Genomic DNA, 54,887 nt, shown 5'->3' with positions numbered 1-54,887 from the left:
GTCATGGCCGCCGCCTGCCAGACCCGCGGCATCGCCCCCCGGATCATGGCGACCGCCGGGCTGTTTCGCGTACCGGTGTTCGGCGCCGCCATGCGCCACGCCGGGCACATCCGGGTCGACCGGGGCACCAGCGCCGTCCACCGAGCCCTCGACGATGCCGCCGTCGCCGTCGCCCAGGGGTCGGTGATTCTCATCTACCCCGAGGGACGCATCGGCCTGGACCCCGGCATGTGGCCCGAACGCGGCAAGACCGGCGCCGCCCGACTCGCTCTGGCCTGCGGCGCTCCGGTCATCCCGATCGCCCAGTGGGGCTCCCACGAGGTGCTGCCCTACGAGGCGCCCCGCGGAATGCTGCGCGGCATCGCCCGCTCGCTGTGGCGCCGCCCGGTGATCCGGGTGCACTTCGGCGCTCCCGTCGACCTGGGTGAGACGGCCGCCGACAACCCCGGCGTCGCCCGCCGGGCCACCGACCGGATCATCGACGCGCTCACCGACACCCTCGCCCCGCTGCGCCCCGACGAACCCGACCTGCCCCGGCACGTCGACCCCGGCCGCCCGATCGACCTCAGCCGGGCGCACCGCCGCCACTCACGCTGAGGCCGGCACCGCGATCGATCCGCGGCGTTCTCCCCCACGGCCGCCGGGAGGTACGTCACGCGGTCGGGGGAACCCTGGCGTTCCCGGTCCGTCGATGATCGAGAAATGATCGTCCGTACGGGCTCACCAGCGAGATCCAACGTTGCGTTCAGGGGGTCTGTAGTCGCTGCGTGATGAACAGGGCGGCGCGGTCCAGGGCCTGGTCGGCTTCGTCGAGCTGGCCGATGAAGGACTGGAAGACGTGCGGAACGCCGGCGGTGATGTCGAGGATGACGTCAACCTCGGCGTCGCGGGCGCGTTTCGCCAGCCGGACCGAGTCGTCGAGCAGCAGTTCGTTCGTGCCGACCTGCAGCAGGATCGGCGGGAACCCGGTCAGGTCGGCGAGCACGGCGGGCGCGGTGAGCTCCTGGTTCGGGTCCTGGCCTCCGAGGTAGAACTCCGCGGTGTGGGCCATGCCCTGCCGGGTGAAGAACGGGTCGATGCCCTCCTTGGTGTCCATCGACTCGCCCGTGCGGGTGTGGTCCAGGCCGGGCGAGAACGCGACCAGCGCGCCCGGCAGCGGCAGCCCGGCGTTTCGGGCGGCGAGGGTGGTGGTCACCGTGAGGCCGCCACCGGCGGAATCGCCCGCGAACGCGATGGACTCGGCAGCGACGCCGCTGTCGAGCAGGGACCGATACGCCGCGAGGCAGTCCTCGATTGCGGCCGGAAACGGGTTCTCCGGGGCCAGCCGGTAGTCGAGGGAGAAGGCCCGCACCCCGGTCCGCGTGACCAGACTCGCGGTCAGACCCATCGCGGTCTGCGGGGATCCGAGCGCGAACGAGCCGCCGTGGAAGTACAGGATCGTGCCCGGGCGAGTCTCGCCCTCCGGTTCGACCAGCACCGCCGGACGGCCGCCCAGGGTCAGTTCCGAGGTCCGCACGGGAGGGACCGGGAACCGCGCCATGAGCGCGGTGAAGTTCTGCCGCATCGTCTCGACCGGCTCCGGCGCGAAGTCCTTGGGCCCGCCACCCAGCATGGCGCCGATTGCCGCGCGCTGTTCCCTGCTCATATCCGATGCCTCCCACAGACGATAAAGTAGATGCCGTGGAAGCTAATATACCTGCCGCGGCATCTTTTTCCGGTGCCGGGTCCGTCACACTCGCCCAGGTCTTCAGTGACCTGGTCCGCTGTGAGACGCGGCTCTACAACGCCTTGAACGAGACGTTGCGTCGGACGCACGGCATCGTGGCTTCGCAGTTCGAGTTTCTGATCTACCTCCGTGACCATCCTGGTTCGCGGGTCGCCGACCTCGCCGAGTTTTTCGCGATCGGGGTCGGGGCGACCAGCAAGGGCGTGGGCCGGCTTGAGGCCCGGTCCTGGGTTCGGCGGGTACCGAATCCCGCCGACGGCCGGTCCCTGCTCCTGGAGTTGACTCCGCAGGGCGCGGAACTCGTCGAGGACGCCGAAGGCACCTTCCAGGAACACCTGGCCACGCTCATCGGCCGGTCGATCGCCCCGGCCCAGATCGCGGAACTCGGCCAAACGCTGGCACGGCTGCGCGCCACCCTGGAACACGGCGGTGTCGGCACGCCGATCGGCTGAAGACCACGACTGCGACTGGCGCGCTGCACCGCCGACAGGTCCGCGCGAGAGGGCGACAGACGCCGGCCGGCCATCCGCAGGCCACCAACCGAGGGCATACTGCGTCGCGTGTTGACCCGATTCGGCTACCTCGACGCGCCCGCGCCGCTGGCGTTCGCCCACCGCGGCGGCGCCGCCGAGGGCGACGAGAACACCACCGAGGCGTTCGCCCGCGCCGTCGGGCTCGGCTACCGGTACGTGGAGACCGACGTGCACGCCACCGCGGACGGCGTGGCGGTGATCTTCCACGACCCGACGTTGCGCCGGGTCACCGGCGAGGCGGGGCGGATCGCCGACCTGAGCTGGGCCGACCTCGCTTCGGTACGCGTCGGCGGCGCTGCCGTCGTACCCCGGCTCGACGAGGTTTTGGGGGCGTGGCCGCAGGTCCGCTTCAACATCGACGTGAAGGCCGACGGCGGCGTCGAGCCGACGGTCGCGACCGTGACCCGGGCCGGCGCCGCCGACCGGGTGCTGCTGGCGTCGTTCAGCGACGCCCGCCTGACCCGGATGCGGGCGCTCACCGGAGGGCGGATCGCGACCAGTCTCGGCATGCGCGGGGTCGCCCGGCTGCGGCTCGCCTCCCTGCACGGGCGGCCGCTGCGGCTGCCCCCGTCGGTGGTCGCCGCGCAGGTCCCGCCGCACTACGGGCGGGTGCCGGTGGTGGACCGCCGGTTCCTCGACTACTGCCACCGGCTCGGTCTGCAGGTGCACGTCTGGACGATCGACGAACCCGCCCAGATGCACGACTTACTGGATCGTGGTGTGGATGGCATCATGACCGATCACGTCGGCGTGCTGCGCGACGTCTACCGCAGCCGCGGCCACTGGGCCGCCTGACCATCCAAGGACCCCCGATGGCCGAGACCGTGACCCCCACGGTGGACGACACCCCGCCTCCGGCGAGCACCCGCCGCGAGCGCAGGGGGTGGTACATCTACGACTGGGCCAACTCCGCGTTCCAGACCACCGTGATCACCGTGTTTCTCGGCCCGTTCCTGACCACCGTCGCCGAGCTGGCCGCCGGCTGCGAACTGGGCGCGGACACCTGCGACGGCTTCGTGTACCCGCTGGGCATCAAGGTCGCCGCCGGCTCCTACTACCCGTACCTGATCTCACTGTCGGTGTTCCTCACCGTGTTCGTACTGCCGGTGATCGGGGCGATCGCCGACCGGTCCGCGCACAAGAAGCGCCTGCTCGGCGGGGCGGCGTTCACCGGCGCCGGCGCGACCATCGCGATGGCCTTCGTCACCGGCGACCGCTACCTGCTCGGCGGGGCGCTGTTCCTGGTCGCCAACATCTCCTTCGGCGCGGCGGTCGTGGTCTACCACTCGTTCCTGCCGCAGCTCGGCGGCCCCGACGAACGCGACGGCATCTCCAGCCGCGGCTGGGCGATCGGCTACCTCGGCGGCGGTCTGCTGCTGGCGCTCAACCTCGTCGCGATCACCCTGCTCGACGAGAAGGACAACCCGCAACGCACCCTGGACCTGGCCCGCTGGTCGATCGTGTCCGCTGGGGTGTGGTGGGCGGTGTTCACGCTGGTGCCGCTGCGCTGGATGCGCGAGCACCCCAGCGCGGCAGCCCTGGCCGGTGGCGGCGGCAACGTGGTCACCGACGGGTTCCGGCAGCTCGGGCGGACCATGCGGGAGATCAAGGCGTACCCGCTGACGTTGTTCTTCCTGCTCGCCTTCCTCGTCTACAACGACGGCATCCAGACCGTCATCACCCTGGCCAGCCAGTACGGCACCGAGGAGCTGCGCCTGGAGCAGGGCACCCTGATCGTGACGATCCTGCTGGTGCAGTTCCTCGCCTTCGGCGGCGCGCTGAGCCTCGGCGCGCTGGCCAAGCGCATCGGCGCCTGGAAGACCGTGCTGCTCAGCCTGGTGCTCTGGACCGGTGTGATCATCGCCGCGTTCCGGCTGCCCGCCGAGGCGCCGGTGCCGTTCATGGTCCTCGGCGCGGCCATCGGCCTGGTCCTCGGCGGCAGCCAGGCGTTGAGCCGCTCACTGTTCAGCCAGCTCATCCCGGCCGGCAAGGAGGGCGAGTACTACGGCTTCTACGAGATCAGCGACAAGGGCACCAGCTGGCTCGGCCCGCTCGCCTTCGGCCTGGTGTTCCAACTCACCTCCTCCTACCGGGTGGGCCTGGTCTCACTCCTGATCTTCTTCGTGGTCGGGTTCGCGCTCCTCGCCGCCGTGCCGATCCGCCGTGCCATCGTCGCCGCCGGCAACACACCACCCCGGGTGCTCTGAGCACGCATCCCGCACCCGACAGATCAGGGCCGGTCGATCGGCTAGGCTGCCCGACCGTGACTGACGACGCCGCCACCGCCCCGACCTGCCTGGCCCACCCGTTCCCCGGCCAGCCGCACGCGCCGGCCGGGTGCGCGGCTGCGCGTGGGCTCGACGGGCGTCCAGTGCACGCCGCGGCGTTGAAGTTCTTCTGGGGGCCGATGGACTGCGGCAAGTCGACGATGGCGCTGCAGATGAACTACAACCACGCTCGGCAGGGCCGTCGTGGGCTGGTCACCACCCGCATCGACCGATCGCTGGGCCCGCAGGTCACCACCCGTATCGGCCTGGCCCATGAGGCCATCGAGGTCACCGACGACCTGGACCTGCGGGCCCTGGTCCGCGGCCGGTGGGCCGACGGGGTACGCGTCGACTACCTGATCTGCGACGAGGCGTGCTTCTACACCGTCGAGCACGTCGAGCAGATGGCTGAGCTGGTCGACAGCTACGACGTCGACGTGTTCGCGTTCGGCCTGGCCACCGACTTCCGGTCCCAACTGTTCCCCGCCGCGCAGCGCCTGTTCGAGTTGGCCGACGAGGTGGCCCGCATTCAGGTCGAGGTCCTCTGCTGGTGCGGCCGGGAAGGGCTGCTCAACGCCCGAGTCGTCGACGGGCGGGTCGTCCGCGAGGGCGCACAGGTCGTCATCGGCGACACCGTGGACACCGCCGAGGTGCGCTACCAGGTGCTCTGCCGCCGGCACTACCGCAGCGGCGACCTCGGCCCCCGCGACTGAGCTGCTCGTACCCGCAACCGGTCGGTCACGATCACGGCGACAGTCACCGCCAACGCCGACGTGGCGCCTGATCGGGGTGACGCTGGGCAGCCTGTGGTTGTCGGCGGCGATCCCGCAGGCGTTCAGCCGGGCTGGTCTGCTCTTCGCGGTGATCTATGTGAGCGTGCAGGTGGGGTGCACCATCTTCGGGTTGTGGGCGGGTCGGTTGCACACCCTCGCGCGGTCGCAGCAACCAGGGTCGCACCGGGGCGGTGGCCGGCGGCTCAGAAGGGATCACCGCACACCCGCCAGTCCCCGCCCTCGCGGACCACTGGCAGGCGGCGTTCCTCGGTGAGCCCACCGTCGCGGGTCACCTTCACGGTCACCGTGCCCTGTGGCCGCCCACTGCGGGTCGCCACCGACACGTCGGTGATCTCGTAGTCGGTGACCATCGGCGGCGTACGCACCCAACTGGTGAAACCGATCGCGCTCCAGCGGCTGCGCGCGTCCGCGCAGAGCCGGTCGTACGCGCCGTCGCTGTCGCCGAGGGCCACCTCACTGAGGAACCCGTCGGCGGTCTCCCGGATCGGGCCGGCGGCCTGACGGACGGTCTGCAGGTTCCAGGCGGCCAGCCCGGCTACCCCGACGCAGCACAGCGCCACGCCGAACCCGGCGAAGGCCAACCCGGTGCGCATCGGGCGGTGACGCCGGGCCGGTCGGCTCCACGGCTGGCCGGCACCCACGACTACCGACCGTAGAGAACACAATCGCACCAAAGGGCGACAAGCCGGAAATCAGCCGCGGGACTGCCCTGTTCGCGGCGGCCACGGATCGTCTACCGTCGGCGCACACCCCCGAGCAGTGCCAGGAGTCGATCGATGAGCCGCTTCGTGCAGCCGGTACCACTCCCCGTCGACCCGTACGCCGGTGATGCCCTCCTGCGGTCCTGGCTGGAGCGTCACCTGGGCCCGAGCGGGCACGCCGCCGCGAAGGGCCGCCTCGCCGACCTGGCCGCCGACGTCAGCGGGCCGCTGCGCGCGGCGCACGCCGACGCGGAGGCGCACCCGCCGACACTCGTCCGCTACGACCCGTGGGGTGCCCGGATCGACCGGGTCGACACCTCCGCCGGCTGGCACACGCAACGCGCCGCCGCCGCCCGCCACGCCGTGGTCGCGCTGCCCTACCTGGCGGACGCACGCGGCACCTGGGGTGCCGCCGCGCGGGTCGTCCAGCACGCCCTGCTGCACCTGTACGGGCCGGAGTCGGCGACCTTCTCCTGCCCGGTGGCGATGGCCGACGGGGCTGCGGCGCTGCTCAGCACACCCGACGTGGACGCCGGGATCCGCGACGCGTGGCTGCCCCGGCTGATCTCCACGGATCCGGCCACGGCGATCACCAGCGGGCAGTGGATGACCGAGTCGCAGGGCGGCTCCGACCTCGGCCGTTCGCGCACGATCGGTCGACCCGCAGCGGACGGTTCGTGGCGGCTGACCGGGGAAAAGTGGTTCTGTTCCGCCGCCGACTCGGCGATGGCGGTGGCGCTGGCCCGACCGGAGGGCGCCGGGCGCGGCAGCCGGGTGCTCGCACCGTTTCTGGTTCCCCGGTACGCGGTCGACTCACCGTTGACCGACGGGGTGGCGCCGGGCGCACCCGCACCGGGCGTCACCGTGCACCGCCTGAAGGACAAGCTCGGCACCCGGGCGCTACCCACCGCCGAGATCGGTCTGCACGACGCCTACGCCGTGCCGTTGGGCGACCCGACGGTGCCCGGCCTGGTCCGGGCGATGACCCTGGTCGTGGTGACCCGGGTGCACAACGCGGCGGCGGCGGCCGGCGGGATGCGACGTGGTCTCGACTACGCCCGGGCGTACGCCGACGTGCGGCACGTCGCCGGCGGGCCGCTGGCCTCCTCGCCGCTGCACCGGGCCACCCTGGGCACCCTCGCGGTCGACGCGGCGGGCGCGTTCGCACTGGCGGGGCACGCGTTCGCGCTGCTGGGAAGGGTCGAGGTTGGTGCCGACCCGGTGGCCGCGGCGGAGTTGCGCATCGTGGCGCCGCTGGCGAAGCTGGCCACCGGACGGCTCGCCGTCAGCTCCGCCAGCGAGTACGTGGAGAGCTTCGGCGGGGCCGGTTACGTGGAGGACACCGGCGTTCCCCGGCTGCTGCGCGACGCGCAGGTGCTGCCGATCTGGGAGGGCACCACCAACGTGCTGGCCCTGGACGTGCTGCGCGCGTTGACCCGGGAGGACGCCGGCACTCCGGTGCTGGGCCGGCTCGCCGCCGCCGTCGACCTGGCCCGACCCCTGTCGCCGGTGTTGGCCGACACCCTGGCCGCCGCCGCCGCGCAGTTGGGCGACACCGTCGCCTCGGTGACCGCCGACCCGGGCGCCGCGGTGGTGCAAGCCGGTGCCCGTGGCCTGGCGCTGCGCCTGGCGTACGCGCTGACCACCGCGCTGCTCGTCGAACACGCCGCATGGGGGGACGAGCAGGCGGAACTGGTGGCCCGGCTGTGGGCGCGGCGCTGGCTGCGGCACGAGGAGATCGCCGAGGACGCCCACCACCACCTGGAACTGCTCTGCTGACCGGCCGACGCGAGCGCAGGCACCCATGTCGGTGCTGATCGAACTGGGCGACGACCGGGGCGCGCCCCGGGACGACGACAGGCCACCGCGGCAGGCATCCCGTGGCCGGCGGGTGGCGCTGCTGCTGGTGGTGTGCGCCCTGCTCGGCGGGGCCGCCGGGCCCGGTTACCTGACGCCTGAGCTCGGGCCGACGGCTCCCGCCGGGGCGACCGTGCTCGGCGCGGGGCCGCTGCTGCTGGTCGTCGACCCCGGCCCGAACCCGCCGACGCTGAGTGCCTACGACGCGGCCGCGCCACATCGCCCGGCGCGGTGGCGGGTCGCGGTGTCGCCCGCCTCCGGGTGGTCCGCCGAAACCGTCGGTGACCTGCTGCTGGTCGTCGAACGCGACCAGGTCCGCGGGACGAGGGTGACCACCGCCCGGTCGATCCGCACCGGCCAGGCGGTCTGGCGACGACCCGAGCGGGTGTACGCGGCCGGCGACGCGGCGGTCGCGGTGAGCGAGGTGCGCAGTGCCTCCGAGCCGGGTCGCCGGGTCGAGGGCAGCGTGCACGGGGTCGATCCGACCACCGGCCTCAATCGTTGGTCGGTGCCGGTGCCCTCCACGGCGGTGCTGCGGGTGCTGCCCGACATGCCGGGGCGGTTGCTGCTGGTGCAGGACGACGGGCTGGCCCGGCTGCTCGACACCCGCGACGGCACCGACCGCGGGCGGGGGTGGCTTCCGCCGGCCGACTACGGCCCGGACAACCCCCAGGTCGTTGGCGCGCACCTGGTGCTGCGGCACCCGAACGGCAGCGGCGGGGCGGCGCTGACCGGTTACGACCTGCCCGGCCTGTCGCCGCGCTGGCAGATGCCGATCGAGCCGGGCGAGCTGACGCTGCGGCCCTGCCAGGGTCTGATCTGCGGGCAGGACCAGCAGGGCCGTTGGGCCATCGACGCGGGCACCGGCGCGCGGCGTTGGACGTGGCCGGCCGGGGCGCACTGGGACGCCGTCGCGGGCGCTCGGGTCGCCAGCGAGTCGATGGTGCTGCTGGGCATGGCGTCGGACGGCCGGCGCGTCCTGGTCGCGACGGTGGGCCCGGACGGCCACCGGGTGATCGCGGTGCTCCCGGCCGGCCTGACCAGCTGCCGGCGGGTCGACACCCGGCTCATCTGCCGCGACGGCACCCGCGTGACGCTCTGGCCACTCGACGCCCCCTGACGGCGCTCAGCGTAGCGGGCCCCGGGCGACGGCGGCGCGCATCGTCTCCGGGTCGTCGACCGGGACGAACTCCAGCCACCAGGTTGCGCCGGCCGCCGCGAGCTCATCGAGGTACGCCCGTTCGGCGCGTTCGTCGGATCGGCGCCGCCGACCACCGATCGCCACGTCGAACGGTTGACCGTCGGCGCGGGTGGGTGGCAGGGCGCTCACCAACTCGTGGACCTCGTCGGGGGTGAAGTCGGACCACCCGTCGGTGTCGGTGAGCTTGTAGGGCACGATGCCGTCGGCGCGGGCCGCACGACGGCGCACCGCTCCGGCCTGGGTGCTGCCGCCAACCCAGACCGGCACTCGGGGCGACTGCACGGGCGCAGGTCGCAACGCCACCCCGTCGGCGCGGTAGTGGGTGCCCTGGTGGCTGACCCGCTCGCCGCTGAGCAGCCCGGTCAGCAGGTCGAGCCCTTCGTCGAGCATCGCGGCGCGCACGGACACGTCGGTCTGCTCGCCGAACGCGGCCATCCCCCGGTCAGCGGGGTCGCCGACACCGACCGCCACGGTGGCGCGGCCCGCGCTGAGGTGGTCGAGGGTGAGGACCTCCCGCGCCAGCTTCGCCGGGCGGCGCCGGGGCAGCGCGGTGACCGTGGTGCCCAACCGCACCCGGTCGGTGCGACCCGCGATCGCGGCGAGCACCAGCCAGGGGTCGTAGGTGAACGGGTCGTCGCCGGAGTAGTGGACCAGGTAATCCTCCAGGAACACGCCGTCCCATCCGGCGCGCTCGGCGAGCTCACCCAGCTCGACCAGGGTGGACACTGTGACGGCGGCACCGCCGCAGGAGATCTCCAGACCGTGTCTCATCCGTCGACCGTACGAGCGAGGTACGACGTACGGCCGCAGCGAGTGTCGTGGGACCGATCCTGTCGGACGGCCGCGACATACTGCCGACGTGACAGTTTCTGCTGACCTCGCAATGGTCAACCTCGACAGTTCCGACCCCGCCGGCCACGCCGCGTTCTACCACGAGGCGCTCGGCTGGGAGATCACCCACAGCCAGGCCGAGTACGCGATGATCAGCTCCGGTGGCGTCTCCATCGGCTTCGGCTTGGTCGAGGGCTACCAGCCGCCGTCCTGGCCGGACCCGACCGGCGCCAAGCGCTACCACCTGGATCTCTACGTCGACGACCTCGCGGCGGCGGAGAAGAAGCTCGTCGCGGCGGGCGCGTCCAAGCCGGAGTTCCAGCCCGGCGGCGAGGGGTGGGTGGTGCTCCTCGACCCGATCGGGCAGCCGTTCTGCATCTGCCCCCGCCCGCAGAGCTGAGACAGCTCGGCGCAACGACAGAAGGAGTCAGCATGGCCGTCACTCTCGTCAACCCGGATGGGTTGCCGAAGCCGGACGTCTACCGTCAGTTGTCGATCGCCACCGGGTCCAGGCTGGTGTTCCTCGCTGGTCAGGTGGCCCGCGACGCCGAAGGGCGCAAAGTCGGTGAGGGAGACTTCGCCGCCCAGGTCGAGCAGTGCTATCTCAACGTTGGCACCGCCCTGACCGAGATCGGCGGGTCCTTCGACGACGTGGCGAAGCTGACCATCTACGTCGTCGACTGGTCTGCCGACAAGATGCCCCTGTTGGGCGAAGGCGTGGCTCGGGCGGCCGAGAAGCTGGGAGTTGACCCGGTCAAGCCCATCACGCTGCTGGGTGTCAGTGCTCTCGGCGAGTCTGATCTCCTCGTCGAGGTCGAAGCCACCGCGGTTCTCGACTAACCAGCGGACGCTCGGCGGCGGGCCCACGTAGAGCGCGTCGCGCTCAGCGGCGGGCCCACGTCGAGCGGATCAGCCGCGGCGGCGGGACCGGGCCGCCCACACCACGTACGCCGGGTCGCGGTCGAGGTTGTGCCGGTCCCTGTCGTAACGGCGGGTGGTGCGTGGGTCGGCGTGGCCCATCGCGTCCTGCACGTCCTCCAGCGGCACGCCCTCGGAACGGGCGGTGGTGGCGAAGGCGTGCCGCAGCGAGTGCGGCGACAGCTTCGCCCAGGCCGGGATGCCGGCCGCGCGGGCAAGCCGACGGACCATCCGGAACACCGAGTGCCGGTCCAGTCGGGCGCCGCTGGCGGTGACCAGCAGCGGCCCGGTCAGCTGCGGCACCGGCACGCCGGTGGCGGCGGCCCGCTGGGCCAGGTAGGCGTCGACGGCGTAGCCGGTGCCGGGGGTCAGGGCGCGGCGGCGCTGCTTGCCGCCCTTGCCGATGAAGCGCACGCTGCGGTGCCCGCGTTCGGTGCCGAGGTCGGTCAGGTCCAGGGAGATGAGCTCCCCGACCCGTAGGCCCAGGTCGGCCAGGAGCGCGATCGCGGCCCGATTGCGCACGGCGGTCGCGCCGGTGTCCGCGTCGGCGGCGGCGAGTAGGGCGTCCACCTCCTCGGGGGTGAGCCCGACGGTGGCGGAGTGGTCCCGGTCGACGCGGGGTCGGTCCGCGCCGGAGACCGGGTTGGCCGGCACCCCGCCGAGTTTGACGAGGAAGTCGTACCAGCTGGACAGCGCGGAGAGCCGACGTGCCACGGTCGCCGGGGTCAGCGGGCGGCCGCTGCGGGCACCGATTGTCGACTCCAGCGCGCGGGCGTACTCGTTGACGTGCAGGAACGTGGCCCGCAGCGGATCCAGGTCGCGGCCGGCGCACCAGCGCAGCCAGCCGGTGACATCACGCCGGTACGCGTCGCGGGTGTGCTCGGACAACCGCCTGTTGCGCAGCCACGCCTCGGTGACCTCGACCGGCCCGCTCGGCAGCGCGGGCGGCGCGGTCGGGCGGGCCAGTACCGGAGCGTCGGAGATCACCATGTGAAAAAGGCTCTCAGCCTCGGGTGGGATCAGCGCGTAGGCGCGCCGGATCCCACCCGTCTCCGTGTCGATCAGGCGATCGTGGTCAGGCGTTGATTTGCCGACGGCCGTCGCCGTTGGCCGTGATGGTCACCCGGCGGGGCTTGGCACGCTCGGCGACGGGGATGCGCAACGTCAGCACCCCGTGCTCGTAGCCCGCCTCCAGCTTGTCGGTGTCCAGTGTGTCGCCCAGGAACAGCCGCCGGGTGAAGGTGCCCATCGGGCGTTCGGCGGCCACCAGCTCGACGCCGTCGCCGACGGGCCGGCGACGCTCGGCGCGGACGGTGAGCACGTTGCGCTCGACGGTGCAGTCGATGCTGTCCGGGTCGACGCCGGGCAGGTCGAACGCCGCGTAGAAGTGGTCGCCGTCGCGGTACGCGTCCAGGTGCATCGTCGCGGGACGGGCTGTCGTACCGAAGAACTGCTCGGTGAGCCGGTCGATCTCGCGGAACGGGTCGGTACGCATCAACATGGTCATGCCTCCTCGGTTCTCCTGGCCGAAGGTGATGGGTTGAGCCTGGGCGGCTCAACTTCCTCTACTTATTTAGCGCGTCCGTCGGCTGGCGTCAACCGCTTCTCGAACCAGTGCTCGGCGTAGGGGCCCCGCGAGTACGCCGGGATCTCCCGGTAGCCGTGCCGCGCGTACAGGGCGCGGGCCTCGACCAGGTCGTTGCGGGTGTCGAGGCGGATCCGGTCCGCCCCGGCCGCCCGGGCTTGTTCCTCAATGGCGGCCAGTAGCGCGGTGCCCCCACCGGCACCACGATGAGCGGGGCGGACGAACACCCGGGTCAGCTCGGCCCAGCCTGGCTGCCAGCGCAGCCCGGCGCAGCCGGCCAGGTCAGCGCCGTGGTGGGCGAGCAGCAGCAGCCCGCTCGGGTCGATCAGGTCGTTGCTGGGCAGCTCGGCCAGCGCCTCGTCGACCTCGCCGGGCAGGGCCGGGCGGCGGTGGTAGCGAACCACCATCTCGGTCATGTACTCACGCAGCAGTTGCACCGCGTCGGGGTGGTCGGGCCGAACGTTGCTGGTCGACCAGGTTGGTCGGACGGTGGTGGTCACCTGTTGATCATCACCGCCCGGTCAACGGCTTTATCCATTCGGTCAGCGGCGACGGGCCGGCAGCAGGGCGATCAGCATGACCGCCACGGCCACGTGCGTCGCGCCGAGGGCCAGCTTGGCGCCGCCGGTGGCCTCGGTGCCGATCAGCGGGGCGAAGGACAGCAACGTCACCAGGACGGCCAGCGATATCCAGACAGGACGGGCGAACCGCTTGGCGAACCGCTCCAGCAGGGCCAACGCCGCCCAGCCGAGCAGGGTGGCGCCCAGCGCGACCGTGACGATCGCGCCGGCCCCGATGACCCTGGCGGGCTGACCCGGGTTCTCGACGGTGTAGTCGACTCCGGCCAGCGCGCCGATCGCCCAGATGGCCAGGCAGGCCACGACGGCGGCGGCGACGCCGAGGGCGCGGCGGCGCAGCAATGGGGTAGTGGGGGTCGCAACGGCGGTAGCGCTCATGACGGCTCCTCGTTCAGGGGAAACGAACGAGGACGACCGTAGCAGATAGTCTTGTTCGGAACTATCTCAATCGGGATCAGCAGCCGGATCGATTGCCAGGCGCGTACGGGGAGGTGTTGGCCAACGGGCCGCTCAACAGCGCCAGGAGGGCACGCAGGAACGCCTCCCGGTCCTGCTCAGGCAGGGTCGCGAGGAGGTCGTCCTGGATGCGCCGGACCACCTGCTGCGCCCGCGAGAGGACCTGCTCCCCCGCCGGGGTCACCGCGACCATCCGGGCCCGCCGATCCGTCGGTACGGGGCGACGCTCGGCCAGCCCGGCCCGCTCCAACTGGTCGAGCGTGACGACCATCGTGGTCTTGTCCACGCCGCATCGCTCACCGATCTCCCGCTGGGTCAGATCGCCGGCGCGGGCCTGGGCAAGCACATAGTGCGCCCGCGGTGAAATGCCCAGCTCGGCCAGCCCTGCGGCGTGCTCGGTCTGCAACGCGTGACTCGCCCAGGAGAGCAGGAACAACAGGTCCGGTGGGCCGTCGGCGGGCGTGCAGGAGGTCATGCGCCGAGGCTAGCAAGATGCTCCGCGACCAGACGATTGGCGCAGCGGACGATCAGGGCCGCTGGTAGATGCCGTGCTCGCGGGTGAGCAACTGCTCGTCGATCAGGTACCGGCGCAGCGTGGCATGGTCCGACCCGCCCGCGGCGCACCACGGCTTGAGGGCGTCGTCGACGGCTCGTTCCGGATAGCGCGTTCCCGGTTCGAACGACCGCTCCGCGATGTGCGCGAGCAGCAGCCGCCGCCGGCTCCGCTGGGCCGGCAGGCCGACCAGGACGCCGGCGCGCAGGAAGGTCCGCAGTACCGGGTCGGCGGCCGGCTCGGCGTCGTCGGCCGGGCGGCTGTCGCGGGCGGCCGACCGGAGCGACGCCTCGTCGGCCGCGAGCGCGCCGTCCACGCCGGTGACGAGGCCCGCGTCGGTGAGCCGGCGGACCCCGGTGAGCACCACCCGCGCCGGCAGGCCGGTCCGTTCGGCGACGTCCGCCGTGCTGGGCGCACCCAGCACGATCGCCGCGAAGATCCGTCGCCGTCCGTCGTCGGCCAGGGCCCCGGCCAGCGCATGCGCAGTCACGCCGGTCACCCTTCCATCATCGGTACGCGGGCCGCCACACGATTTTGGCCCGCTCAGTCGGCTTCCGGTGCGTCTTCCGGCTGCTCGGCGACGAGCAGCACCCGACGCAGCAGGTCGGACAGGTGTCGCCGCTCGGTCGGGGTGAGCGCGCCGAGCAGCCGGTGCTCCTCCGCGCCCTGGATTTCCATCGCCCCGTGCCAGGCGGCCTGACCCGCGTCGGTCAGCTCGACGTCCACCCGGCGACGGTCGACTGTCGACGGAATCCGACGCACGAAGCCTCGCCGCAGCAGGGCGTCCACGCGCGCCGTGATCGAGGCGGGGGCCATCGCGAGATCCGCGGCGAGGTCCGAGGGGGCCGCCCGTCCGCGGCGGCCGGCCAGGGCGTGCAGGGTGTCGTACTCGTGGGCTGGCAGGTCGAGATCGACCAGGACCCGTTCCTTGACCGCCCGCAGGTGCCGGGTCAGTTTGATCATCCTGGTCACCGCGCCCTCGACGTCCGGGTCGAGAGCGGGCACCACGGGCAGCCAGCGCTCGATGTGCCGGTCGACGGCGTCCGGAGTGGCGGTCATGGCCCCAGCTTACGTCAGCGCCGAAATATTCGTTGCCGAAAGATTCGGCGTCGAAGTATGTTGCGGGGTATGCCTCACCCCCTGCGCGCCCGCTCCTTCCGGCTGCTGTTCCTGGGCCGTACCGTCTCCGCTCTCGGCGACGCGGTGGTGCCCGCCGCGCTGGCCCTGGCCGTGCTGCGGGCCACCGGCTCCACCGGCGCGCTGGCCGTCGTCCTCGCCGCGGCGATGGTCCCCCGGTTGCTGCTGCTGCCACTCGGTGGTGTCGTCGCCGACCGGTTCGACGCCCGGCGGGTCGCCCTGCTGGCCGACCTGGTCCGCTGCGCGACCCAACTCGCGGTCGGCCTGCAGTTGCTCGGCGACGACCCGTCACTGACCACTGTCGTCGTGGCGTCCGCGCTCGGTGGCACCGCGTCGGCATTCGCCATGCCGACCGCGTCCCCGCTGGTCGCCGGCACCGTCGAACCGGCCGGCCGGCAGCGGGCCAACGCCCTGATGGGGATCACCGCCAACACCAGCCGGCTCGCCGGCCCGGCGCTGGCCGGCGCGCTGATCTGGGCCGCCGGGCCCGGCTGGGCATTCATCCTCGACAGCGCGTCGTTCGCGCTCAGCGCCACCCTGCTCGCGCTGGTACGCGTCCGCCACGTGCCGGTGCCCCGCCGTTCCGTCCTCGCCGACCTACGGCACGGGTTCGGCGAGGTCCGCGCCCGCGACTGGTTCTGGACCAGCCTGCTCGGGCACGGCGTGTGGAACGGCGCCGCCGCCGTACTGATGACCCTCGGGCCGGCCATCGCCATCGAAAACCTCGGCGGCGAGACGACCTGGGTGCTGTTGTTGCAGGCCGGCGCGATCGGCATGCTCACCGGTTCGCTGCTGGCCGGGCGGGTCCGGCTACACCGGCCGGTGCTGCTGGCCAACCTCGGGCTGGCCAGCTACGCCGCGCCGCTGGTCCTACTCGCCGTCGCCGCGCCCGCCCCAGCGGTGATCGCCGCGTACGCCGTGGCGCTGACCGCCCTCGGCTACCTCAACCCGGTCTGGGAGACCGTCGTGCAGCAGCACTTCCCGCCGGAGGTTCTGGCCCGCGTCACCTCCTACGACTGGCTGGTGTCGCTGGCCGCTATGCCGTTGGGGTACGCCCTGGCACCGCTGGCCGCCGACGCGTTCGGCGCGCCCGTGCCGCTGGCAATCGCCGGCCTACTGGTCCTCGCCTCCTGCGCGGGCACCGCGCTCGTTCCCGGCGTACGCCGACTCACCTGGCCTGCGGCCCCGCAACCGCAACCGGCCGATCCCGTCGCCGTCCGCTGATCCTCACGCGGACGCCGGTGGTGCAGGCCTCCACCGGTGTCCGGTGGGACCTGACGAAGGTCAGGGGTGGTGCCTGTCGTTCGGGTCCTGCGTGGGGGATCCCGGGCTTCCTAGCCTGGCGGGCGTCAACCTCGGCGTGCTCGGCGCCCGCACCGTCGCCCTGCTACGGCTGCGCCGGTCGACCGGCACGACCCCGACGCCCGAGGCGTCAGCCCAGCTCGTCGCCGGATAGCTGCCTGGTCCAGGCGAAAGGCTCCCGGCGCCGGCCGGGGGCCTTTCGCCGACGGGCGAGCACTCACGGGATCCACTCCGGTCCGCCGACATGGCGGTATCCGCGACGAGGAAAAGCGCAATGTCGGCGACCTGGAGTGGATCATGCCCGCGCACGGGTTGCTACTGGCCGATTGCCAAGCCGACCACCTACAAGTGCCTTCGGCGGCGCGGCTGGACCATCCCGGCGCGCGATGTCGGCGATGCTCTGGGCATGGAGTACGTGTCCAGAGTGCCACGACCGCCGCTGGACGGGCTGATCGACGACCTCTACTACCTGGAGGGTGCGCCGCCGTACGCCCGGCTGACGCTGCCGGCAAGTCCGGCGGCGTTGCTCATCGTCAACCTCGGGGCGCCGTTCCGCATCCGCGCCTGCACCGACATCGAGACGGTCGAGTACGCCGACGGCTGCGTAATCACCACGTCCACCCGCGCGTTGGAGTTCGGCTACCCACCCCGGACCTGGTCCGTCGGCGTGCATTTCAAGCCGTGGGGGCTGGCACCGTTCCTGCCGATGCCCGCGGCCGAGCTGTGTGACCGGCCGGTCACGGTGGAGCAGGTGTGGGGCCGGCCCGCCATCGCCGAGCTGCGAGACCGGCTGGCCACGGCGGACGGACCGCACGAGATGCTGACGCTGCTCGAGGAGGAGCTGAGGCGACGGCTGGGCGAACCCGCCGGCCTGGGGCTGGTCCGCCATACGAGCAGCATCATCGCTGCGACCAGCGGGGCGGTGGCTATCGACGACCTGAGGGTTTCCGCCGGTGTCAGCAGCACTCATCTGGCACAGCGGTTCAAAGAGCTCATCGGTGTCACGCCGAAGCGGCTGGCCCGCTCCTACCGCTTCGTCGCCACCGTGTTCGCGATCAACCCCGCCGAACCGATCGACTGGGCCGACCTCGCCGGTGGCGCAGGCTACTTCGACCAGGCCCATTTCGGCCACGAGTTCCGGGCGTTCACCGGGCTCACGCCGACCCGGTACGTCGAGGACCGGCGGCGGTTCCTGCGCGAACATCCCGGCCACGCGCTGGACAGTTGGCCGCTGCCGGCCGATTGATTTCTTACAAGAGCGACAGCTCACCAGACGCTAATTTGGGGGCACCCGAAGCAGAGGAGAGCCCCGTGGGCAAGGTGGTCATGTACAGCTCGGTGTCGGTGGACGGCTTCATCGCCGACGAGAACGACCAGCCCGGACCTCTGTTCGACTGGTTGTCCAGCGGGGACGTCCCTCTGGACGACAGCGGAGTGCTCAAGGTGTCGCAGACGTCCTACGACTACACCCGGCCGTACTGGGACCAGATCGGGGTGACAGTCGCCGGCCGCCACGTCTTCGACCTGACCGACGGCTGGGACGGGAAACCGCCGGGCGGAATCGACCACGTGGTCGTCGTGACGCACCGGCCGGCGCCCGAGGGCTGGGACCCCGAGGCGCCGTTTCACTTCGTCGACGGCGTCGAGGCAGCCGTGGCCAGGGCGCAGGAGCTTGCGGGTGACCGCATGGTCGAGGTCGCCGCCGGCGAGGTCGGTGGCCAGGTGCTTGCCGCGGGCCTGGTCGAGGAGGTGCGTATGGACGTCGTACCGGTGGTGTTCGGGTCCGGCAAGCGCTACTTCGGGTCGGTCGACGCGCAGCACCTGTTGGAGGATCCTGACGTGGTGATCCAGGGCAACCGGGTGCTTCACCTGCGCTATCGGGTGTGCCGCTGACGTCCGTCGTACCTTTGGGCCGACCCCAGGAACCCTCAACTGTGAACCGGTAAACCTCGCGAGCCGATGTGGTGTCTTACTGGGTGACGAGGCCGGGAGGGCAGATGAGGGATTCGCGTGGGGCGGAGTTCGATGACTTCGTTCGCACACGGTCGGTGGCGCTGTTGCGGGTCGCCTTTCTGCTGACCGGTGACCGGCACGCTGCGGAGGACCTGCTTCAGGAAGTGCTGGAGCAGGTGTACGTGCGATGGCGTCGGGTGCAGACCAGCCCGGAGGCGTACGCGCGACGGGCGCTGGTCAACCGCTCGATCAACCGGTGGCGTTGGCGTGCCCGACGTCCGGAACAGGCGCTCGGGGACCACGACGGGGTCGCCCGGGACCACGCCGACACCGTGGCGGTCCGCGAGCTGGTCGTCGGGGCGCTGCGGGCGTTGCCGGCCCGGCAACGGGCCACTGTCGTGCTCCGTTACCTGGAAGACCTGCCAGTCGCCGACGTTGCGGCGGCGATGGGCTGCTCCGAGGGTGCGGTGAAAAGTCACGCGTCGCGCGGGTTGGCGCGGCTGCGAGAGTCGCTGGCCGAATCGAGCCTCGTCACGCCCACGACCGAAACCGGGAGTACGCGATGACCATGAACGACAGTGACGTGCGCGGCATCCTGCATCGCGCGACGGATGACCTGGTCAGTCCGCCGGGCCTGCTCGGCGAGGTGCGCCGGGGTGGTCGGCGCCGGGTGGTGCGCCGGCGGGCCGTGTTGGCGGCGGTCTGCGCGGCCGTGGTGGCCGTGCCGGTGGCTGGCGGACTTCAACTGGTAGGCGACGCGGGAGGGGCACCTGCCGCTGCCCCGCTGCTCGACGAGCCCACCCGAGGTGATCTGGCCACCGATGACGGGTACCTGCGGCAGGTCCGCGCGGCGTGGCAGCGCCAAACGAAGCAGGTCGGGGATCTGCCGCGCGGCGAACCGCACGTCGTGTGGGCAGGAGTTACGCCTGCTGGCCCTGCCGCCTACGTCGCCCAACGCACCGCGCACGGCACAACTGTCGGATTCGTCGAACCCACCGCCGACGGGCCGCACGTCGGCACCCGGACGCAGGTCACCGATGTCCGGACAGACGGCTTCGAGCAGGCGGCACTGCTGGGATCGCAGCGCGACGTGCTGCTGGTGCTCGACTTCGGGCGGCCGGTGGAGTTCTCCGCGGAACTGCGGTACGAGCCCGATGGCACAGTCGAACGGACCTTCACACCGGTGGTGTTCCGAGACGGTGCGGCGGTGTTGTCGGTGCCGCCACAGCGTACGAAGCTCACCGTCGCGCTCTCCGGGACTCCAGTCGGCCGGGAGAACATGATCCACATCGACAGCACGAGCCTGATCCTCTTTCCGGACGGCAAAGACCGGCCGGCGCCACCGCTTGTCCGCCACACGTTGCCCGGCGCGGAGCAGGTGTGGAGCACCGACCCGGCCGCGCAGAACTTCAGCGCGCCAGCCGAAGCCCTCGCCGGGTACGTCGATCCCGTCGGAGTGCACACCCACAACGGTTCTCCCCGTCTGTCGGTCTACGGGGCAACCCCCGACGGCCGGCGGCTCCTCGTGGAAACCATCCAGTACGACGACGATCCTTCCCGCGTCATCGCGCTGCTCGCCCGCAAGTACTTCCCCTTCGAGGCGGTGGGCAGCACGACCGCGGACTGGACGGCACCCCTACCGGTGCGGCTACGACTGCCCGACAACCAGGGCATTCTCGTCGCCGCCGAGGGGTCGGCGCTGAGTTACCGAGTCGGCGAAGGGCAATGGCAAGACGCCGGCCGCAACGCAGCCCTCCTGCCCGCGACCGCCACCGACGTACGCGTCACCGACGCCAACGGCACCACCACCAGCGTCCCGGCCGCTCCCTGACTGAGTCCCGTCGACCGGAACGCCTGCCGGCTCACCTAGACGATTAAGTCCTAACCCTGGCCCGGACTGTGAGCGCAGCCGGCAGCCGGCGGTGACCGTCGGTCACCTCCGTCAGGGCGGATGCGGTAGTGAGCGGTATACCTCAGAGTCATATTCATACCTCTGAGGTATACCGCTCAACAGCACATCGACATGGCAGGCAGCCAAAGCGGACGGCGAGCGTCCTTCGCTGCGCCCGCAGCCCGTCTTGAGTTAGGACCGTCTTACTCGTCTAGGGGGTGTGTGCCACGGAGCCCGTCGCCAGCCGTGCGTGCAGGTGCATGTCGTGCCAGCCGTCGGCGTGGCGAACCGACTCACGGAGCACACCCTCCACGGTGAAGCCGGCCCGGGTGGCCACTCGGCACGACGCCGCGTTCGCGGTCGAGTGCTCCAGGGCCAGCCGGTGCAGACCGGCCCGCGTGAAGCTCCACCGGGTCACTGCCCCCAGCGCGTCGGTGGCGATCCCCCGACCGCGCGCGGCGGGCACCAGCCAGTACGACACCTGCGCCGACGCCTCGGTCAGCAGCACGTCCCGCAGCCCCACCTGACCGACCGGTCGGTCGTCGGCGTCGACGATCGCCCAACTGGCGGCCGTCTCGGCGCGCCAGCGGCCCGCCCACTGCGCCGTCCACGCCCGCGCCTCGTCGTCGCCGTCGAGCCGACGGACGTGCCACCGCTGAATCGCCGGACAGTCGAAGGCGACCCGGACGGCCGTGGCGTCGTCGTCGCGCCACGGCCGCAGCGTCAGCCCGGGGCGTACCGGAAGGTGGGGTTGCTCCTGGGCGCCGAGGCTCCCGGCGGGCAGGGCGGGTGCGACGAGCAACGGCATTCCGCCATTATCGCCGCGGTTCACTCTCCCGTCGGGCCGCCGGCGAGTTCGGCGACCACGTCGAGATGGGTGAGGGGAAGACGGTTACTGTCCGGGAGTGGTCGGCAGGTTGCGGGCGCGCTGTTGCACACCCGCGACGCCGTACGGGTAGTCACCCACCAGCGGGGCGCTCGCCTCGTCCAGCAGCCGCATCTGTGCGGCGTCGAGGACCAGGTCGGCGGCGGTCAGGTTGTCGTCGAGCTGCTCGGTGGTGCGTGCGCCGAGGATCACCGAGGTGACCGCCGGTCGGGCCGCCAACCAGGCCAGCGACACCGCCGACATGGACACTCCGCGTTCACCGGCGACCTGCCCGACCGCGTCGAGCACCCGCCAGGTGCGCTCCTCGGCGTTGCGACCCGCGTACGCCTCGACGCCGCGCTGCGGGTTCTCCCCCAGCCGGGTCGCACCGGTGGGCAGGCTGTCGCGCTGGTACTTGCCGGTCAACCAGCCTCCGCCCAGCGGCGACCAGGGCAGGATGCCGATGCCCTCGTTCTCGCAGACCGGCACCAGCTCGAACTCGATCTCCCGGGCCAGCAGGTTGTACTGCGGTTGCAGGGTCACGATCGGGGTGAGGTTGAGGTGCTGGGTGAGTAGGGCGGCCTTCTGCAACTGCCAACCGGTGAAGTTGCTGACCCCCGCGTAGCGGATCTTGCCGGCGCGCACCGCGTCGTCGAAGAATCGCAGCGTCTCCGGCAGTGGGGTCAGCGGATCCCAGGCGTGCGCCTGGTACAGGTCGACGGCCTCGACGCCGAGCCGCCGCAGGCTGGCGTCCAGGGCGCGGGTGAGGTGCACCCGGGACAGGCCGGCGTCGTTCGCCCCCGGGCCCATCGGGAACCGTCCCTTGGTGGCGATCACCAGCCGGTCACGCAGCTCGGGTCGCGTCCGCAGCCAGCGGCCGACGATGTCCTCCGAGACCCCGGTGGAGTAGACGTCGGCGGTGTCGATGAAGGTGCCGCCCGCCTCGACGAAGCGGTCCAGTTGGGCGAAGCTGCCGGCCTCGTCGGTCTCCGCGCCGAAGGTCATCGTGCCCAGACACAGGGTCGACACCACCGTGCCGGTGGCGCCCAGAGTGCGATAGCGCATATCGTCCTTTCGGTCCGAGTGACAAAGCTGATCTTCGCACTCGACGGGGCCACCTGCACGGGAGGCCGCCGGACCCTGGGCACGGGCACCCACGCCGCCACCTCGCGGGTCATCATGAGCGGGTGAGCGAGCCCGCGATCGACATCGACCGACCTCACGAGCCGGCTCAGTCGCCATCGCCGGGGTCACCACCGGAGCCCGGCGCGTCCACGCGCGCCCCGTGGCTGATCGCCGCGGCGACCAGCCTGACGTTGCTGCTGCTCGCCGGCCGTTACGGCTATCACCGCGACGAGCTGTACTTCCTGCTCGCCGGCCGACACCTCGACTGGGGCTACGTCGATCAGGGCCCGCTGGTCCCGGTGCTGGCCCGGCTACTGGACACGATCGCGCCGGGCAACCTGGTGGTGCTGCGTACCCCGTCGGCGTTGCTGGCCGGCGGTGCGGTGCTGCTGGTCGCCGCCATCGCCCGCGAGTTGGGCGCCGGCCGGGGCGCGCAGACCGTCGCCGCAGGGCTCGCCGCGCTGTCCGGCATCGTGCTCGCCGGCGGGCACCTGCTCAGCACCACCACCGTCGACCTGCTGGTCTGGCTGGTCGCGGCGTGGTGCACGGTGCGGTTGCTGCGTACCGGTGACAGCCGCTGGGCGCTGGGCATCGGGCTGACGCTGGGTGTGGGCATGCTCAGCAAGGTGCTGCCCGCACTGCTGGCCGTGGGCCTGATCGCCGGAGTGCTCATCGCCGGGCCACGTCGGTTGCTGCGGGACCGGTGGGTGCTCGCCGGTGCCGGGATCGCCGTGCTGCTGGCCGCGCCGAACCTGATCTGGCAGGCGGCGAACGGCTTCCCGCAGCTCGGTGTGGCGGCCTCCATCTCCGAGGGCGACAGCTCCTACAGTGGCCGCCTCGACGCGTTCACTCTCCAGTTCGTCATCATCAGCCCCTACGCCGTACCGATCTGGATCGCCGGCCTCGTCGCGCTGCTGCGGCGACCGGCGTGGCGGGCCTACCGGGCGGTGGGCTGGGCCTGGGTGGTCGTGGTCGGCGTCGTGCTGATCGCCGGCGGCAAGGGTTACTACGACGCGCCGCTGCTGCTGGTCCTCACCGCCGCCGGCACGGTGGTGACCGTCGCGTGGGCGTCGCGCGGGTCGGTCCGGCTGCGGCGAGGGCTGCTCGCGCTGGGCACGGTGCCGCTCCTGCTGCCCAACATCGTGCTGCTGCTGCCGGTGCTGCCGGCCGACCGGTTGCCCGGTTTCGTCGTCGACGTCAACTACGACGCCGGCGAGACGATCGGCTGGCCGGCTCTCGCCGACTCGGTCGCCGCCGTCCACCGTGGACTGCCGTTGGAGGAACGCTCCCGGGCGGTCATCCTCACCAGCAACTATGGCGAGGCCGGTGCGCTGGCCCGGTACGGTCCGACCCGTGAGCTGCCCCGGGCGTACTCCGGGCACAACAGCATGGTCGACTTCGGTCGACCGCCCGCCAACGCGGACGTGGTCATCGCGGTCGGTTGGGAGCGCGCCGATCCGCTGAACGCCTGGTTCGACGAGTGCACGCTCGCCGGCCGGGTGGACCAGCGGGTTGAGGTGGACAACGACGAGAATGGCGGCCCGATCCACGTGTGCCGCGGGCTGCGGCGTCCGTGGGCGCAGATCTGGGACAGCGAGGTACGCCACACGGGCTGAACCGTGGTCAGCCCGTGTTCTCGCCGGTGAGCCAGGTTTGGATGCCGGCCAGGGCCTCCGGGCCGGAATTGGCGTCGACGTCGCGGGCGAGGTCGGCGATCGTGATGGCGGCGAGCGCCTGGTGCCACGCGTCTTCGGCCGCCCACATCGCGCGGGCGACCGGGCACGGCGTGGTGCAGGCATCGGCCGGCGTCGCGAACGGGCCGCGCTGGCGGATCTCCGTGCAGACGAAGGTGGGCCCGGGACCGTCGACGGCTCGGACCACGTCGAGCAGGGTGATGCTCTCCGGCGCGCGGGTCAGGACGTAGCCGCCCGCCTTGCCCTGAACGGAGTGGATCAGGCCAGCGCGGGCCAGGGCCTGGAGCTGCTTGGCGAGGTAGCTGCCGGAGACGTCGTGCAGCTCCGCCAGTTTGGCCGCCGGGACGGGCGTGCTGCTGGCCGTGAGGACCACGCAGCAGTGCAGCGCCCACTCGACCCCGCCGGACATCTTCATGACGCCACCCTAACCAACCCCGGTTTCTCGGACTTCGAATGTCCGAGTACTGTTCTCGGACAGAAGAAGTCCGAGTTTAGGACTGCCTCAAGCCGGACAACCGGCACATAGTCCAGGGAAGGTGTATTGGCATGAAAATCGCCGTACTGGGTGGGACCGGGCTCATCGGGTCGCAGGTCGTGAAGATCCTGCAGACGGCCGGGCACGAAGTGGTGCCGCTCTCGCTGTCCACCGGGGTGGATCTCCTCACCGGGCAGGGCCTGTCGGAGGCACTCACCGGAGCCGAGGTCGTCGTCAACCTGACCAACTCGCCGACCTTCGACGACGCCTCCCCCGCCTTCTTCCAGACGACCATGGACAACCTGCTGGCCGCTGCCGCGAGCGCGGGTGTCGGTCACGCGGTGGCGCTCTCCATCGTCGGCGTCGACCAGGTGCCGGACCTGGCCTACTACCGCGCCAAGGTCCTCCAGGAGGACATCCTCACGGCCGGTCCCGTTCCGTACTCGATCGTCCGCGCCACCCAGTTCTTCGAGTTCGTCGACGCGATCCTGTCGTGGACGGCCGACGACACCACCGTCCGCCTGCCCAGCACCCCCGTGCAGCCCATCGCCGCCGCCGACGTGGCGCAGGCCGTCGCGGAGGTCAGCATGGGCACGCCGCTGCAGGGCATCCGCAACGTCGCCGGCCCCGACGTCTTCGCCCTCGACGAGTTGGGGCGCATCACCCTCGCGGCCCGCGGTGACCAGCGCACCGTCACCACCGACGACGGCGCCGGCATGTTCGCCGCCGTGCCCGGTGACGTCCTCGTCGCTCCCGACGCCGCCGTCATCGCGCCCACCGGCTACCGGGAGTGGCTCGGCCGCCAGGCCTGAGGCCAGCCGCCCCGCGCGTCGCTGTGGTGATCGACTGCCACAGCGACGCGCGGGTACGGTGTCGGCGTGCTGTCGGCGGTGAAGGGTCTGTCTCGTTACCACACCGAGGAGTCGCTGCGCGCGTACCTGCTGGAGCGCTCGCACCGCACCGACGATGACTGTCTCGTCATCCACGGCTACGGGTCACGACGAGGAATCCACCAGAAGGTCGCCGGTCGGGCCTGGGCGCACATCGCCGCGTTCGTGGTCCTCGTCGGCGGGTACGACCCCGCCCTCGACGTCGACCAGACCTGCGGCAGGGCCGACTGCATCGAACCGACGCACCTGCGCCAGGTCAGCCGCTCGGAGGCCTGCCGAACCCGGGCGCAGGCGGCACAGTGCCGCAACGGCCACGATCGTGAACTCGACGCCACGACGGGCCGCTACCGCCGGGTCTGCCGGGTCTGCAACCAGGAGGCGCAGCGCCGGTGGCGTGAGCGCGCGGCCGCCGAGGTGGCGCAGGCGCGCGCCGCGTACGGCCGCGGGTAGCTCCCACCTTGGCGATTTGCCCCCGCGATCGCCAAGGTGGGCCGAACCTAGGAGCCCCCGTTGTCCGCGACGTTGGCGACCATCGTGCGCAGCACCTTGAGCGCGGCCACGTACTCTTCGTCACTGACGCCCTTGTGGACCACGGCGCGCAGTTCGGTCACCAGCTCGCGCAACCGCACCCTGGCGGCCTCTCCGGCGTCGGTGAGCTGCAGGCGCTGCCCGGCGTCGACCCGGAGCCAGCCGCGGTGGAGCAGCTGGTCGATGACACGAGCGATCTCGTGCGGCCCGTCCGCGAGGGGTGTCAGCTGGAGGACGACCTCCTCGCGGCTCGGCGCCACGGGCCCGCCATCAACTCGGTTGAGCACCCAGTACTGCGGCTGCGTGACGTCGATCCTGGCCATGGCGTCACGCAGATGCTGGGTGACTGCCGCGTGGGCGAGGCCACTCCAGTACCCGATGGGCTGAGTGGCCAGCATGTCGTCGGTGGCGGCCGGATCAGCCGGCGCCTGGTCTGTGGTGGCGTCAGTCAGGGATCTCATCAACGCGACGCTATAGCCCTCATCGCACCGCCAGCGCTACGGGTCGACGATTGCAGGCGCGAAGCCCTGCTCCAGGCACTCGTCGACCGCGTCGCCACCGAAGTCAACGGCAACGCCGACCCCGCCGCCGATTGGCGGCCCATGCTCACCGCGATGGCCGTACGCCTGCGCGGCATCCTGCGCACGCACCCCGGCGTCACCGCCGTGGTTGCCACGAAGAGCGTCTCACCGACGGTCGCGCAGCAGATCGCCGACCGCATCGGGCCACCCCTGCTCACCGTCGCCTACTTCGCCATGACGACCCTCGTGGACCTCGCTCCGCTCAACAACGTCACCGCCGCCACGCGCCGCGAGAAGACCATCGAGGTCGCGGTCAACGCGCCCGTCATGACGTTGCCCGCCGTCCTGGTCCTGGTCGCGGCCACGCTGCACACCGTCGTCCCCGCGTACGCTGCCGCTGGCCTCGAACTGCTCATCGTCCTCGGCGGGCTGGCACTGTGGTGGCTGCCCTACCTTGCCGGGGTGACCGTCCCCTGGGCGACCGCCGGCACCGGCGAGACCTGGGCCCAGTTGCACGCCCGCACGTACGCCAGGACCATCGTCGTGTTGCCGCGGATCGGCAACCGCCCTCGGCCCAACCTGGAACACATGATCCTGCACTCGCTCCTGCTCGCGGCGGCCGCCGTCACCTTCGCCTACGCCTCGAACATCTGACGTGCTGGCGCCGGGCCAGCCCACGGCCTCGCGGAAGCTACATCCTCCTCGAAGAAGTCGACGACTCCGGGCCCGTCCTGCAGGTTGATCGGTACCACCCGCTGTTCGTGGGGACGGCGGTGACCAAGCCGGACGGCGGATGCGACGCGGCAGGAAGCCCGTCTTTAGTCCGATGTCCCGGGTGGCGCAGTGTGGCAACGTTGCCCCGTGACGACAATTGATCGTGAGGTCCGGCGCCGGCACCGAGTCGTGACGGTGCTGGCCGGTGGGGTTCTTCTCGGCGTGGTGGACCTGTTGCTGCAGCGCAGCCTGCCGTACCCCTGGGCGAACCTGGCCAACTCAAGCGCCGTCTGGGCGGTCGGCGCGTTCGGCATCGGGTGGTGGCTACGCGCCGACTGGCGGCGGTCCGCAGTCGCCGGGATCGTGCTGCTGGTCGTCGCCGTAGAGGCGTACTACCTCGCGGCGGTCGTCCTGATGAACGACAGCGTGCAGAATCTGTCGTCCCCGACGACGATGGCGTGGCTGTTCTTCGGGGTCCTCGCCGGCGCCGTCTTCGGTGCGGCGGGTGGACTGAGCCACGACGGGCAGACCCGGCTGCGAGCGATCCCCATGGCCGCGCCGGGCGCGGTTCTGCTCGCCGAAGCGGCCATGCTGGCCAACCGCAGCGCGGAACCCGGCAGTGGCTCGCGTTACCGCGCCGACAGCCTGCAAACCGCGGTGATCGAGGCGGTGCTCGGTGTCACACTGATCCTGCTCGTCGCGCGGACCAAGCGGGTACGTCTGCAAGCGATCGCCGCGGCAACGGTCCTCGCGCTGCTCGGCTTCGTCGCGTACACCATTGCCGGCTTCGGCAGCTGATCAGTGCCGCATCAGCCCCGTCATGCGAATCGGCTCCGTGTGCCCCGTGGGCGGCGCGTTGCCATACAGATCAAGCCCGATGTCGACAACCACCGAACGCTCCAGGCCGGCGACCTCTGCCAGTGGTATCCACTGCGCCAGGTCGGTTGTGCCGTCCGTCTCGGGTCGAAGCTCACCGGCAACGATCCGGGCCCGGTAGAAGACGGCCAGCATGTGTAGGTCGACAACTCCGCCGTCGTAGCTTTCCACGGTCCTCGTTCGCGAGTTCACACCGAGCAACTGCTCGACCTGAGCCTCGTACCCTGTCTCCTCCGCCACCTCCCGCACGACGGCGTCGAACGGATCCTCGGCATGCTCGATCCCACCGCCGGGCAGCGTCCAGTGCCGGCGAGCCCTGTCCGGCGAAACCCAGCGGGCGAGCAGCAGATGCTCGTTCCGCAGACACACCGCGTACGCGGCAACCCTGAGCCGTTGCGTGGTCACAGTGACCTCCTCGCCGAGTCCCCGGGAACCGGAAGGACACAGTCCAGCAGGACAACCTGTTGAAGACGGCCCGCGGTCAGAACACCGATAGTCCCGTGAGCGTCGTGAAGCGGTCCAGCGCCGCAACTCCCACCACCGAATTGCCCCGCTCGTCCAGGCCGGGCCCCCACACGCAGAGCGTGCAGCAGCCGGGGACGACGGCGATGATGCCGCCGCCGACGCCGCTCTTGCCGGGCAGACCCACGCGGTAGGCGAAGTCGCCCGCGGCGTCGTACGTTCCGCAGGTGAGCATGATGGCATTGACCTGCTTGGCCTGACTCTGGGTCAACAGACGGGTGCCGTCCGCGCGGATGCCGTGCCGAGCGAGGAAGCCGGTGGCCAGGGCGAGGTCGGCGCAGGATGCCTCGATGGAGCACTGGCGGAAGTACTGGTCGAGGAGGACCGCGACCGGGTTTTCGATGTTCCCGTACGACGCCATGAAGTGCCCGAGCGCGGCGTTGCGGTCGCCATGGGCGGACTCAGAGGCGGCAACGCCATCGTTGATGGCGAGCGCCGCGTTGCCGCTCTCCGCACGCAGGAACTCCAGGAGGGTGCCCGCCGCGTAGCCGGTCAGGGTGTGGAGACGATCGGTGACGACGAGTGCGCCGGCGTTGATGAACGGGTTGCGCGGGATGCCGTTCTCGTACTCCAGCTGCACCAGCGAGTTGAAGGGGTTGCCGGAGGGCTCGCGGCTGACGTGCTTCCACAAGGTGTCGCCCTCGCGGGCCAGGTCGAGGGCGAGGGTGAAGACCTTGGAGATGGACTGCGTGGAGAAGGGCTCCCGCCAGTCCCCGACTCCGTACACCGTGCCGTCAAGCTCCGCGACTGCCATACCGAACCGTCGCGGGTCGTATACCGCGAGCGCCGGGATGTAGTCGGCAGGCCGACCACGTTCGGCCATGCTCTCGATCTCGGCGGCGATGCGGCGCAGAATCGGCTCAAAGGTGTGGGACGAAGTCATGATCGCCATTGTGCGTCGGGCCCCCGGGGCACACCCATGGGTCGGAGGGCGTGGCATCGGGCGACGGTGTGCTAACCAAGATCAGCGAATGCTGCTGGCCCAGCGGACGCTGCGCGACGACGAAGCTCCGCGACGACCCGGCCTGGACGTGCCCGCCAGCACCGGCGGGTGGGGCATCAGCGGACCCCACCCGCCCGACCTCACCGCTGGTGGTGCCGCGGCAACGCCGACTGCCCCACCGCACCGCCGACGAACGGCGCCCCCGCCGTCTCCGCCTGGATCCGGTCCATCGTGCGGGCCAACTGCTCGCTGCCATCATCGAGATGCCGCGCCGCCGCCTGCATGTGCGACACCATCATCTCGCCGAAGATCCGCAACGCCTCCCGCGTCGCCACCGTGTCGTCGAAGCTCGACCCGGCCGCGCTGCGGTACTCCGTCACCGCCCGCTCCGCCTCCCGCTTCGCCTCCGCCTCCGCCGCGTGCATGTAACTCTCGTACTGCACCCGGGCGTACTCGGCGACCCGCCGCGCGTAGTCATGCGCCTGCGCGATGATCTGCTCCGCCTCCCGTTGCGCCGCGGACAGCAGATTCACCTCCCGCGCCGCCGGGATCTTCGCCGCCGCCCCGTTGCTCGGGATGACCCCGTGCCGGTGCAACTCCACCCGGTCGTTCAGCCGCTCATTCTCCGCCCGCAACGTCGCGATCTGCGTCGCCAACAGGTCCAACTCGTCAGCGACCTGCACCCGGAAGCGGTCCACGTCGGCGTTGTCGTAACCACGCCGCGCGAACGACGCGGCACCGAACTCCCACCTCCGGACCCGGTCGGCGGTCATCCGCACCTGCACACCGCCGGAGATCTGCATCCCGTCGTACCGGCTGATCGGGGTCGCACTCACCTGTGGCCGCCTCCGTTCGCGACTGCGGGGCTCGCAAGCTCACTCCTCGCGTTCACCTGTGCCCACCTCCCGAAGTGTCACCGACGGGCGCCTGCTGCACCGCCGTACGCCAGGCCGGGCCGTACCACTGATCACCCAGGCCTTCGTGGTGCACCTGACCCGGGTGGAAACCCGCCTGGCCCAACGTCTGCACCGCATACGAAACCATCTGGTCCGACCCGCACACGAACACATGCCGGGAACGCCAGTCACCATCGGCCAACGCCCGGTCCACCGCTTGCACGAACTCCCCCGGCCGGTTCACATCGGCACCCACCACGTAGGTCACCGTCAACCAGGGGTACGACGACGCCATCTTGTCGATCGCGTCGCTGTCGTAGAGCTCACTGCGGGAGCGGGCACCCACGTACAGGTCCACCCGCCGGCGGGCACCCTCCGCCGCGACCTGCTCCACCAACGCCTTCACCGGCGCCCAGCCCGTCCCCGCGACCAGCAACAACAGATCACTGGAACCCGCCGACCACAACGCCAGCCGATCTCCGACCGGCGCCGCCAGGTGGATCCGATCCCCCACCGCCGACCCATACACCAGCCGCGACGACACCGCACCACCCGGCGCGGCCCGCACATGCAACTCCAGGGTGCCGTCCGCGCGCGGCGCGTTCGCCGGCGAGTAGTACCGCCACGAACGCACCGACGGGTGCGACACCCCCACCGACTGACCCGGGGTGAACGGCAACAGGTACTGCGGACGCACCGTCAACACCGCCACGTCGAACGCCCGCCGCTCATGCGCCACGATCTCGGAAACCCACCACGGCGGGTTCACCGCCTCAGCGGCCTGCGCCGCCTCCGTCATCACCTGCGCGATCAACCCGTACGCGGCTGTCCACTCCTGAGCCAACTCGTCGGTCCACTGCTCCCCGAGGAAATGCTGCAACGTCGCCAACAGCGCCTCACCGACCGCCGGGTAGTGCTCCGCGCGTACCGCGAACTTACGGTGGTCCGCGCCGAGATCCTGCAGGAAACCCACCAGCTGATCCAACTGGTCCACATTGGACACGATGTGCCCCAACGCGGTCACGAGGCGATCCCGCTGCCCGGCCATGTTCGTCGGGAACATCTGCCGCGTCTCAGGATGAGCGAGAAACAACGTCGAGTAGAAATAGAGCGGCACCTGGTCGCCGTGCGCGGCGACCAGGGACCAACTCTGCTTGAGTCGGGCCGCGTCCACGCTCAGACGCCCGACCGGTTCCCGGAGGCCACCACCTGGTCCTGCACCTGCCCCAGCACGGTCTGCACGTCGGCGATGATGTCCGCCGGCACACCCAACTCGGTCAGCGTCGTCGTCAGGTGCACACCCACCTTCGCGTAATGCTCCACCGTGATGTTCAACGGCTGGTGCGCCTCGGCCAACCCGCGGCCGGTGTACTCGTTCGGCCCACCCAGCACCACGGTCAACATCAACGCCAGGTGCCGCCGCTGACCAACCATGTCCACACTGGTGAAGTAACCCGCCAACTCCGGGTCGGCGAGGACCTTGTCGTAGAACAGCTCAACAGCCGCCTTGACCGAACTGGCGCCGCCAATGCGCTCGTAGTGCGAAGCGGGAGCCGTCTCTTCCGTAACCGTCACGGTCGTTCCTTCCGGGGATGAAGGGTCCAGAACCGTGAGGGACCATAGCGTGTCAACCGCTTCCGGTCATCGCCCCCGTATCGGATTCCCGACAGGCGGACGACCACGCTACGTCACCACTACCGGCTGGAATTTCCACAACCGGCCACCACAGCGACACCCACCGTATCCACGGTGGAACACACCGACCCAACGGCCCCTGCCACCGTCACCGACGGTCGCGAGAAAACCAACCGGAAAAAAACCGGAAAACGCGCCGCTCAGCCGGCCCGCCGCCGCGCCCGCCGCGCCGCCAACTCGTCGCCCACCGGATCCGACTCCGACGACACCACCGACTCCACCGGGGCGCTCGTCGCCGGCTCCGCCGGCAGATGCGACAACGACCCCTGGATCTCCTTGAAAGCCCCACCGATCGCGATCCCGAAGACACCCTGGCCACCCTGCAACAGGTCGACCACCTCCTCCGGAGAACGACACTCATACACCGTCGTCCCATCAGAGATCAGCGTGATCCCCGCCAGATCCTCCACACCACGCGACCGCAGCGCCTCAATCGCCTTACGGATGTTCTGCAGGGACACCCCCGCGTCCAACAACCGCTTCACGACCTTCAACACCACCAGGTCCCGGAACGAATACAACCGCTGCGTCCCCGACCCAGAGGCGTCACGCACGCTCGGCACCACCAGCGTCGTCCGCGCCCAGTAATCCAACTGCCGGTAACTGATGCCCACCGCATGGCAGGCCGTCACACCCCGGTAGCCAACCGAACCGTCACCCTCAGTCGCCACACCTGGCGACGAGGCACCCGGCTCGTCCAACTCTCCACCCGGATCGGAATCCTGCGGCTCGTGCATCCGGACAACCTCCCCGTCAGTGTGGCGACGCGTCGTTTCCGGGACGCGCACCCCTCGACAAGGAAACCCTATAGCCACCTTCAGGGGTTACCACGGAGGAACCGACGCGACACGCCGCGCAGCCACCGAGAAAGATCACCAACCGCGCCGGAATCACCCACAGTGACAGCCGGGACGAGCAACCTCAGCCCGCGAAATCCTCCGGACGCACCTGGTCGAGGAACTCACGGAACTTCTCCACCTCGTCCTCCTGCTCATCAGGGATGACGATCCCCGCCTCGCTGAGGACCTGCTCCGCACAACGAATCGGCGCACCGACACGCAACGCCAACGCGATCGAATCGCTCGGCCGCGCCGACACCCGCACCCCATCGCCGATCAACAGATCCGCGTAGAACACGTTCTCCTTGAGCTCGGTGATCTCCACCGCCTGCAAGGGCGCCTTCAACGCCGCCAACACGTCCCGCAGAAGATCATGCGTCAACGGCCGAGCCGGCTTGACCCCCTGCTGCTCATAAGCGATAGCCGTGGCCTCGACCGCGCCGATCCAGATCGGCAGATAGCGGTCCCCCTCGACCTCCCTGAGCAGGACGATCGGTTGGTTGCTAGGCAGCTCCACCCGAACTCCGACCACGCTCAGCTCGCGCACCGCTGCCTCCGTGTCGTTGTCACCTACGCCGCACCGCGCCCTTCCCTGCACGGTACACGGACCGCGACACGGCCGTCCCATGCGCTACAGCACCACGTCCGCGCCAGAAAGGGGTTACCCCGGCAAGCCTACGGCACGCTTCCCGGAAGAGATCTTTCCGCTCAGCCACCACCCACCGGGCACCCTCACCGACCCAACGTCGAACGCAAACCCACCCGCACCAACGCCGCGTGCAACTGCTCCGACAACGCCACCAACTCACGCGCCGTCTCCGCCGCCCGCGCCCGCGCCGCCGGATCACTCTGCCGCGCCAACGGCGCCACCAACTGCGCGAACAAACCAACCTCACGGTCCGCCGCAGTCCGATAACCCCGCAGGTGCCGCGGCTCCAACCCGTACGACGCCAACCCCGCCACCGCCGACGCGATGATCAACGCATCCGCGTCATACCACCCCGGCGGATCCGACACCAGCACACCAAGCCGCTCCAACTCCACAAGCGTCGACTCGTCGATCCCACTACGCGCCACCAGATCCGCCCGGCCGAGCCGCACCTGCGACGACTCGGCCGGCTCCACCGACTCACGACCCGGCACCGCACCATCAGGACCAACCGCCACCAACGCCGGCCGCGACCGCCCCGGCTGCTCACCGGACGAGTCCCACTCCGCCAACTGCTCGCGGATCACCCGCAACGGCAGGTACTTGTCCCGCTGCGCGGTCAACACGAACCGCAACCGCGCCACATCGTCCCAGCTGTACTTCCGGTAACCCGCCGCCGTCCGCTGCGGCTCGACCAAACCCTCGGCCTCAAGAAACCGCAGCTTCGAAATCGTGGTGTCCGGAAAATCCACCCGCAACTGCCCAAGCACCTCACCGATGCTCATCAGCGGCTGAGACCGAGCCGCCCCGGGTGACGTGGAGGCCGCAGGCTCGTTCACCCCCGGCCGGCCTCCTCCTCCGGGCGCGGACCGGCGATGAACACCACCCGGAACTTACCGATCTGAACCTCGTCACCATTGCTCAACGTGGCCGCCTCGACCCGCTCACGATTCACGTACGTGCCATTCAGGCTACCCACGTCGCGCACCGTGAACGTCCCACCATCACGGTGGAACTCCGCGTGCCGACGCGACACCGTCACGTCATCGAGGAAGATGTCACTGTCCGGGTGCCGGCCACTGGTCGTCACATCGTGGTCCAACAAGAACCGGGCACCCGCATTCGGACCTCGACGAACCACCAGCAGCGCCATACCCGGCGGCAACGAACCGGACATCCGGCTCGGCACCACATCGGTATCCGGCCCCTCCAGCACTTCGTCGAGCGAACCGAGATTGAGCGTCGAAGTGACGTCGAGCGGGGGGAACTCGTCGTCTGGCCGCGTCATGGGACCACCTCACGGATCTGTTCGGTCGGCGTCGGGTAATGGCGGGTCTGGCCGCCGGGCGCTCGTTCACCCGGCGGCTGGCTCCCCGTGCCCGGGAAGGCAATTCCACAACGCTCAACTATTGGGTTCTCGGTCGACTGGGCGAGCCTAGCCAGCGCCGAAATGCAGGGCAACCGGACGCGCGCAGACAGCCCACGCACCGGAACAAGCACACTCAGCCTTCGGTGATCTTCTGATAAGCGCCCGCCGTCAGCAACCCGTCCGTCGCCGTCGGATCATTCGGCGTGATCTCCACCAACCAACCCGCACCGTACGGATCAGTATTGATCAGCTCAGGCGTATCACCCAACGCCTCGTTGCGCGCCGAAACCGTACCGGCCACCGGCGCGTAGATCTCCGACACACTCTTGGTCGACTCGATCTCACCCAGCGAATCACCGGCCGCGACCACCGCACCCGCCTCGGGCAACTGCACGTACACGATGTCACCCAGCGCGTCCTGCGCGAAGTGCGTGATGCCGACCCGGATCGAACCCGTGCCGTCACCCGCCACCCACTCGTGCTCGGCGGTGTATCGCAGATCCTCAGGAATCACCAGACGCGTCCTTCATCCATCGGTGCCCCGGACCACCCGGGCCCGGCGCGGCCGCGCCGGTCAGGAGACCGGACGGGCGTGTTCCAACTTGATCGGAGCGTGCAGCGCCGAAACCTCGGCAACCTCACGCTCCCCAAACGTCACGTTACCGCCGACGCCCCGGACCGACGCCACCACCCCACCAGGAATGTTCAACGCCGTACGCATCGTCGCCGGATCACCGATCACCGTGATCGTGTACGGCCCCGTCAACCGACGCCCCTCCACCACCAACGACCCGTTGTCCCCATCGAGGAAGTACGTCGACGAGATGATCCGCACCGTCGCCCGGTCACCACCGGAGATCTGCATCGCCTCCGCGCCCGCACCCCGCAGCTCCTGCACCGCGTCCAACACCCGGTTCGCCGCGATCGGCTTGACGCCAGCATCGAACTGCACCGTCAACCCCGGCCCGACCGCCGGCAACGTACCCGCCAGGATGCCCAACTCGTCCGCCCGCCGCGTCGCCTCGTCCAACGCCGCCTGACGGCCCTGCTCACCCGAGCGCAACTGCCGCTGACTGTCCTCCAGGGCACGAATGTCCTGCTGGAGACGGTTTTCCCGCGCATCCAGATCCGACAGGATCCGGACCAGGTCCTCCTGGCGCGTCGCCCCCAACGTCGGATCCGTCGACGTCGTCTTCAGCTGCACCACCAACGTGAAGCCCAACAACACCAGCAACGCCACGATCATCGCCCCGGCGGCACTCCACCGCGACCGACCCGCCGCCACCGGCGCCACAGCCGGCTCCAACTCCTCGGCCGGCTCCGTCAACCCGACGGACCCCGCGACCGGCTCCACCGACCGCGACGCCGCGCTCAGGTCCACCGTCGCACCGTCATCGCCCGGCTCCACACCCGGCGGCCCAACGGGATCCTCGCCCGGCTCCACCGGCTCCTGCGGGGCCAACGGGCTCAACTCGTCCGGATCCGGCGCATCCGGCCGCGGATCCGGCTCACCCGCCGGCCCACCCGGCCGCGCCGGACCCGCCGGCTGCGGCCACCCGGTCCCCGTGTCGGTCTGCTCGTCACTCATCGCTGTCAAACCTACGCCCGGAACAGGTGCCGACGGATCGCCGCCACGTTGCCGAAGATGCGGACGCCCAGCACGACGACCACACCGGTGGACAACTGCCCGCCCACCCCCAACTGGTCACCCAGATACACGATCAGACCCGCGACCAACACGTTCGAGATGAACGACACCACGAACTGCTTGTCGTCGAAGATGCGGTCCAACCTGGCCCGCACACCACCGAATACCGCATCCAACGCGGCCACCACCGCGATCGGCAGGTACGGCTGCAACGCCGCCGGCACCGTGGGATCAAGCCACACACCGAGCACCACACCGGCGAGCAACGCCAGCACCGCGATCATCGGCCACCTCCGGAGGGGCTAGAGGTCGTCTTCGGGCCGGACGACCCGGGACTGCCGGACCGGACACCCGACGCGGAAGGGCTCGGACTGACCGACGGCTGCGCGTAGCGTAGCTGCGGCTCCGGAGCCGCCGGCAGGGTGAGGTCGTCCGACTCCCGCACACCGAACGACAACCCGGTCTTCTGCGCGACCTCCCGCATCAAGGCCGCGTTCCGGCTGTCCTCGAACTTGCGCCGCAGCGAACCCGGACCGATCGCCGACACCTCGTACGGCCCGGTCACCGGCCGGAAATCCACAAGCATCGCCTCACCCGCCGAACGGATCGTCGACGTCGCCGTCAACCGCTGCCCGTTGATGGCGATCGCCTCCGCGCCGGCACTCCACAACGCGTTCGCCACCCCCTGCAGGTCGCTGTAGAGCACCCGCGACGGCCCAGCGCCGGCCCCGGTCACCGCGTCGGCGTTGTCCGGTGCGTCCGCCAACCGCACCACCACACCATCGCCGCGCACCCGACCCAGCCCCGTGCTCGCCTCCAGGTCCCGCAGCCGGGCAGCGGCCGACCCGCTCAACGCCGCGTCCCGCTGCCGACTGACCTCTTCACGCAACTGGTCCGCTCGCGTGGACAACCGGTCGGTCTGGCTCTCCCGCTCCTTGATCTGCGCCACCAGACCGGAACGGGCCTGGCTGCGCCCCGGCTCGTCCGCGATCGTCTGCCGGTACGCGACCGCGAACAGGAAACCGAGCATCACCACCACGACCAGGCTGACCGACCGGCTCGGCCAGGCACGCCAACCCCGGGAAGGCGTGGTGGACGCCGAACGACGGCGGGCAGCCGCCGCGTCCGCGTACCCCGGATCCAGCGGGTTGCGAAACAGCTCGGTGAGGAAATCCGGCGCGTACACCCGGTCCTGGCGGGGTTTCCCAGGCCGCGGCGCGCTCACGCCGCCGCTCCCCGGCCGCGCGCCGCGCGCACCAACCGCACCGCCTGCAGCACGTACATCGCGCCGGCCACCCAGTAGAGCACCAGCCCCCACCAGGCCAACGCCCAACCGATCGCGGCCGTCGCCGTCGCCGCCGCGCCCCACTCGGTGGCCAGCAGCAGCACCGGGAACGCCGCGAGCAGCAGGAACGTGGCGGTCTTACCCACGTAGTGCACCGGCGGCGGCCCGTAGCCGAAGCGGCGCAGCACCGCCAGCGAGCCGAGCAGCAGCAGCTCACGGGCCAGCAGCGCCGCGGTGAACTGCCACGGCACCACCTCCCGCGCGGTGAAGGCGATCAGGGTGGCGAGGATGTAGAGCCGGTCGGCGAACGGGTCGAGCAGCTCCCCGAGGCGACTCACCTGGTGCAGGCGGCGGGCGATCCAACCGTCGACCCAGTCCGTGGTGCCACCGATGGCCAGAATGACGATCGCCGCCACGTCGGCTCGCTCGACCAGGAACAGGTAGAGGAAGAGGGGCACGCCCAGCAGTCGGACGAAGCTGATCAGGTTGGGCAGGGTGAGCACCTGGTTGCCGGGGGCCTCGTCACCGGTGTCCCGCGGTTGCTCTGCCCGAGCCGGCCGACGCGACACCGATCCTCCTCCACGGCACGCGGGCCCCCTGCCGACGTCCGGCGTGGCGGAGGGTCGTGCGTGCTGTCGGGCCGGCCATCGCCGGCTCCCCTGCGGCCCCGGGCGGGGCCTCTTCCCTGACGCGGCCCGTGATCTTCGAGATCACGGGCCGGGTAAGTGCGTTGTCACTATATCGGGCTTCCCGCGGCGCCCCGGGCGCCGCCGACCGCGGTTCGGTGCGGCTTTGCCGCACTGTGGCGTGGATCACCACGCGTAGAGCGTCCTAGGATACTAGAGAACGGCTGACCGGACTCAGGCCGTCTGCGCCGCCGGATCGGGCTGCTGCTCGGGCACCGACTGAGTCGCCGCCCGACCGAACGCGACCAACGCCAGCAACAGATCGTGCTGCGTCCGCGCCGGCATCCGATCCAGCACCGACTGCACCGCCCGCTGCCGCTGCTCGGCCAACTGCCGCAGCAGGGTCAGCGCCGCCGCGGTCGCCACCAACCGCACCTCACGCCGGTCGCGCGGATCGGGCACCCGGCGCAGCAGGCCGGTCGCCTCCAGCCGGTCGCAGAGGCGGCTCGCCGACGAAGGCACCACGTCCAGCAGCTCCGCCAACCCGTTCACATTGGTCTCCGGTCGACTGCTGATCAGAGTCAGCACCCGCAACTGCGTGGGCGGCACCTGGTGCCGCGCCGCGGCCGAGTCGAGCACGGCGATCAGCGTCCCGGCGGCCGCGTCGATCGCCGCGGCGAGATCCGCAGGTCGCTCCACCTGATGTCCCCTGCCATCGTCGCGCTGGTGCCCGCCCGACGCAGCGGCGGCGACCCTCACTCGCTGCCCCGCTCACCTGGACCGTGCCAGTCCAGACAGACCACGACGGCGTCGTCGCGCAGATCCGAGTCCGCGTGGTAGGCGTGCAGTTCGCGCATCACCGTACCAACCGCCTCCGCCGCCGGCTGCAACCGTGTGGCGCGCAGCGAGCGCGCCATCACTCGTTGCCCGTACGGCTCCTGGCCCGGAGGCTCGGCGGCCCACACCCCGTCGCTGACCACGAAGAGACGGTCGCCCGGCATGAGTTGCAGCTCCTGCACCTCGTAGCGGGTCTCCGCGAACATGCCCAACGGCAACTGCTGATCCAGCTTGATCGGCTCCACCACCGCCCCGCGCATCCGCAACAGGTGCGGCGAACCCGCGTCGACCGCTAGCACCCGCCCGGTGCGAGTGTCCACTTCGAGCAGCAGGGTGGCCACGTACCGGTGGCCCCGGTGCTGGTAGAAGACCGTGTCCGAGGCAAGCTCGGCCTGCTCCACCAGGCCGCCGCCGGAGCGACGCGCGTTGCGCATCGCGTTCACCGTGACGGCCGTCAGCATCGACGCGGACAGGCCGCTGCCCTCGCCGTTGAGCACCGTCACGGTGAGCCGGTCGCCGTCCAGCGACCAGTCGAAGTGGTCCCCACCCACGGTGTACGCCGGCTCGAGCTGCCCAGCCAGGTGGAACGTGTGGTGCGCCACGCTGCGCCCGGGCAGCAGATCCCACTGCATCTCGGCGGCCATCGTCAGCCGCTCACGGCGACGGGCCCGCCGGTAACGGTCGGTCTCCCGGTCCGCCGCACGCATCGCCACCGCGAGAGCACCGGCGATGTCGGCCGCGTGACCGGTGACGCTCGGACCCGGGACCGCCGGAAGCTCGATCATCAGCACGCCCAGCCGTTCCCCCCACACCGTCAACGGCAGGTAGAGCCGGCAGGGGCCGTCGCTGGCGGCGTCGCGCACCGGTTGCTGGCTGCTGAAGCAGCGCTGGGCCACGGTGTGGCAGGCCAGGAACCCGGCCGCCGGCAGGTCCGGATCCAGCACCGGCCAGAGCCCGCTGATCCGGTAGTCGGCGACGAACACGTCGGTGCGCAGCGCGCCCAACGTCGACCGGATCGCCCGGTCCGCGGCCTCCGCCAACTGGTCGGGCGGGGCCTCGCGCAGCGCGCGCGACACCACGTCCGGCGGGTCCACCATGGTCGTCCTCTCCAGAAACTTGCTACAGGGCAAGCATCATACGGACGACCCCGGACGGCGAATCCGCGCGGTCAGTCGCCACCACGGGTCGCCAGCACACCGTGGAACGCGTCCGGCACCTGCGCCGGCGGGCCCTCCGGCCGCCACTGGGCGACCGGGACGATGCCGTCCGCCGTCGGCGCCCACCGACCCAGCAGCGGCGCGAACGCCGCCGGTGGGCGCATCCGGAACTGCGGCCCCATCATCGCCAGCGCCTGCGGATGACCCGCCAACTCCTCGGTGTCGAAGTCCACGGCGAGCAGGCTGCCCGGCGCCGCGCCGGCGTACAACTCGTCGAGGGTGCGGGTCAGCGTAGCGTCGTCGAGGAACGCGGCGAGCCCGAGAAAGACCACCCCGACCGGCCGGCGGCCCCAGCCCGGAACGAACCGGTGCAGCTGCGCCGGGTCGATCGTGCCGATGTCGGTCGCGTCACCGAAGCCGTAGCCGGCCCGGTCGCTGCCGGCGAGGATGCTCTGCCCCAGCCGGATGGTCACCGGGTCGACGTCGGTGTAGAGCACTGTCGCGTCGGTGGCGACCTCGTGCACGTTGCCCATGGTGGGCACCCCCGCGCCGAACACCAGGAAACCGTCCACGCCGTGGGCGGCCATGGCCCGCACCGTACGGCCCAAAAACTCCCGCAACTCCCGGAACACCGGCGCACACGGCCCGTACGCCTGCTCGAACGCGCCCGCAGCGGCCACGTCGACCGGGAAGTGGTGTGCCCCGCCGAGCCAAAAGTCGATCATGCGTGCGGTGCTCGGCTGGTCCGGTTCACCCATCGACAATGCTCCCTCCCCGACCGGTCGTCGTCAGCGTACCGACCCCGACGCACTCGGCGGTATCGCGGCGCGGAGCCGATCGGTCCCGCGATACTGGCCCGGGCGGGAGGTGGGCGGTGAACTCGGCGAACAGCGCGGCGGTCGTGGTGGGCGTGGACGGCTCCGAGCCGGCGCTGCGCGCCGTACGCCTCGCCGCCACGGAGGCGGCGCGCCGGCATCGGCCACTACGGGTCGTGCACGGGTTCGTCTGGCCGCTGCTGCACGTGCCGGTCTCCCCCGCCCCGGACGCGCCGCCCGGCGGTGGGCTGCGCCACCGGGCCGAGGAGCTGGTCCAGGCCGCGGTGGCCGAGGCCGCGGCGACCGTACCGGGGCTGTCCATCTCCGGAGAGATCATCGACGGTGAGGCCGCCGCGGTGCTGGTGGGCGAGTCGCCCACCGCCGCGCTCATCGTGCTCGGCGACCGCGGGTTGGGTGGCTTCTCCGCACTCGTCGTCGGCTCGGTCGCGGTGCAGGTCGCCGCGTACGCCGACTGCCCGGTGCTGGTGGCCCGCGGCGCGCAACGGCCCGACGAGCCGGTGCTGGTCGCGGTGGACGGCTCGCCGGCCTCCCTGCTGGCGGCCGACTTCGCCGCCGAGACCGCCGTGTCACGCGGCGTGCCGCTGGTCGCGGTGCACGCCTACCGGCACCCGGGCAGCAGCGGCCCCGGCGACATGCAACCCCTGGTGTACGACGAGGCGAAACTGCACGGTGAGCAGGAGCGGATGCTCGCCGAGTGGATGACCGGGCTGACCGAGCACCACCGGGAGCTGCGGCTGACCTGCCGGGCGGTGCACGGCCGCCCCGGCGCCGTGCTCGCCGAGGCGTCCCGCTCCGCCCAACTGGCGGTGGTGGGTGGGCAGGGGCGCGGCGAGGTGACCGGGTTGCTGCTGGGGTCGGTGAGTCAGTCGATGCTGCACCACGCGCAGTGCCCCGTCGCGGTCGTGCGCGCGCCCCGGTAGGACCCGAGGTTGGCACGCCACCAGACGGGTAGACGGCCGCGGTACGCCCATGGCGACGAAGGAGGCTCCAGATGCCAGGACCACGGCCGGGCAGTAACGCCTACGACAAGCAGCGGGCGCGGTTGCGCAACGCGATCGACGACTCCGGACGCCGGGTGCCCGACGGCAAGGCCAACCAGGTCGCCAACAAGATCCTCCAGGAGGACCGCGGCCAGCGGGGCGTGGTGCGCGGCGACCGCACGTACGGCCCGAAGAGCGAGCGCGAACCGGGCGACCCGAAGTGAGGAGAGTCGACGTGGCCGACGGCGCCATCGCGGGCGCCGTCGGCAGCACCGCGCTGAACGTGGTCAGCTACCTCGACATGGCGCTACGGGGACGGCCGGAGAGCAACGTCCCGCAGGAGACCGTCGACCGGTTGGCCGGGATCGCGCACGTGGGCCTGGGGTCCGGGGACCAGGCGGCGAATCGCCGCTCGGGCCTCGGGCCCCTGATCGGCTACGGGCTGGGCATCGCCGCGGGCGTCGGGTTCGCGCTCTACGCGGGCGGTCGGCGCCAGCCGTTGCCGATGGCCACCGGCCTGCTCGGCGCCGGCGTCATGACCATGACCGACGGGTCGATCACCGTGCTCGGGATCAGCGACCCCCGCACGTGGCGGCGCTCCGACTGGATCTCCGACATCATTCCGCACCTGGCGTACGGGCTGACGGCCGCCGCAACCTGGAACAGGTTGCGGCGGCCGTCAGGTCGCGGTCGCTAGTTACCGGGTGTCGCTGTCGTCGTCGGCCACCGGCTCACCGGCCGGCCCGTACGGCGACACCTGACCCTTGGGCACCGGTCGACCGGCGTCGCCGCGCGACGTGCCACGGTTGGCCGGGTGCCCGCCCGGCGCGGGGCCCTTGTTGTCCTGGCTGGTCGCGCCCAGTGCGTTGCGGCGAAGTTCCTGCTGCTGCGGGTTCGTCACGGGGTGTCTCCCTCCGGTACGACAGGCGGCGTCGACCGCCTGCACACCCCGGCATACCCGTCCGCTCCGACGGCATTCCGACCCCGCGCCCCGGCGCAACGGCTAGCGGGGCGCGGATCGGGTACACCGTCGGGGTGGGCAACGATCGAACGGTGGTGCGAGTCCTGCTGGACCGGCGTGGCCGCACGTACGCGGAGGAGGCCGGCATCCGACTCTCCGACCGCCCCGGGCCGCTCTACCAGTTGTTGGTGCTGGCCACCCTGTTGAGCACCCGGATCCGGGCGTGCCTGGCGGTGGACGCCGCACGGGAGTTGTTCGCCGCGGGCTACCGCACGCCACAGGCGATGGAGGCGGCAAGCTGGCAGGAACGCGTCGACGCGTTGGGCCGGGCCCACTACCGCCGCTACGACGAGCGGACCGCCACCATGCTCGGCACCGGCGCCCGACTGTGCCTGGACCGCTGGCACGGTGACCTGCGCCGGCTGCACCGGGAGGCGCAAGGCGACCCGGCTGGGCTGCGCCGACGGCTCACCGAGTTCCCCGGCATCGGCCCCACCGGTGCGGACATCTACCTGCGGGAGGCTCAGGCGGTCTGGTCGGACCTGCGCCCGTACGCCGACCGTCGCGCCCTCGCTGGGGCGAAACGGCTGGGTCTGCCGGGCTCCCCGGACCGGTTGGCCGGCCTCGTCGAGGAACCGGACTTCGGCCGGCTCGCCTCGGCGCTGGTGCGAGTGGCGCTCGGCGAGGAGTCCGCCGGTGAGGTCACCCGCGTCGCCGCCCGCTGAGGGGCGGCCTACTTCACCGTCTTGTCCCCCGGTCGGGTCAGGTGCCACACCAGTAACGCGGCGAGCAACGCCAGGACCACCACCCCGCCGGAGATGCCACGGCCCTCCTCGGGGCTGCGGCCGACGCTGCCGAAGTAGATCACCGCGAGGCCGGCCAGCACCGTGACGAACGTACGCAACCCTCGGTCCTTCACGTATCGCACCGTAAACGGGCCGCGTCCACCGCAGAGGGCATTTGAGCTGGTTGTCCCTCTTGCGGGGGAGGTCAGCGGTCGGCGGTGAACCCGCGCAGCCGCACCCGACGCACCGCCCGGTCGCCGACCTCCACCACCTCCAGGGTCAACCCGGGCAGCCGCACCGTCTCCCCCGGCTCATCCGGCAGGTGCCGCAGCCGCGCCAGCACCAGCCCCGCCACCGTGGTGTAGTCCCGTGACAACGGGAAGCTCAGCCGTACCCCCAGGTCGGGCAGGTCGTGCAACGGGAAGTCACCCGGCACCAGCAGGGACCCGTCCGACTCCCGGATCACCCCGCGCACGTCGCGGTCGGTCTCGTCGTACAACTCGCCGACCACCTCGGCCAGCAGGTCCTCCATGGTGACCATGCCGTCGATGCCGCCGTGCTCGTCGACCACCAGGGCCAGTTGCTGATGCTCCTGACGGAGCTGGCGCAGCGCGTCGGCGACCGGCAGGGTGACCGGCAGCAGCAACGGCGACCGGACCCGCTCACCCACCGAGGCGGTGCCGGCCTGCACGAGGTCGCGGATGTGCACCACCCCGAGCACCTCGTCGAGGCCACCGGAACCGGTGACGGGAGCGCGGGACCGCCCGGCGGCCGCGAGCTGCCGCACCCCCTCGTCCGCGGTCAGGCCGGCCGGCAGCGTCGTCACGTCCCGCCGGGCCACCAGGATCTCCCGCAACGTCCGACCGGCGATGTCGAACGCGCCGGTCAGGATTTCCCGCTGCTGGGCCGACAGACCACGCTGGCTGGCCAGCATCTCCCGCAGCTCCTCCTCGGTCATCTCCGTACGGTTGGCCCGCGGGTCACCGCCGGCCAACCGGACCACCGCGTCGGTGGCCCGGCTGAGCAGCCACACCGCCGGTCGGGACACTCGGGCGAGCAGGTCCAGTGGGCCGGCGCTCAGCAGCGCCCAGCGCTCCGCCCGCTGCATGGCCAGCCGTTTCGGGGCCAACTCCCCGAGTACCAGGGTGACGAACGTCAGCAGGATGGTCACCACCAGCACCGCGGCTGGACGGGCCGCACCGCCGAGGAAGCCCAGCGGCCCGACCAGTGGACCGGCCAGTGACACCGCGGCTGCGGCCGAGGCGAGGAACCCGGCCAGGGTGATGCCGAGCTGAATCGTGGCCAGGTACCGGTTCGGATCGCGGGACAGCCGCACCAACCGGTCACCGGCCCGGCTCCGTCGGCCCAGCTGCCGCAACTGCCCCTCGCGCAACGTCACCAGTGCCATCTCACTGCCGGAGAGCGCGGCGTTGACCAGCACCAGCACGGCCACCAGCGCCAACTGCCCGAGCTGACCACCCATCGCGCACCCCCGTCCGCCGCCTCTGGTCACTCAACCGCAGCGCGGCCGGCTCCGGGTCCGTTTCCGGCCCCGCTCAGTCGACCTCCAGGTCGTCCAGCGAGATGGCGTGGGTCATCAACCAGCGGGCCAGCGCCGACATACCGAACAGCCAGAGCGGCACGGATTCGGTGGGGCCGCTGGTGGCGTAGATGGCGAAGCGCAGGTCCGGGGCGCGGTACGCCTCGATCCGCCATCGGTGCTGCCGGTCCCGCCAGACCGCCGAAGGGTCCATGGCGTCACGGTAGGTGACCGCCGCCGGCCCCGGGGGCGGGTTAGCCCGGCACCACCGTCGTCCCGAACACGATGCGGGCAACGGACACCACCAGGCTGATCCCGACTGCGGCGAGGATCAGCCAGCCGACCCCACGCCACCCCGAACCACGGTCGGGCACCGGCACCGGCGGTGGTCTCCACAGCTCCCGGTACGTCCAGGCCAGCACACCCACCCCGAACGGCAGGAGACCGACCCAGAACCAGAACCACCGGGTGCCGGCCAGCGGCGGCGCACCGCCGATCAACCGGCCCAGCCAGAGCACGGTCAGCGCACCAGCGAGCAGCGCCGCGGCGTTCCCGATCCGGTGCGCGCGGCCGCTGTCCGCGGGCCCGGTGTTCGAAATGGCGGCGAGCTGGGTGTCCCGCCAGCTCGGCCCGGCGCCCGCCGACGCGTCTGGCTCGGCGAGGTACGGGTCCGAGGCGGGTGGTGCACCGAAGGTGTACCGCCTCTGGCCGTTCGGTACGGTCCAGACAACCATCCCGCCGTTCGTCGCATACTGCGGCCGAGGCCGGCCACCCCAGTACGCGCCGTTGTCGGCCCAGCCGGACGCCCGCTGGAAGGCCACCACCTGGCCGGTCGCGAGATCCCGGTCGAGCTGGGCCTCGGTCGACTCGCGGGGCTCCACCCACCAGGCCAGCGGCACCCACAGCACCCAGAGCAGCGGCAGCCCCCAGCGCAGCGCCACCGGGACGACCTCCCGCCACCGGCCGCCGAACGGCCGCGACCGGGACGCCGTCACCTCCACCATCAGCCCACCGTCGCATCCCGACGCCACCCTGTCAGCCCCGGAGTGCGTGCGCGCTCAGGTGACGACGATCCGGGCGTCGTCGGGCAGTCGCCGGGTCGCGCCCCGCCGGTCCAGTAACTCCAGCAGGGGCACCGCCACCCGCCGGGTGGTGTCCAACGCCTGCCGGGCCGCGGAGAGGGTGAACGGCTGCGGCAGCCCGGCCAACACCCGGACCGCGTCGTCGAGCGCGTCGGGCAGCAGCACCACGTTGTCGGCCAGCCGCAACAGGGCGCCGGCCCGCACGGCCGCTCCGATCTCCCGGGGCCCCAGACCGAGGTCGACGAGGTGGTCCGCCTCGGGGGCCCGAAACGGGCGGTCACCGTACTCGGCGCGGACCCGCCGCACGGCCCGGGCGACCGGCTCGGGCAGCGCGTCGGCGCCCGCCGCACCGACCCGCCCGGCGTGCATCCGCAGCGGCGGCCGGACCAGCGCCTCGACCAGCACCCGGTCGGGCAGGGCCAGGCGCTGGCGCAGCGCGTCCACCGGCATGCCGGGCTCCAACGGGTGGTCCCGGGTGTAACGGGCGACCTCCTCGGTCAACTGGTCGCCGAGTCGCCGCCAGTGCGCGGGGTCGGCCAGCCAGTCGCCGGCCACCACCACGCCGGTCTCTGCCCCGCCCGCCGTCGGTGCGGCGGGCACCGGCACGCCCATCCGGATCAACGCGCCGGCCTGGATCAGCCGGCGACGGCGCAGCTCACCGGCCAGGTCCGGTCGACCGTCCAACTCGGCGAGGACCTGCGCGCGGGCGACGGCGGCGCCTCGGCGGGCCAGCGGCGGCGGCGCCACGTCCAGCACGCGCACCCCACCGGCCACGTGGTGGCGGCCCGGGTCGCGCAGCAGCGCCCGGTCGCCCACCAGCAACGGCAACGGGCGAGCCAACCGCAGGCGTACGGTGTCCGGGCCGAGCGGGCGGACCCGTACCGGCACCGCCGCCGATCCGACGTGCAGGGTGAGCGTCGCCGGCAGGTCGGCGGCCGGATCGCCGGTGAGCCGGACGTCGACGAGGTCGGTGTGGTGGAACCGGCCCGGGGTGAGCAGCGCGTCGCCACGACCGAGTCGGTCACGGGGCGTACCGCGCAGGTTGACCGCCACCCGGGCCACCGCCGTGGCCTCCGGTTGGGCCTCGCCGAGGGCGTGCAGGCCACGGACCCGGACCGGTTCGTCGGCGCCGGCCAACTCCAGCTCGTCCCCCACCCGGAGACGACCGGCGCCGAGGGTGCCGGTGACGACGGTGCCACTGCCGCGCACGGTGAAACTACGGTCGACCCAGAGCCGGACCGGGTCGTGCGCCGCGGGGGCCGGCAGTCGGGCGGCGAGCCGGTCCAGGGCGGTACGCAGCTCCGGCAGGCCCGCGCCGGTGAGGCCGCTGACCGCCACCGCCTGCACCGCGCCGAGGCTGGTCGCGGCGATCTCGGCGCGGGCGTGGGCCGTCGCCGGTCCCGGGTCGGCCAGGTCCGCGCGGGTCACCACCAGCAGCCCGTACGCGACACCGAGCGCGTCGAGCGCGGCCAGGTGCTCGGCGGACTGCGGCATCCACCCCTCGTCGGCGGCCACCACGATCAGCGCCGCCGGCACCGGGCCGACCCCGGCGAGCATGTTCGGCACGAACCGCTCGTGCCCGGGCACGTCGACGAACGCGACGGTGCCGCCGGACGGCAGCGTCGTCCAGGCGAAACCCAGGTCGATGGTCATCCCCCGGCGGCGTTCCTCGGCCCACCGGTCGGGTTCCATCCCGGTCAACGCCCGGACCAGCGTCGACTTGCCGTGGTCGACGTGCCCGGCGGTGGCGACGACGAACACGCTCAGTCGTCCCCGGGCACGCGCAGCACCGCCAGTCGGACGGCCTCGTCGGCGTCGGCGGGCACACAGCGCAGGTCGAGTAGGAGTCGGCCCCGCACCACCCGGCCGAGGACCGGTTGGTCGCCGGTGCGCAGCGGCTCCGCGTACCGCTCGGGCAGGCTCAGCGCCCACGAGTCCAGTTCGACCCCCGGGGCGCCGCCGCCGCCGACCACCGCGACGGCCGGCACCACCTCCGCCTTGCGGCCGTCCGCGCCGAGCCGGTCGCGCAGCCGCTCCACCCGCCGACGCAGGGCACCCGGGTCGGCGTGCAGGGCCGTCCGGGTGGGTGTGTCCGGTTGGTGCAGGGTGGCGGCCAGCGCGGCCAGGGTGAGCTTGTCCACGCGCAGCGCCCGGGCCAGCGGGTGTCGGCGCAACCGGTCGACCAGGTCCGCGGCGCCGAGCAGCAGCCCCGCCTGCGGGCCACCGAGCAGCTTGTCGCCGCTGGCGGTCACCAGTGCGGCACCGGCGCGAAGGGTACTGGCGGCGTCCGGCTCGTCGGGCAGCAGCGGATCCGCGACGAGCAGACCGGAGCCGATGTCGGCGACCACCGGCACGCCGAGGGTGGCCAGTTGGCGTACCGGGGTGGCGGAGGTGAAGCCGGTGACCTGGAAGTTCGACGGGTGCACCTTGAGCACGAAGCCGGTCTGCGGGCCGAGGGCGGCGGCGTAGTCCGCGAGCGTGGTGCGGTTGGTGGTGCCCACCTCCCGCAGTCGGGCACCGGTGCTCTCCAGCAGGTCGGGCAGGCGGAAACCGTCGCCGATCTCGACGAGTTCGCCGCGGCTGACCACGATCTCCCGGCCGGAGGCCAACGCGGTCGCGGCCAGCACCAGCGCGGCGGCGCCGTTGTTGACCACGTGCACGGCGTCCGCGTCGGGTACGGCGGCGGCCAACGCGTCGAGTGCGTCGCGGCCTCGCCGGGCCCGCCGGCCGGTGCGCAGGTCCAGTTCGACGTCGGTGTGCCCGGCGGCGGCCAGCACCGCGGCGACCGCGGTGGGCGACAGGGGCGCCCGGCCCAGGTTGGTGTGCAGCACCACGCCGGTGGCGTTGAGCACCGCGCGAGGACCGGGCGCGGGCAACGCCGCGACCGCGACGTCGCGTACCTCGTCGGGGTTGATCTCGCCGCGCCGGGCCCGGTCCTGCGCCCGGGCGACGACCGCCTTGACCTGGTCTCGGCCCAGCGTCGCGGTGGCCGCGGCCAGCAGCGGGTCGGCGAGCAGCGTGTCGGTGCGGGGCACCCGGCGTCGCGGGTCCACCGGGCCGTCGCCCATCGCGTCATCTCCTGCAAACGTTTGGCGGAGACGGACGGGAATCGAACCCGCCTGGCCCGGGTCCCGGACCACTCCGGTTTTGAAGACCGGGAGGGGCACCAGCCTCCTGAACGCCTCCGTCGGACATTCGATCACAACACCGGTGTGGCCGCTCAGTCAGCCGCCAGATCCGCCCCCGGTCCGCCGAGCGTTCACCCGCTCGCGTTGCGGCACCACCGTGTAGCGCGGGTCGCGGGCGGAGGCGACGCCGCCGTAGAAGATGCCGAACCGGGTCACCGCCGACGCGGCCAGCAGCGCGGTGCCGGAGAGCGCGCCGACCAGCCGGCTGCGCCGGCCGAGCAGAGCGCCGGCGACCCCGCTGACGGTGAGCAGCCGGCCGGCGCGCAGCAGCCGACCGGGCCGGCCCACCCGGTAGGGCTCGCTGAGCAGGCCGAGGCGGGTCTCCACCCGGTGCGTGCCGTACAGCTCCAGGGCCGCGCCGGCCACCGCCATCCGCCGGGCCGGCCCGGCCTGAGCCGGCGGCGCGGCGAGCAGACCGACGCCGGCGCCGCTGGCCAGCGCGCTGCCCGCGAAGATGACCGGCAACTCGGGGTACGCCTCATGCCAGGACGGCACCGCCGTGTCGGCGAGCAACACCCCGGTGTACGTGGCCAGCGCGGGCGCGGCACCGGCGGCGAGCAGCCCAGCGGCGTGCCCGACCGACGGCAACGCCCGACCGACCAGCCCGAACCGGCCGTGGCGGGGCAGCCGACCGGCGGCCTCGGCGATCGCGGCGACACCGGCCGCCGGCCCGTACGCGGTGAGGATCCAGGTGCCCATCGACATCGGCGACGTCGGCTTGGCCACCCGCAGCATGTGGTGGAACCGCGCCGGTCGACCCAGGTCCTTGACCAGGAACACGGCGCTGGCGCTGACGGCGGCCAACGCCGTGACCCGACCGGCCCGGCGCAGCGCCGGACGCCCGGTGAGCTGCCCACCCGCCGCGAGCAACGACGAACCGGCGGCCAGCCCGCCGGTGAACAGGTACGCGGCGATGTCCCATTTCCAGACCGGCGCCTTCAGGATGGGCCGACCGTAGTACGACGTGAACGTCGCCTCCGGCACCCGCAGTTCCTCGCCGCCGCCGCGACGTCCGCCCCGGCGTCCGGTCCGCCGGCCGGGGAGTTCGGCGGTCCGCTGCGGCGGTGGGGTCAGGTCTGCCTGATCGTCGGTGCCCGCCGGTCCACCCTGGCGGGGGGCCTCCGGCCGGTCGGATCCCTCGGCGGCCAACCGGTCGCGGAAGCGGCGGAAGCGGTCACCGACCGGGGGTCGAGCTGGACTCACGAGGAACCTCCGACGAACGCGGCGACGGTCGCCGCCGCCATGGCCAGGGCGGCGAGGCCGGCGCGTTTCCACATCTTCGGCAGGTCGCGGGTGGTCACGACCGGGTCGGGTGGCAGCCCGTACACCTCGGGCTCGTCCAACAGCAGGAAGAACGCGCCGTCGCCGCCGACCCCGTCGTTCGGGTCGTGACCGTACAGGCGTGCCTCGGGAACACCCCGCTCGTGCAACGTCGCCACCCGCGCCGCCGCCCGCTCCCGCAACTCCTCTAGGGGCCCGTACTGGATCGACTCGGTGGGGCACGCCTGCGCACACGCCGGCGTCTGCCCCGCACCCAACCGGTCGTAGCAGAGGGTGCACTTCCACGCCCGGCCATCGTCCTTGCGTTGGTCGATCACCCCGTACGGGCAGGCGGAAATGCAGTAACCGCACCCGTTGCAGATGTCCTCCTGCACCACCACCGTCCCGAACTCGGTGCGGAACAGCGAACCCGTCGGGCACACGTCCAGGCAGGCCGCATGCGTGCAGTGCTTGCACACGTCCGACATCATCAACCAGCGGAAGTCCGTGCGATCCTCCGCACCCGACCCCCGACCCGGCGGCTGCGACCCCGGCATACCGAGGAACTGCGGGCCCGCGCCGTCGGCGACCGGCGCACCGAGCACGTCCGCCGGGCGGGGTTGCTCCACGAACGCGACGTGCCGCCACGAGTTCGCGGTCAACGCCCCGGTGTTGTCGTACGACATCCCGAGCAGGTCGAGCCCGCTCTGCGGGACGCCGTTCCACTCCTTGCAGGCGACCTCGCAGGCTTTGCAGCCGATGCAGACGCTGGTGTCGGTGAAGAACCCCATCCGCGGCGGGGCGTCCTCGTAACCGGCGTCGGGCGCCGGATCGAGCGGCCCGTACAGGCTGTTCGGGTCAGGAAGCACCGTGCTCCTCCCCCACGCTGTCGGTGGTGACCGCCGGGGCGTGCTGGCCCGGGACGATCCCCGCACGCCGCTGATAGTCGGCGACCAGATCGAGCAGGTCACGTCCCCTCGGGCGTCGGCCCGGCCGGACGTCGCAGGTGCCGACCTTGCTCTCCTGGATCAGCACGTTCGGGTCGAGGCTGATCCCGAACAGGTCGTTCGCCGAATCACCGGTCACCAGACCCTCGAAACCAAAGTGGTACGGCAACCACACCTGATGGATGACCCGGTCGTCGACCCGCAACGGAGTGAGTCGATCCGTGACCAACACCCTCGCCTCGATCGCCGCCCGGGCGGTGACCAGATGAGCCCAGCCCAGGTGGTCGAGACCGCGTTCGACCGCCAACTCCGGCGACACCTCGACGAACATCTCCGGTTGCAGCTCCGCCAGGGGGCTCACCGTCCGGCTCATCCCACCGGCCGTGTGATGCTCGGTGAGCCGGCTGACCGTGAACACATACGGAAACACCTGGCTGTGCTCCTCCGGCGGGCTCGGGTTCACCGAGTTCACCGGATGCGCGTACATCTTGCGGGTCGGGTTGGCCTGCTGCCCGTAGAACGGGTTACGCACCGGCGACTCCACCGGCTCGTAGTGGGTGGGCAGCGGGCCGTCCAGGACACCACTGGGCGCGTACAGCCAGCCCTTGCCGTCGCCCTGCATCACGAACGGGTCGTCACCGGCGATGCCCTCCGTCCCGGACGCGCCGGGAGGCGGCCGGTACGACGGCGGCTTGGTCTTCTCGAAGTCCGGCACGTCGTAGCCGGTCCACTCGGCCTTCTCCGCATCCCACCAGACGTAGCGCTTGCGTTCACTCCACGGGTTGCCGTCCGGGTCGGCGGAGGCACGGTTGTAGAGGATGCGCCGGTTCGCCGGCCAGGCCCAGCCCCACTCGGCGGCCACCCAGTCCTGCTCGTGTCGGGACCTGCGCCGAGCGGCCTGGTTCACACCGTCCGCGTACACCCCGGTGTAGATCCAGCAGCCGATCGCGGTGGAGCCGTCGGCGCGGGCCTCGGCGAAACTGGACAGCGGGCGGCCGGTCGCCACGTCGTACCCGTTGATCTCACGCAGGACCGACTCGGCGCTCGGCTCCGCGTGCGGACCGTGCGTGGGGTAGTCCCAGGTCAGGTCGAGCAGCGCCCGGTCGCGCGGCAGCGTCGAGCCGGCCAGCTTCTCCCGCAGTTTGCGCCCCAGGTGATAGAAGAACCACAACTCGGAGCGGGCGTCGCCCGGCGGCTCGACGGCCTTCTCCCGCCACTGCAACAGACGCTGCGTCTGGGTGAACGTGCCCTCCTTCTCCACATGGGAGGCAGCGGGCAGGAAGAACACCTCGGTACGACACTCCTCCGGCACGATCTCACCGGTGGCCACCTCGGGGCCGTTCTTCCAGAACGTGGCGCTCTCGATCTCGAACAGGTCCCGGACGACCAGCCAGTCGAGGTTGGCCATGCCGAGCCGCTGCGCCCGACCGTGCGCCGACCCGACCGCCGGGTTCTGGCCCAACAGGAAGTACCCCTTGATCTTCCCGTCGATCATGTTGAGCACCTGCTGGTACGTGCCGTGATCACCGGTCAGTCGGGGCAGGTAGCCGTAGCAGTAGTCGTTCTCCGGTGTCGCCGCAGCACCCCAGTACGCCTTGAGCAGGCTGGCAGCGAACGACCGCGCGTTGCCCCAGAAGCCCTTCTGCCCCGGGTGCCGGATGCTGTCCACCCACTCGTCGAAGCTCGGGTGGTCGGCGTGGTGCGGCATCGGCAGATAGCCGGGCAGCAGGTTGAACAGCGTCGGAATGTCGGTCGAGCCCTGGATGCTGGCGTGCCCACGCAACGCCATGATGCCGCCACCCGGGCGGCCCATGTTGCCCAGCAACAACTGGATGATCGCCCCGGTACGGATGTACTGCACACCCACACTGTGCTGCGTCCAACCCACCGAGTAGATCAGCATGCCGGTGCGTTCCCGGCCGGAGTTCTCCGTCCAGGCCTGCGCCAACTCCAGGAACTTCTCCTGCGGGATCCCGCAGACCCGTTCCACCATCTCGGGCGTGTAGCGGGAGAAGTGCCGCTTGAGGATCTGGTAGACGCACCGCGGATGCTGCAACGTCTCGTCACGCCGGGTCTGCCCGGCCACCTGCGCGCCGTGCGACTCGTGCGTCAACCCCGCGGCGCTGTCCCGCTCCTGGGCGGTGTGCCCACTGCCCGACGAGCCCTCGTGCCCCTCGTACTGCCAGCTGTCCTGCACGTAGGTGCCGGTCTCCGGGTCGAACCCGGAGAAGAAGCCATCGCCGTCCTCGGTGTCGCTGAACTCCGCACTGACGATCGTCGCCGCGTTGGTGTACGACAACACGTACTCCCGGAAATCCAACTCGTTGTCGAGGATGTAGCGCACCACCCCACCGAGCAGCGCGATGTCCGTGCCCGCCCGAATCGGCAGGAACGAGTCCGCCAAGGCGCTGGTCCGCGTGAACCGTGGGTCGACGTGGAAGACCTTCGCCCCACGACGCTTGGCCTCCACGACCCACTGGAAGCCCACCGGATGGGCCTCAGCCATGTTCGAACCCTGGATGACGATGACGTCAGCGTTGGCGATGTCCTGCTGGAAATCCGTCGCACCGCCACGACCGAAGCTGGCCCCCAGACCGGGGACGGTGGCGGAGTGTCAAATACGGGCCTGGTTCTCGATCTGGAGCGCCCCCATCGCGGTGAACAACTTCTTGATGAGGTAGTTCTCCTCGTTGTCCAGCGTCGCCCCGCCCAGGCTGGAGAAACCCAGCGTCCGGTTGAGCGGCCGACCCTGCGTGTCGACGTCCTCCCAGGTCTGCTCGCGCGCCGCGAGCATCCGGTCAGCAATCATGTCGAGCGCGGTGTCGAGCTCCAGATCCTCCCACTGCGTCGAGTACGGCCGGCGGTAGCGGA

Annotated in this window: 65 protein-coding genes and 1 tRNA gene (1 of these 66 running past the window's edge); 24 read left to right on the top strand and 42 right to left on the bottom strand. The window is 71.5% G+C overall.

Annotated elements, in window-relative coordinates; all coding sequences use genetic code 11:
* Positions 1-597 carry the 3' portion of a lysophospholipid acyltransferase family protein gene (locus tag C7C45_RS27845; RefSeq protein ID WP_110566949.1) on the top strand. 171 nt of this gene lie to the left of the window's left edge, so 597 of the gene's 768 nt are visible here — the last part of the coding sequence; its start codon lies off the left edge, out of view; its stop codon occupies positions 595-597.
* Between the two features lie 148 nt (positions 598-745).
* On the opposite strand, the gene C7C45_RS27840 is transcribed toward C7C45_RS27845, so the two are convergent.
* Positions 746-1,645, bottom strand: a complete 900-nt coding sequence (locus C7C45_RS27840; protein ID WP_110566947.1) for an alpha/beta hydrolase — start codon at positions 1,643-1,645, stop codon at positions 746-748.
* 35 nt (positions 1,646-1,680) lie between these two features.
* Between C7C45_RS27840 and C7C45_RS27835 the strand changes: the two genes are divergently transcribed.
* The 4 genes from C7C45_RS27835 (at position 1,681) to C7C45_RS27820 (ending at position 5,239) form a co-directional block, all read left to right on the top strand.
* A complete protein-coding gene (locus tag C7C45_RS27835) occupies positions 1,681-2,178 on the top strand; it encodes a MarR family winged helix-turn-helix transcriptional regulator (protein ID WP_110566945.1) in 498 nt (165 codons plus the stop codon).
* Positions 2,179-2,286: 108 nt separating this feature from the next.
* Positions 2,287-3,054 (top strand): glycerophosphodiester phosphodiesterase family protein, encoded by a 768-nt coding sequence (locus C7C45_RS27830; RefSeq protein ID WP_110566942.1) that lies wholly within the window; start codon positions 2,287-2,289, stop codon positions 3,052-3,054.
* Between the two features lie 17 nt (positions 3,055-3,071).
* Positions 3,072-4,466, top strand: a complete 1,395-nt coding sequence (locus C7C45_RS27825; RefSeq protein WP_110566940.1) for an MFS transporter — start codon at positions 3,072-3,074, stop codon at positions 4,464-4,466.
* A 56-nt stretch (positions 4,467-4,522) separates the two neighbouring features.
* A complete protein-coding gene (locus tag C7C45_RS27820) occupies positions 4,523-5,239 on the top strand; it encodes a thymidine kinase (RefSeq protein ID WP_110566938.1) in 717 nt (238 codons plus the stop codon).
* 263 nt (positions 5,240-5,502) lie between these two features.
* On the opposite strand, the gene C7C45_RS27815 is transcribed toward C7C45_RS27820, so the two are convergent.
* Positions 5,503-5,961, bottom strand: a complete 459-nt coding sequence (locus tag C7C45_RS27815) for an Rv0361 family membrane protein (protein WP_110566936.1) — start codon at positions 5,959-5,961, stop codon at positions 5,503-5,505.
* 135 nt (positions 5,962-6,096) lie between these two features.
* Here C7C45_RS27815 and C7C45_RS27810 point away from each other — a divergent pair, with 135 nt between their 5' ends.
* Both C7C45_RS27810 and C7C45_RS27805 read left to right on the top strand, forming a co-directional pair.
* Positions 6,097-7,800, top strand: coding sequence for an acyl-CoA dehydrogenase family protein (locus C7C45_RS27810; RefSeq protein ID WP_110566934.1), 1,704 nt, complete (start codon positions 6,097-6,099; stop codon positions 7,798-7,800).
* A gap of 25 nt (positions 7,801-7,825) precedes the next feature.
* Positions 7,826-8,998 carry a PQQ-binding-like beta-propeller repeat protein gene (locus C7C45_RS27805; RefSeq protein ID WP_110566932.1) on the top strand — a complete coding sequence of 391 codons (1,173 nt, stop codon included), beginning with the start codon at positions 7,826-7,828 and terminating at the stop codon, positions 8,996-8,998.
* A 6-nt stretch (positions 8,999-9,004) separates the two neighbouring features.
* On the opposite strand, the gene C7C45_RS27800 is transcribed toward C7C45_RS27805, so the two are convergent.
* On the bottom strand, positions 9,005-9,850 hold the full coding sequence (locus tag C7C45_RS27800) for an LLM class flavin-dependent oxidoreductase (protein ID WP_110566930.1): 846 nt from the start codon (positions 9,848-9,850) through the stop codon (positions 9,005-9,007).
* A gap of 88 nt (positions 9,851-9,938) precedes the next feature.
* Here C7C45_RS27800 and C7C45_RS27795 point away from each other — a divergent pair, with 88 nt between their 5' ends.
* Both C7C45_RS27795 and C7C45_RS27790 read left to right on the top strand, forming a co-directional pair.
* Positions 9,939-10,310: a VOC family protein gene (locus tag C7C45_RS27795; protein WP_110566928.1), complete on the top strand. Its 372-nt coding sequence runs from the start codon at positions 9,939-9,941 to the stop codon at positions 10,308-10,310.
* Positions 10,311-10,342: 32 nt separating this feature from the next.
* Complete coding sequence (locus C7C45_RS27790) at positions 10,343-10,750, top strand: RidA family protein (protein ID WP_110566926.1); 408 nt, start codon at positions 10,343-10,345, stop codon at positions 10,748-10,750.
* A 69-nt stretch (positions 10,751-10,819) separates the two neighbouring features.
* Here C7C45_RS27790 and C7C45_RS27785 read toward each other — a convergent pair whose 3' ends face one another.
* The 7 genes from C7C45_RS27785 to C7C45_RS27755 all read right to left on the bottom strand — a co-directional run bounded on the left by C7C45_RS27785 (position 10,820) and on the right by C7C45_RS27755 (position 15,059).
* Positions 10,820-11,818: a tyrosine-type recombinase/integrase gene (locus C7C45_RS27785; RefSeq protein WP_110566924.1), complete on the bottom strand. Its 999-nt coding sequence runs from the start codon at positions 11,816-11,818 to the stop codon at positions 10,820-10,822.
* Positions 11,819-11,903: 85 nt separating this feature from the next.
* Positions 11,904-12,329: an Hsp20/alpha crystallin family protein gene (locus tag C7C45_RS27780; protein WP_110566922.1), complete on the bottom strand. Its 426-nt coding sequence runs from the start codon at positions 12,327-12,329 to the stop codon at positions 11,904-11,906.
* Positions 12,330-12,397: 68 nt separating this feature from the next.
* A complete protein-coding gene (locus tag C7C45_RS27775) occupies positions 12,398-12,913 on the bottom strand; it encodes a GNAT family N-acetyltransferase (RefSeq protein WP_244200602.1) in 516 nt (171 codons plus the stop codon).
* Positions 12,914-12,955: 42 nt separating this feature from the next.
* Positions 12,956-13,369: a DUF6069 family protein gene (locus tag C7C45_RS27770; protein WP_146247422.1), complete on the bottom strand. Its 414-nt coding sequence runs from the start codon at positions 13,367-13,369 to the stop codon at positions 12,956-12,958.
* Between the two features lie 76 nt (positions 13,370-13,445).
* The gene (locus C7C45_RS27765) at positions 13,446-13,922 is read right to left on the bottom strand and encodes a MarR family winged helix-turn-helix transcriptional regulator (RefSeq protein ID WP_110566918.1); all 477 of its coding nucleotides are present in this window, start codon (positions 13,920-13,922) and stop codon (positions 13,446-13,448) included.
* Positions 13,923-13,974: 52 nt separating this feature from the next.
* Positions 13,975-14,490 carry a DUF2087 domain-containing protein gene (locus C7C45_RS27760; RefSeq protein WP_110567008.1) on the bottom strand — a complete coding sequence of 172 codons (516 nt, stop codon included), beginning with the start codon at positions 14,488-14,490 and terminating at the stop codon, positions 13,975-13,977.
* Positions 14,491-14,543: 53 nt separating this feature from the next.
* Positions 14,544-15,059: a MarR family winged helix-turn-helix transcriptional regulator gene (locus C7C45_RS27755; RefSeq protein WP_110566916.1), complete on the bottom strand. Its 516-nt coding sequence runs from the start codon at positions 15,057-15,059 to the stop codon at positions 14,544-14,546.
* Between the two features lie 69 nt (positions 15,060-15,128).
* Between C7C45_RS27755 and C7C45_RS27750 the strand changes: the two genes are divergently transcribed.
* The 6 genes from C7C45_RS27750 (at position 15,129) to C7C45_RS27730 (ending at position 20,223) form a co-directional block, all read left to right on the top strand.
* Positions 15,129-16,361: an MFS transporter gene (locus C7C45_RS27750; protein WP_110566914.1), complete on the top strand. Its 1,233-nt coding sequence runs from the start codon at positions 15,129-15,131 to the stop codon at positions 16,359-16,361.
* Positions 16,362-16,452: 91 nt separating this feature from the next.
* Positions 16,453-16,593, top strand: coding sequence for a hypothetical protein (locus C7C45_RS34240; RefSeq protein ID WP_167454847.1), 141 nt, complete (start codon positions 16,453-16,455; stop codon positions 16,591-16,593).
* 252 nt (positions 16,594-16,845) lie between these two features.
* Positions 16,846-17,685 carry a helix-turn-helix domain-containing protein gene (locus C7C45_RS27745; protein ID WP_208641373.1) on the top strand — a complete coding sequence of 280 codons (840 nt, stop codon included), beginning with the start codon at positions 16,846-16,848 and terminating at the stop codon, positions 17,683-17,685.
* A 65-nt stretch (positions 17,686-17,750) separates the two neighbouring features.
* Entirely contained in the window at positions 17,751-18,332 is a 582-nt protein-coding gene (locus C7C45_RS27740) for a dihydrofolate reductase family protein (protein ID WP_110566912.1), read from the top strand.
* 104 nt (positions 18,333-18,436) lie between these two features.
* A complete protein-coding gene (locus C7C45_RS27735; protein ID WP_110566910.1) occupies positions 18,437-18,958 on the top strand; it encodes a SigE family RNA polymerase sigma factor in 522 nt (173 codons plus the stop codon).
* Positions 18,955-20,223 (top strand): hypothetical protein, encoded by a 1,269-nt coding sequence (locus C7C45_RS27730; RefSeq protein ID WP_146247421.1) that lies wholly within the window; start codon positions 18,955-18,957, stop codon positions 20,221-20,223. Before C7C45_RS27735 ends, C7C45_RS27730 begins: the two co-directional genes overlap by 4 nt.
* A gap of 271 nt (positions 20,224-20,494) precedes the next feature.
* On the opposite strand, the gene C7C45_RS27725 is transcribed toward C7C45_RS27730, so the two are convergent.
* A complete protein-coding gene (locus C7C45_RS27725; protein ID WP_110566906.1) occupies positions 20,495-21,091 on the bottom strand; it encodes a GNAT family N-acetyltransferase in 597 nt (198 codons plus the stop codon).
* 84 nt (positions 21,092-21,175) lie between these two features.
* Entirely contained in the window at positions 21,176-22,213 is a 1,038-nt protein-coding gene (locus C7C45_RS27720) for an aldo/keto reductase (RefSeq protein ID WP_110566904.1), read from the bottom strand.
* A gap of 122 nt (positions 22,214-22,335) precedes the next feature.
* Here C7C45_RS27720 and C7C45_RS27715 point away from each other — a divergent pair, with 122 nt between their 5' ends.
* Positions 22,336-23,889, top strand: coding sequence for a glycosyltransferase family 39 protein (locus C7C45_RS27715; RefSeq protein WP_110566902.1), 1,554 nt, complete (start codon positions 22,336-22,338; stop codon positions 23,887-23,889).
* A 7-nt stretch (positions 23,890-23,896) separates the two neighbouring features.
* Here C7C45_RS27715 and C7C45_RS27710 read toward each other — a convergent pair whose 3' ends face one another.
* Complete coding sequence (locus C7C45_RS27710) at positions 23,897-24,382, bottom strand: RrF2 family transcriptional regulator (protein WP_110566900.1); 486 nt, start codon at positions 24,380-24,382, stop codon at positions 23,897-23,899.
* A gap of 131 nt (positions 24,383-24,513) precedes the next feature.
* Between C7C45_RS27710 and C7C45_RS27705 the strand changes: the two genes are divergently transcribed.
* Positions 24,514-25,254 carry an SDR family oxidoreductase gene (locus C7C45_RS27705; RefSeq protein WP_110566899.1) on the top strand — a complete coding sequence of 247 codons (741 nt, stop codon included), beginning with the start codon at positions 24,514-24,516 and terminating at the stop codon, positions 25,252-25,254.
* Positions 25,255-25,320: 66 nt separating this feature from the next.
* On the top strand, positions 25,321-25,782 hold the full coding sequence (locus C7C45_RS27700; protein ID WP_110566897.1) for an HNH endonuclease: 462 nt from the start codon (positions 25,321-25,323) through the stop codon (positions 25,780-25,782).
* A gap of 47 nt (positions 25,783-25,829) precedes the next feature.
* On the opposite strand, the gene C7C45_RS27695 is transcribed toward C7C45_RS27700, so the two are convergent.
* Positions 25,830-26,321, bottom strand: a complete 492-nt coding sequence (locus C7C45_RS27695; protein WP_110566895.1) for a MarR family winged helix-turn-helix transcriptional regulator — start codon at positions 26,319-26,321, stop codon at positions 25,830-25,832.
* A 153-nt stretch (positions 26,322-26,474) separates the two neighbouring features.
* On the opposite strand from C7C45_RS27695, the gene C7C45_RS27690 reads away from it, so the two are divergent.
* Positions 26,475-27,035 (top strand): hypothetical protein, encoded by a 561-nt coding sequence (locus C7C45_RS27690; protein ID WP_146247420.1) that lies wholly within the window; start codon positions 26,475-26,477, stop codon positions 27,033-27,035.
* A gap of 207 nt (positions 27,036-27,242) precedes the next feature.
* A complete protein-coding gene (locus C7C45_RS27685; protein WP_146247419.1) occupies positions 27,243-27,893 on the top strand; it encodes a DUF6518 family protein in 651 nt (216 codons plus the stop codon).
* On the opposite strand, the gene C7C45_RS27680 is transcribed toward C7C45_RS27685, so the two are convergent.
* The 17 genes from C7C45_RS27680 to C7C45_RS27600 all read right to left on the bottom strand — a co-directional run bounded on the left by C7C45_RS27680 (position 27,894) and on the right by C7C45_RS27600 (position 41,195).
* Complete coding sequence (locus C7C45_RS27680; protein WP_110566889.1) at positions 27,894-28,376, bottom strand: NUDIX hydrolase; 483 nt, start codon at positions 28,374-28,376, stop codon at positions 27,894-27,896.
* Positions 28,377-28,452: 76 nt separating this feature from the next.
* Positions 28,453-29,376: a glutaminase gene (locus C7C45_RS27675; RefSeq protein ID WP_110567004.1), complete on the bottom strand. Its 924-nt coding sequence runs from the start codon at positions 29,374-29,376 to the stop codon at positions 28,453-28,455.
* A gap of 200 nt (positions 29,377-29,576) precedes the next feature.
* The gene (locus C7C45_RS27670; RefSeq protein WP_110566886.1) at positions 29,577-30,272 is read right to left on the bottom strand and encodes a DivIVA domain-containing protein; all 696 of its coding nucleotides are present in this window, start codon (positions 30,270-30,272) and stop codon (positions 29,577-29,579) included.
* A 52-nt stretch (positions 30,273-30,324) separates the two neighbouring features.
* Complete coding sequence (locus C7C45_RS27665; RefSeq protein WP_110566884.1) at positions 30,325-31,506, bottom strand: globin domain-containing protein; 1,182 nt, start codon at positions 31,504-31,506, stop codon at positions 30,325-30,327.
* Positions 31,507-31,508: 2 nt separating this feature from the next.
* Positions 31,509-31,907, bottom strand: a complete 399-nt coding sequence (locus C7C45_RS27660; protein ID WP_110566882.1) for a group I truncated hemoglobin — start codon at positions 31,905-31,907, stop codon at positions 31,509-31,511.
* 260 nt (positions 31,908-32,167) lie between these two features.
* Complete coding sequence (locus tag C7C45_RS27655; RefSeq protein ID WP_110566880.1) at positions 32,168-32,764, bottom strand: MerR family transcriptional regulator; 597 nt, start codon at positions 32,762-32,764, stop codon at positions 32,168-32,170.
* Positions 32,765-32,948: 184 nt separating this feature from the next.
* Positions 32,949-33,413 carry a bifunctional nuclease family protein gene (locus tag C7C45_RS27650; RefSeq protein WP_030492026.1) on the bottom strand — a complete coding sequence of 155 codons (465 nt, stop codon included), beginning with the start codon at positions 33,411-33,413 and terminating at the stop codon, positions 32,949-32,951.
* Positions 33,414-33,598: 185 nt separating this feature from the next.
* Positions 33,599-34,300, bottom strand: coding sequence for a transcriptional regulator FtsR (gene ftsR, locus C7C45_RS27645; protein ID WP_204946359.1), 702 nt, complete (start codon positions 34,298-34,300; stop codon positions 33,599-33,601).
* A gap of 50 nt (positions 34,301-34,350) precedes the next feature.
* Complete coding sequence (odhI, locus tag C7C45_RS27640; protein ID WP_007071101.1) at positions 34,351-34,803, bottom strand: oxoglutarate dehydrogenase inhibitor Odhl; 453 nt, start codon at positions 34,801-34,803, stop codon at positions 34,351-34,353.
* A gap of 214 nt (positions 34,804-35,017) precedes the next feature.
* Positions 35,018-35,398, bottom strand: a complete 381-nt coding sequence (gene gcvH, locus C7C45_RS27635; RefSeq protein ID WP_110566876.1) for a glycine cleavage system protein GcvH — start codon at positions 35,396-35,398, stop codon at positions 35,018-35,020.
* Positions 35,399-35,458: 60 nt separating this feature from the next.
* Positions 35,459-36,472, bottom strand: a complete 1,014-nt coding sequence (locus C7C45_RS27630) for a DUF881 domain-containing protein (RefSeq protein WP_110566874.1) — start codon at positions 36,470-36,472, stop codon at positions 35,459-35,461.
* Between the two features lie 11 nt (positions 36,473-36,483).
* Positions 36,484-36,816: a small basic family protein gene (locus C7C45_RS27625; RefSeq protein WP_030327710.1), complete on the bottom strand. Its 333-nt coding sequence runs from the start codon at positions 36,814-36,816 to the stop codon at positions 36,484-36,486.
* Entirely contained in the window at positions 36,813-37,757 is a 945-nt protein-coding gene (locus C7C45_RS27620) for a DUF881 domain-containing protein (protein ID WP_110566872.1), read from the bottom strand. The genes C7C45_RS27625 and C7C45_RS27620 overlap by 4 nt, the downstream gene beginning before the upstream one ends.
* Positions 37,754-38,386 (bottom strand): cardiolipin synthase ClsA, encoded by a 633-nt coding sequence (clsA, locus tag C7C45_RS27615; RefSeq protein ID WP_110566870.1) that lies wholly within the window; start codon positions 38,384-38,386, stop codon positions 37,754-37,756. The genes C7C45_RS27620 and clsA overlap by 4 nt, the downstream gene beginning before the upstream one ends.
* Positions 38,387-38,677: 291 nt before the next feature.
* On the bottom strand, positions 38,678-39,142 hold the full coding sequence (locus tag C7C45_RS27610; protein WP_110566868.1) for a MarR family winged helix-turn-helix transcriptional regulator: 465 nt from the start codon (positions 39,140-39,142) through the stop codon (positions 38,678-38,680).
* 56 nt (positions 39,143-39,198) lie between these two features.
* Positions 39,199-40,377: a PP2C family protein-serine/threonine phosphatase gene (locus C7C45_RS27605; RefSeq protein ID WP_110566866.1), complete on the bottom strand. Its 1,179-nt coding sequence runs from the start codon at positions 40,375-40,377 to the stop codon at positions 39,199-39,201.
* Between the two features lie 71 nt (positions 40,378-40,448).
* Positions 40,449-41,195: an SAM-dependent methyltransferase gene (locus tag C7C45_RS27600; protein ID WP_110566864.1), complete on the bottom strand. Its 747-nt coding sequence runs from the start codon at positions 41,193-41,195 to the stop codon at positions 40,449-40,451.
* Positions 41,196-41,311: 116 nt separating this feature from the next.
* Between C7C45_RS27600 and C7C45_RS27595 the strand changes: the two genes are divergently transcribed.
* From C7C45_RS27595 to C7C45_RS27585, 3 genes are all read left to right on the top strand, one after another.
* Complete coding sequence (locus C7C45_RS27595) at positions 41,312-42,193, top strand: universal stress protein (RefSeq protein WP_110566862.1); 882 nt, start codon at positions 41,312-41,314, stop codon at positions 42,191-42,193.
* A gap of 71 nt (positions 42,194-42,264) precedes the next feature.
* Entirely contained in the window at positions 42,265-42,477 is a 213-nt protein-coding gene (locus C7C45_RS27590) for a phosphatidylethanolamine-binding protein (RefSeq protein WP_110566860.1), read from the top strand.
* Complete coding sequence (locus C7C45_RS27585) at positions 42,474-42,950, top strand: hypothetical protein (protein ID WP_110566858.1); 477 nt, start codon at positions 42,474-42,476, stop codon at positions 42,948-42,950. The genes C7C45_RS27590 and C7C45_RS27585 overlap by 4 nt, the downstream gene beginning before the upstream one ends.
* Here the strand turns inward: C7C45_RS27585 and C7C45_RS27580 are convergent, their stop codons facing one another.
* Entirely contained in the window at positions 42,951-43,154 is a 204-nt protein-coding gene (locus tag C7C45_RS27580) for a hypothetical protein (RefSeq protein WP_110566856.1), read from the bottom strand. It abuts the gene before it with no gap.
* 134 nt (positions 43,155-43,288) lie between these two features.
* Here C7C45_RS27580 and C7C45_RS27575 point away from each other — a divergent pair, with 134 nt between their 5' ends.
* Positions 43,289-43,939, top strand: a complete 651-nt coding sequence (locus C7C45_RS27575) for a hypothetical protein (protein ID WP_110566854.1) — start codon at positions 43,289-43,291, stop codon at positions 43,937-43,939.
* A gap of 8 nt (positions 43,940-43,947) precedes the next feature.
* Here the strand turns inward: C7C45_RS27575 and C7C45_RS27570 are convergent, their stop codons facing one another.
* The 10 genes from C7C45_RS27570 to fdh all read right to left on the bottom strand — a co-directional run.
* Positions 43,948-44,133: a hypothetical protein gene (locus C7C45_RS27570; protein ID WP_110567002.1), complete on the bottom strand. Its 186-nt coding sequence runs from the start codon at positions 44,131-44,133 to the stop codon at positions 43,948-43,950.
* 71 nt (positions 44,134-44,204) lie between these two features.
* Complete coding sequence (locus tag C7C45_RS27565; protein WP_110566852.1) at positions 44,205-45,482, bottom strand: hemolysin family protein; 1,278 nt, start codon at positions 45,480-45,482, stop codon at positions 44,205-44,207.
* Between the two features lie 73 nt (positions 45,483-45,555).
* Entirely contained in the window at positions 45,556-45,753 is a 198-nt protein-coding gene (locus C7C45_RS27560; protein ID WP_110566850.1) for a hypothetical protein, read from the bottom strand.
* A gap of 40 nt (positions 45,754-45,793) precedes the next feature.
* Positions 45,794-46,543, bottom strand: a complete 750-nt coding sequence (locus C7C45_RS27555) for a hypothetical protein (protein WP_110566848.1) — start codon at positions 46,541-46,543, stop codon at positions 45,794-45,796.
* Positions 46,544-46,597: 54 nt separating this feature from the next.
* Complete coding sequence (gene selB, locus C7C45_RS27550; RefSeq protein WP_110566846.1) at positions 46,598-48,382, bottom strand: selenocysteine-specific translation elongation factor; 1,785 nt, start codon at positions 48,380-48,382, stop codon at positions 46,598-46,600.
* Positions 48,383-48,384: 2 nt separating this feature from the next.
* Positions 48,385-49,689, bottom strand: coding sequence for an L-seryl-tRNA(Sec) selenium transferase (gene selA, locus C7C45_RS27545; RefSeq protein ID WP_110566843.1), 1,305 nt, complete (start codon positions 49,687-49,689; stop codon positions 48,385-48,387).
* Positions 49,690-49,711: 22 nt separating this feature from the next.
* Positions 49,712-49,807, bottom strand: a tRNA-Sec gene (locus C7C45_RS34235).
* Positions 49,808-49,845: 38 nt separating this feature from the next.
* Positions 49,846-51,012 (bottom strand): NrfD/PsrC family molybdoenzyme membrane anchor subunit, encoded by a 1,167-nt coding sequence (nrfD, locus tag C7C45_RS27540; protein ID WP_110566841.1) that lies wholly within the window; start codon positions 51,010-51,012, stop codon positions 49,846-49,848.
* Entirely contained in the window at positions 51,009-51,938 is a 930-nt protein-coding gene (locus C7C45_RS27535; protein WP_110566839.1) for a 4Fe-4S dicluster domain-containing protein, read from the bottom strand. Before C7C45_RS27535 ends, nrfD begins: the two co-directional genes overlap by 4 nt.
* The coding region (fdh, locus tag C7C45_RS27530; protein ID WP_280101401.1) for a formate dehydrogenase at positions 51,928-54,887 on the bottom strand (2,960 nt) is incomplete at its 5' end. The genes fdh and C7C45_RS27535, both read right to left, overlap by 11 nt.

The organism is Micromonospora arborensis (assembly GCF_003205615.1).
Classification (GTDB): Bacteria; Actinomycetota; Actinomycetes; order Mycobacteriales; family Micromonosporaceae; genus Micromonospora; species Micromonospora arborensis.
This window is presented reverse-complemented; position numbering and strand designations above follow the sequence as displayed.

Excerpts from the sequence above, each read along its gene's own strand:
- C7C45_RS27725 (WP_110566906.1), bottom strand. The coding sequence starts at position 21,091 with ATGCCGTTGCTCGTCGCACCCGCCCTGCCCGCCGGGAGCCTCGGCGCC.
- C7C45_RS27690 (WP_146247420.1), top strand. The coding sequence starts at position 26,475 with ATGGCCGTACGCCTGCGCGGCATCCTGCGCACGCACCCCGGCGTCACC.
- C7C45_RS27780 (WP_110566922.1), bottom strand. The coding sequence starts at position 12,329 with ATGTTGATGCGTACCGACCCGTTCCGCGAGATCGACCGGCTCACCGAG.
- C7C45_RS27735 (WP_110566910.1), top strand. The coding sequence starts at position 18,437 with ATGAGGGATTCGCGTGGGGCGGAGTTCGATGACTTCGTTCGCACACGG.
- odhI (WP_007071101.1), bottom strand. The coding sequence starts at position 34,803 with ATGACGCGGCCAGACGACGAGTTCCCCCCGCTCGACGTCACTTCGACG.
- C7C45_RS27805 (WP_110566932.1), top strand. The coding sequence starts at position 7,826 with ATGTCGGTGCTGATCGAACTGGGCGACGACCGGGGCGCGCCCCGGGAC.
- C7C45_RS27750 (WP_110566914.1), top strand. The coding sequence starts at position 15,129 with ATGCCTCACCCCCTGCGCGCCCGCTCCTTCCGGCTGCTGTTCCTGGGC.
- C7C45_RS27770 (WP_146247422.1), bottom strand. The coding sequence starts at position 13,369 with ATGAGCGCTACCGCCGTTGCGACCCCCACTACCCCATTGCTGCGCCGC.
- C7C45_RS27705 (WP_110566899.1), top strand. The coding sequence starts at position 24,514 with ATGAAAATCGCCGTACTGGGTGGGACCGGGCTCATCGGGTCGCAGGTC.
- C7C45_RS27755 (WP_110566916.1), bottom strand. The coding sequence starts at position 15,059 with ATGACCGCCACTCCGGACGCCGTCGACCGGCACATCGAGCGCTGGCTG.
- C7C45_RS27745 (WP_208641373.1), top strand. The coding sequence starts at position 16,846 with ATGGAGTACGTGTCCAGAGTGCCACGACCGCCGCTGGACGGGCTGATC.
- C7C45_RS27565 (WP_110566852.1), bottom strand. The coding sequence starts at position 45,482 with ATGGGTGGTCAGCTCGGGCAGTTGGCGCTGGTGGCCGTGCTGGTGCTG.
- C7C45_RS27605 (WP_110566866.1), bottom strand. The coding sequence starts at position 40,377 with ATGGTGGACCCGCCGGACGTGGTGTCGCGCGCGCTGCGCGAGGCCCCG.
- C7C45_RS27800 (WP_110566930.1), bottom strand. The coding sequence starts at position 9,850 with ATGAGACACGGTCTGGAGATCTCCTGCGGCGGTGCCGCCGTCACAGTG.
- ftsR (WP_204946359.1), bottom strand. The coding sequence starts at position 34,300 with ATGAGCATCGGTGAGGTGCTTGGGCAGTTGCGGGTGGATTTTCCGGAC.
- C7C45_RS27810 (WP_110566934.1), top strand. The coding sequence starts at position 6,097 with ATGAGCCGCTTCGTGCAGCCGGTACCACTCCCCGTCGACCCGTACGCC.
- C7C45_RS27720 (WP_110566904.1), bottom strand. The coding sequence starts at position 22,213 with ATGCGCTATCGCACTCTGGGCGCCACCGGCACGGTGGTGTCGACCCTG.
- C7C45_RS27630 (WP_110566874.1), bottom strand. The coding sequence starts at position 36,472 with ATGAGTGACGAGCAGACCGACACGGGGACCGGGTGGCCGCAGCCGGCG.
- C7C45_RS27790 (WP_110566926.1), top strand. The coding sequence starts at position 10,343 with ATGGCCGTCACTCTCGTCAACCCGGATGGGTTGCCGAAGCCGGACGTC.
- C7C45_RS27785 (WP_110566924.1), bottom strand. The coding sequence starts at position 11,818 with ATGGTGATCTCCGACGCTCCGGTACTGGCCCGCCCGACCGCGCCGCCC.
- C7C45_RS27625 (WP_030327710.1), bottom strand. The coding sequence starts at position 36,816 with ATGATCGCGGTGCTGGCGTTGCTCGCCGGTGTGGTGCTCGGTGTGTGG.
- C7C45_RS27710 (WP_110566900.1), bottom strand. The coding sequence starts at position 24,382 with ATGAAGATGTCCGGCGGGGTCGAGTGGGCGCTGCACTGCTGCGTGGTC.
- C7C45_RS27695 (WP_110566895.1), bottom strand. The coding sequence starts at position 26,321 with ATGAGATCCCTGACTGACGCCACCACAGACCAGGCGCCGGCTGATCCG.
- C7C45_RS27840 (WP_110566947.1), bottom strand. The coding sequence starts at position 1,645 with ATGAGCAGGGAACAGCGCGCGGCAATCGGCGCCATGCTGGGTGGCGGG.
- C7C45_RS27600 (WP_110566864.1), bottom strand. The coding sequence starts at position 41,195 with ATGGGTGAACCGGACCAGCCGAGCACCGCACGCATGATCGACTTTTGG.
- C7C45_RS27655 (WP_110566880.1), bottom strand. The coding sequence starts at position 32,764 with ATGCACGAGCCGCAGGATTCCGATCCGGGTGGAGAGTTGGACGAGCCG.
- selA (WP_110566843.1), bottom strand. The coding sequence starts at position 49,689 with ATGGGCGACGGCCCGGTGGACCCGCGACGCCGGGTGCCCCGCACCGAC.
- C7C45_RS27730 (WP_146247421.1), top strand. The coding sequence starts at position 18,955 with ATGACCATGAACGACAGTGACGTGCGCGGCATCCTGCATCGCGCGACG.
- C7C45_RS27590 (WP_110566860.1), top strand. The coding sequence starts at position 42,265 with ATGCCAGGACCACGGCCGGGCAGTAACGCCTACGACAAGCAGCGGGCG.
- C7C45_RS27560 (WP_110566850.1), bottom strand. The coding sequence starts at position 45,753 with ATGGACCCTTCGGCGGTCTGGCGGGACCGGCAGCACCGATGGCGGATC.
- C7C45_RS27825 (WP_110566940.1), top strand. The coding sequence starts at position 3,072 with ATGGCCGAGACCGTGACCCCCACGGTGGACGACACCCCGCCTCCGGCG.
- C7C45_RS27765 (WP_110566918.1), bottom strand. The coding sequence starts at position 13,922 with ATGACCTCCTGCACGCCCGCCGACGGCCCACCGGACCTGTTGTTCCTG.
- C7C45_RS27555 (WP_110566848.1), bottom strand. The coding sequence starts at position 46,543 with ATGGTGGAGGTGACGGCGTCCCGGTCGCGGCCGTTCGGCGGCCGGTGG.
- C7C45_RS27675 (WP_110567004.1), bottom strand. The coding sequence starts at position 29,376 with ATGACTTCGTCCCACACCTTTGAGCCGATTCTGCGCCGCATCGCCGCC.